The sequence below is a fragment of the Mucilaginibacter rivuli genome (assembly GCF_019391655.1).
GTDB lineage: Bacteria > Bacteroidota > Bacteroidia > Sphingobacteriales > Sphingobacteriaceae > Mucilaginibacter > Mucilaginibacter rivuli.
The window spans coordinates 346,028-403,698 of sequence record NZ_JAHXPQ010000003.1; the positions used below are offsets into that span (position 1 = coordinate 346,028).

General features: G+C 41.4%; 51 protein-coding genes and 1 tRNA gene (2 of these 52 running past the window's edge). 31 read left to right on the forward strand and 21 right to left on the reverse strand.

From position 1 onward, the window contains the following. Window positions 1-521 carry the 5' portion of an ABC transporter ATP-binding protein gene (locus KXQ82_RS08740; protein WP_255563546.1) on the reverse strand. The gene continues 247 nt to the left of window position 1, outside the view, so 521 of the gene's 768 nt are visible here — the first part of the coding sequence; its start codon is at window positions 519-521; its stop codon lies beyond the left edge, outside the window. A 39-nt stretch (window positions 522-560) separates the two neighbouring features. Between KXQ82_RS08740 and KXQ82_RS08745 the strand changes: the two genes are divergently transcribed. Then, the gene (locus KXQ82_RS08745; RefSeq protein ID WP_255563547.1) at window positions 561-1,247 is read left to right on the forward strand and encodes an arylesterase; all 687 of its coding nucleotides are present in this window, start codon (window positions 561-563) and stop codon (window positions 1,245-1,247) included. A gap of 73 nt (window positions 1,248-1,320) precedes the next feature. Then, window positions 1,321-1,875: an FISUMP domain-containing protein gene (locus KXQ82_RS08750; RefSeq protein ID WP_219487801.1), complete on the forward strand. Its 555-nt coding sequence runs from the start codon at window positions 1,321-1,323 to the stop codon at window positions 1,873-1,875. A gap of 92 nt (window positions 1,876-1,967) precedes the next feature. Here the strand turns inward: KXQ82_RS08750 and lspA are convergent, their stop codons facing one another. Further along, the gene (lspA, locus tag KXQ82_RS08755) at window positions 1,968-2,474 is read right to left on the reverse strand and encodes a signal peptidase II (RefSeq protein WP_219487802.1); all 507 of its coding nucleotides are present in this window, start codon (window positions 2,472-2,474) and stop codon (window positions 1,968-1,970) included. 225 nt (window positions 2,475-2,699) lie between these two features. On the opposite strand from lspA, the gene KXQ82_RS08760 reads away from it, so the two are divergent. Continuing rightward, window positions 2,700-3,206 carry a DinB family protein gene (locus tag KXQ82_RS08760; protein WP_219487803.1) on the forward strand — a complete coding sequence of 169 codons (507 nt, stop codon included), beginning with the start codon at window positions 2,700-2,702 and terminating at the stop codon, window positions 3,204-3,206. A gap of 249 nt (window positions 3,207-3,455) precedes the next feature. Here the strand turns inward: KXQ82_RS08760 and KXQ82_RS08765 are convergent, their stop codons facing one another. After that, window positions 3,456-6,125, reverse strand: a complete 2,670-nt coding sequence (locus KXQ82_RS08765; protein WP_219487804.1) for a glycoside hydrolase family 2 protein — start codon at window positions 6,123-6,125, stop codon at window positions 3,456-3,458. A gap of 221 nt (window positions 6,126-6,346) precedes the next feature. On the opposite strand from KXQ82_RS08765, the gene KXQ82_RS08770 reads away from it, so the two are divergent. Together KXQ82_RS08770 and KXQ82_RS08775 are read left to right on the forward strand one after the other, a co-directional pair. Beyond that, window positions 6,347-7,354, forward strand: a complete 1,008-nt coding sequence (locus KXQ82_RS08770) for a LacI family DNA-binding transcriptional regulator (RefSeq protein WP_219487805.1) — start codon at window positions 6,347-6,349, stop codon at window positions 7,352-7,354. Window positions 7,355-7,495: 141 nt separating this feature from the next. After that, window positions 7,496-7,569: transfer RNA gene (locus KXQ82_RS08775), tRNA-Pro, on the forward strand. A gap of 275 nt (window positions 7,570-7,844) precedes the next feature. On the opposite strand, the gene KXQ82_RS08780 is transcribed toward KXQ82_RS08775, so the two are convergent. Together KXQ82_RS08780 and KXQ82_RS08785 are read right to left on the reverse strand one after the other, a co-directional pair. Next, the gene (locus KXQ82_RS08780; RefSeq protein WP_219487806.1) at window positions 7,845-11,186 is read right to left on the reverse strand and encodes a DUF5107 domain-containing protein; all 3,342 of its coding nucleotides are present in this window, start codon (window positions 11,184-11,186) and stop codon (window positions 7,845-7,847) included. 18 nt (window positions 11,187-11,204) lie between these two features. Next, the gene (locus KXQ82_RS08785) at window positions 11,205-12,560 is read right to left on the reverse strand and encodes a sugar porter family MFS transporter (RefSeq protein ID WP_219487807.1); all 1,356 of its coding nucleotides are present in this window, start codon (window positions 12,558-12,560) and stop codon (window positions 11,205-11,207) included. A gap of 298 nt (window positions 12,561-12,858) precedes the next feature. On the opposite strand from KXQ82_RS08785, the gene KXQ82_RS08790 reads away from it, so the two are divergent. From KXQ82_RS08790 to KXQ82_RS08820, 7 genes are all read left to right on the forward strand, one after another. Then, the gene (locus KXQ82_RS08790; RefSeq protein WP_219487808.1) at window positions 12,859-13,764 is read left to right on the forward strand and encodes an AraC family transcriptional regulator; all 906 of its coding nucleotides are present in this window, start codon (window positions 12,859-12,861) and stop codon (window positions 13,762-13,764) included. Window positions 13,765-13,918: 154 nt separating this feature from the next. Next, window positions 13,919-14,251 (forward strand): ArsR/SmtB family transcription factor, encoded by a 333-nt coding sequence (locus KXQ82_RS08795; protein ID WP_219487809.1) that lies wholly within the window; start codon window positions 13,919-13,921, stop codon window positions 14,249-14,251. Next, a complete protein-coding gene (locus tag KXQ82_RS08800; RefSeq protein ID WP_219487810.1) occupies window positions 14,241-14,693 on the forward strand; it encodes an SRPBCC family protein in 453 nt (150 codons plus the stop codon). Before KXQ82_RS08795 ends, KXQ82_RS08800 begins: the two co-directional genes overlap by 11 nt. 16 nt (window positions 14,694-14,709) lie before the next feature. After that, on the forward strand, window positions 14,710-15,492 hold the full coding sequence (locus tag KXQ82_RS08805) for an alpha/beta fold hydrolase (protein WP_219487811.1): 783 nt from the start codon (window positions 14,710-14,712) through the stop codon (window positions 15,490-15,492). 145 nt (window positions 15,493-15,637) lie between these two features. Then, window positions 15,638-17,167 carry a TonB-dependent receptor gene (locus KXQ82_RS08810; RefSeq protein ID WP_219487812.1) on the forward strand — a complete coding sequence of 510 codons (1,530 nt, stop codon included), beginning with the start codon at window positions 15,638-15,640 and terminating at the stop codon, window positions 17,165-17,167. Window positions 17,168-17,375: 208 nt separating this feature from the next. After that, window positions 17,376-20,033: a PAS domain S-box protein gene (locus KXQ82_RS08815; RefSeq protein WP_219487813.1), complete on the forward strand. Its 2,658-nt coding sequence runs from the start codon at window positions 17,376-17,378 to the stop codon at window positions 20,031-20,033. After that, on the forward strand, window positions 20,030-20,392 hold the full coding sequence (locus tag KXQ82_RS08820) for a response regulator (protein WP_219487814.1): 363 nt from the start codon (window positions 20,030-20,032) through the stop codon (window positions 20,390-20,392). The genes KXQ82_RS08815 and KXQ82_RS08820 overlap by 4 nt, the downstream gene beginning before the upstream one ends. Before the next feature lies 1 nt (window position 20,393). Here the strand turns inward: KXQ82_RS08820 and KXQ82_RS08825 are convergent, their stop codons facing one another. From KXQ82_RS08825 to KXQ82_RS08835, 3 genes are all read right to left on the reverse strand, one after another. After that, window positions 20,394-21,482, reverse strand: a complete 1,089-nt coding sequence (locus tag KXQ82_RS08825; protein ID WP_219487815.1) for a serine hydrolase domain-containing protein — start codon at window positions 21,480-21,482, stop codon at window positions 20,394-20,396. Window positions 21,483-21,504: 22 nt separating this feature from the next. Next, complete coding sequence (locus KXQ82_RS08830) at window positions 21,505-21,924, reverse strand: DUF4890 domain-containing protein (protein WP_219487816.1); 420 nt, start codon at window positions 21,922-21,924, stop codon at window positions 21,505-21,507. Between the two features lie 389 nt (window positions 21,925-22,313). Beyond that, window positions 22,314-23,435 (reverse strand): hypothetical protein, encoded by a 1,122-nt coding sequence (locus tag KXQ82_RS08835; RefSeq protein ID WP_219487817.1) that lies wholly within the window; start codon window positions 23,433-23,435, stop codon window positions 22,314-22,316. A 194-nt stretch (window positions 23,436-23,629) separates the two neighbouring features. On the opposite strand from KXQ82_RS08835, the gene KXQ82_RS08840 reads away from it, so the two are divergent. The 4 genes from KXQ82_RS08840 to KXQ82_RS08855 all read left to right on the forward strand — a co-directional run bounded on the left by KXQ82_RS08840 (window position 23,630) and on the right by KXQ82_RS08855 (window position 28,255). Beyond that, a complete protein-coding gene (locus tag KXQ82_RS08840) occupies window positions 23,630-23,977 on the forward strand; it encodes a hypothetical protein (RefSeq protein ID WP_219487818.1) in 348 nt (115 codons plus the stop codon). Between the two features lie 36 nt (window positions 23,978-24,013). Continuing rightward, window positions 24,014-25,210, forward strand: coding sequence for a hypothetical protein (locus tag KXQ82_RS08845; RefSeq protein WP_219487819.1), 1,197 nt, complete (start codon window positions 24,014-24,016; stop codon window positions 25,208-25,210). A gap of 77 nt (window positions 25,211-25,287) precedes the next feature. Then, window positions 25,288-26,166, forward strand: coding sequence for a glycosyltransferase family 2 protein (locus KXQ82_RS08850; protein WP_219487820.1), 879 nt, complete (start codon window positions 25,288-25,290; stop codon window positions 26,164-26,166). Window positions 26,167-26,209: 43 nt separating this feature from the next. Further along, a complete protein-coding gene (locus tag KXQ82_RS08855) occupies window positions 26,210-28,255 on the forward strand; it encodes a tetratricopeptide repeat protein (protein WP_219487821.1) in 2,046 nt (681 codons plus the stop codon). Window positions 28,256-28,260: 5 nt separating this feature from the next. On the opposite strand, the gene KXQ82_RS08860 is transcribed toward KXQ82_RS08855, so the two are convergent. Together KXQ82_RS08860 and KXQ82_RS08865 are read right to left on the reverse strand one after the other, a co-directional pair. Next, window positions 28,261-28,638, reverse strand: a complete 378-nt coding sequence (locus KXQ82_RS08860; protein ID WP_219487822.1) for a hypothetical protein — start codon at window positions 28,636-28,638, stop codon at window positions 28,261-28,263. 45 nt (window positions 28,639-28,683) lie between these two features. Next, the gene (locus tag KXQ82_RS08865) at window positions 28,684-29,481 is read right to left on the reverse strand and encodes a glycosyltransferase family 2 protein (protein ID WP_219487823.1); all 798 of its coding nucleotides are present in this window, start codon (window positions 29,479-29,481) and stop codon (window positions 28,684-28,686) included. Window positions 29,482-29,808: 327 nt separating this feature from the next. Here KXQ82_RS08865 and KXQ82_RS08870 point away from each other — a divergent pair, with 327 nt between their 5' ends. Further along, complete coding sequence (locus KXQ82_RS08870) at window positions 29,809-30,324, forward strand: T9SS type A sorting domain-containing protein (protein ID WP_219487824.1); 516 nt, start codon at window positions 29,809-29,811, stop codon at window positions 30,322-30,324. A gap of 32 nt (window positions 30,325-30,356) precedes the next feature. Then, on the forward strand, window positions 30,357-33,431 hold the full coding sequence (locus KXQ82_RS20010; protein WP_304610807.1) for a collagen-like domain-containing protein: 3,075 nt from the start codon (window positions 30,357-30,359) through the stop codon (window positions 33,429-33,431). A 382-nt stretch (window positions 33,432-33,813) separates the two neighbouring features. On the opposite strand, the gene KXQ82_RS08880 is transcribed toward KXQ82_RS20010, so the two are convergent. The 4 genes from KXQ82_RS08880 to porV all read right to left on the reverse strand — a co-directional run bounded on the left by KXQ82_RS08880 (window position 33,814) and on the right by porV (window position 37,882). Further along, entirely contained in the window at window positions 33,814-34,470 is a 657-nt protein-coding gene (locus KXQ82_RS08880) for a phage tail protein (RefSeq protein WP_219487825.1), read from the reverse strand. 192 nt (window positions 34,471-34,662) lie between these two features. Further along, complete coding sequence (locus tag KXQ82_RS08885) at window positions 34,663-35,601, reverse strand: methionyl-tRNA formyltransferase (protein WP_219487826.1); 939 nt, start codon at window positions 35,599-35,601, stop codon at window positions 34,663-34,665. Window positions 35,602-35,604: 3 nt separating this feature from the next. Continuing rightward, entirely contained in the window at window positions 35,605-36,675 is a 1,071-nt protein-coding gene (locus tag KXQ82_RS08890; RefSeq protein WP_219487827.1) for an ABC transporter substrate-binding protein, read from the reverse strand. 67 nt (window positions 36,676-36,742) lie between these two features. Further along, window positions 36,743-37,882 (reverse strand): type IX secretion system outer membrane channel protein PorV, encoded by a 1,140-nt coding sequence (gene porV / locus KXQ82_RS08895; protein WP_219487828.1) that lies wholly within the window; start codon window positions 37,880-37,882, stop codon window positions 36,743-36,745. 409 nt (window positions 37,883-38,291) lie between these two features. Here porV and KXQ82_RS08900 point away from each other — a divergent pair, with 409 nt between their 5' ends. From KXQ82_RS08900 to KXQ82_RS08930, 7 genes are all read left to right on the forward strand, one after another. Continuing rightward, window positions 38,292-38,915, forward strand: a complete 624-nt coding sequence (locus KXQ82_RS08900) for a hypothetical protein (protein WP_219487829.1) — start codon at window positions 38,292-38,294, stop codon at window positions 38,913-38,915. A 4-nt stretch (window positions 38,916-38,919) separates the two neighbouring features. After that, the gene (locus tag KXQ82_RS08905) at window positions 38,920-39,618 is read left to right on the forward strand and encodes an aspartyl/asparaginyl beta-hydroxylase domain-containing protein (protein WP_219487830.1); all 699 of its coding nucleotides are present in this window, start codon (window positions 38,920-38,922) and stop codon (window positions 39,616-39,618) included. Beyond that, the gene (locus tag KXQ82_RS08910; protein WP_219487831.1) at window positions 39,615-40,568 is read left to right on the forward strand and encodes a sulfotransferase family protein; all 954 of its coding nucleotides are present in this window, start codon (window positions 39,615-39,617) and stop codon (window positions 40,566-40,568) included. Before KXQ82_RS08905 ends, KXQ82_RS08910 begins: the two co-directional genes overlap by 4 nt. Window positions 40,569-40,824: 256 nt before the next feature. Further along, window positions 40,825-41,445, forward strand: a complete 621-nt coding sequence (locus tag KXQ82_RS08915) for a TetR/AcrR family transcriptional regulator (RefSeq protein WP_219487832.1) — start codon at window positions 40,825-40,827, stop codon at window positions 41,443-41,445. Between the two features lie 30 nt (window positions 41,446-41,475). Next, entirely contained in the window at window positions 41,476-42,828 is a 1,353-nt protein-coding gene (locus KXQ82_RS08920) for a TolC family protein (protein ID WP_219487833.1), read from the forward strand. 34 nt (window positions 42,829-42,862) lie between these two features. Continuing rightward, window positions 42,863-43,957 carry an efflux RND transporter periplasmic adaptor subunit gene (locus tag KXQ82_RS08925; RefSeq protein ID WP_219487834.1) on the forward strand — a complete coding sequence of 365 codons (1,095 nt, stop codon included), beginning with the start codon at window positions 42,863-42,865 and terminating at the stop codon, window positions 43,955-43,957. Between the two features lie 27 nt (window positions 43,958-43,984). Beyond that, window positions 43,985-47,401 (forward strand): efflux RND transporter permease subunit, encoded by a 3,417-nt coding sequence (locus KXQ82_RS08930; protein ID WP_219487835.1) that lies wholly within the window; start codon window positions 43,985-43,987, stop codon window positions 47,399-47,401. Window positions 47,402-47,447: 46 nt separating this feature from the next. Here the strand turns inward: KXQ82_RS08930 and KXQ82_RS08935 are convergent, their stop codons facing one another. After that, window positions 47,448-48,533, reverse strand: coding sequence for an acyltransferase family protein (locus tag KXQ82_RS08935; RefSeq protein ID WP_219487836.1), 1,086 nt, complete (start codon window positions 48,531-48,533; stop codon window positions 47,448-47,450). Window positions 48,534-48,644: 111 nt separating this feature from the next. Beyond that, the gene (locus KXQ82_RS08940; RefSeq protein ID WP_219487837.1) at window positions 48,645-49,733 is read right to left on the reverse strand and encodes an acyltransferase family protein; all 1,089 of its coding nucleotides are present in this window, start codon (window positions 49,731-49,733) and stop codon (window positions 48,645-48,647) included. 158 nt (window positions 49,734-49,891) lie between these two features. On the opposite strand from KXQ82_RS08940, the gene purB reads away from it, so the two are divergent. After that, window positions 49,892-51,235, forward strand: coding sequence for an adenylosuccinate lyase (purB, locus tag KXQ82_RS08945; protein ID WP_219487838.1), 1,344 nt, complete (start codon window positions 49,892-49,894; stop codon window positions 51,233-51,235). Between the two features lie 127 nt (window positions 51,236-51,362). Further along, a complete protein-coding gene (locus tag KXQ82_RS08950) occupies window positions 51,363-51,911 on the forward strand; it encodes a NifU family protein (protein ID WP_219487839.1) in 549 nt (182 codons plus the stop codon). A 183-nt stretch (window positions 51,912-52,094) separates the two neighbouring features. Here the strand turns inward: KXQ82_RS08950 and KXQ82_RS08955 are convergent, their stop codons facing one another. Next, window positions 52,095-52,676, reverse strand: a complete 582-nt coding sequence (locus KXQ82_RS08955; RefSeq protein ID WP_219487840.1) for a YceI family protein — start codon at window positions 52,674-52,676, stop codon at window positions 52,095-52,097. Window positions 52,677-52,968: 292 nt separating this feature from the next. Between KXQ82_RS08955 and KXQ82_RS08960 the strand changes: the two genes are divergently transcribed. Next, entirely contained in the window at window positions 52,969-53,406 is a 438-nt protein-coding gene (locus KXQ82_RS08960) for a hypothetical protein (RefSeq protein ID WP_219487841.1), read from the forward strand. A gap of 225 nt (window positions 53,407-53,631) precedes the next feature. Here KXQ82_RS08960 and KXQ82_RS08965 read toward each other — a convergent pair whose 3' ends face one another. After that, window positions 53,632-54,408, reverse strand: a complete 777-nt coding sequence (locus KXQ82_RS08965; RefSeq protein WP_219487842.1) for a S24 family peptidase — start codon at window positions 54,406-54,408, stop codon at window positions 53,632-53,634. Between the two features lie 182 nt (window positions 54,409-54,590). Between KXQ82_RS08965 and KXQ82_RS08970 the strand changes: the two genes are divergently transcribed. Both KXQ82_RS08970 and KXQ82_RS08975 read left to right on the forward strand, forming a co-directional pair. Next, window positions 54,591-55,037, forward strand: a complete 447-nt coding sequence (locus KXQ82_RS08970; RefSeq protein ID WP_219487843.1) for a hypothetical protein — start codon at window positions 54,591-54,593, stop codon at window positions 55,035-55,037. Window positions 55,038-55,067: 30 nt separating this feature from the next. Continuing rightward, complete coding sequence (locus KXQ82_RS08975; protein ID WP_219487844.1) at window positions 55,068-55,304, forward strand: hypothetical protein; 237 nt, start codon at window positions 55,068-55,070, stop codon at window positions 55,302-55,304. Between the two features lie 107 nt (window positions 55,305-55,411). Here KXQ82_RS08975 and trxA read toward each other — a convergent pair whose 3' ends face one another. Genes trxA through KXQ82_RS08990 form a run of 3 tightly spaced genes read right to left on the reverse strand, consistent with a single transcriptional unit; the run spans window position 55,412 to window position 57,384 of the window. Next, complete coding sequence (trxA, locus tag KXQ82_RS08980) at window positions 55,412-55,711, reverse strand: thioredoxin (RefSeq protein ID WP_219487845.1); 300 nt, start codon at window positions 55,709-55,711, stop codon at window positions 55,412-55,414. Window positions 55,712-55,761: 50 nt separating this feature from the next. Further along, on the reverse strand, window positions 55,762-55,959 hold the full coding sequence (locus tag KXQ82_RS08985) for a hypothetical protein (RefSeq protein WP_219487846.1): 198 nt from the start codon (window positions 55,957-55,959) through the stop codon (window positions 55,762-55,764). A gap of 36 nt (window positions 55,960-55,995) precedes the next feature. Further along, window positions 55,996-57,384, reverse strand: a complete 1,389-nt coding sequence (locus KXQ82_RS08990; RefSeq protein WP_219487847.1) for a hypothetical protein — start codon at window positions 57,382-57,384, stop codon at window positions 55,996-55,998. Window positions 57,385-57,556: 172 nt separating this feature from the next. Here KXQ82_RS08990 and KXQ82_RS08995 point away from each other — a divergent pair, with 172 nt between their 5' ends. Next, window positions 57,557-57,671 carry the 5' end (the start) of a hypothetical protein gene (locus tag KXQ82_RS08995; protein WP_219487848.1) on the forward strand. 437 nt of this gene lie beyond the right edge of the window, so the window shows 115 of its 552 coding nt (coding positions 1-115); it begins with the start codon at window positions 57,557-57,559; the stop codon falls past the right edge of the window.

Genomic DNA, 57,671 nt, shown 5'->3' on the forward strand with positions numbered 1-57,671 from the left:
ACCCGTTGTTGCTCGCCGCCGGAGAGTTGGGTTGGGTAATGGTGGCCGCGTTCGGCTAAGCCTACTTTGCCCAACAGTTCAACAGCCCGTGCTTTGATGTTCTTTTCGCCGCGCAATTCTAAAGGGACCATCACGTTCTCTAAAGCTGTAAGTGTAGGCAACAGCTGGAAATTCTGGAAGATAAAGCCTACATGCTGGTTACGTACATGTGCGCGTTCATCTTCGCTCAGACTGTCGAGCGCTATGCCATTCAGTTCAACCGACCCTTCAGATGAGCGGTCGAGACCGGCGCAAAGGCCAAGCAGCGTGGTTTTACCACTGCCCGAAGGGCCAACAATGGCAGCTGTCGAGCCTGCCGCAATGGCGATATTGATGTTATGGAGTACGGTTAGGGGCTGACCGCCGCTTTGATATGTTTTACTAAGGTTTTTGATATTGAGTATATGATCCACGGGGAAATTGTTAGCGTTGTTAAAGGATTGTAAAATAGTGCTATTGTTAAACTTAAATGTCATCATCATGTTTAAATAATGTGATATTTACTTTTAGAAACACATTTTATGTATAAGTTACAATTTTGCGCGTTAATAATATCCGTTGCCCTTATGCCGGCTTGCGGAAGCCCCGATAATAACAAAGCCGAAACTACTACCCACGCATCCGCTACAGCGCCTGCACAAAGCGCCAATACCAAAACCATACTGGTATTTGGTGATAGCTTAACCGCGGGCTATGGATTAGATGATGCCGCTTCCGAATCCTACCCTTCCATCATTCAACAAAAAATAGATTCGGCCGGGTTGGCTTACAAAGTGGTTAATGGCGGTCTTAGCGGCGAAACATCGGCCGGTGGCTTAGGCCGTATTGACTGGCTGCTGCGCCAAAAGGTTGATGTTTTTATTTTGGAGCTTGGCGCGAATGACGGCCTGCGCGGCTTACCGGTGGAGCAAACAGCGAAGAATTTGCAGAAGATAATAGATAAGGTGAAAGGTAAATATCCTGATGTAAAAATTATCCTTACGGGGATGATGGTGCCGCCAAATATGGGTGCTGATTATGCCAATAATTTTAAAGCAGTTTTTCCGGAGCTGGCAAAAAGGAATAATGTAAGCTTAATCCCTTTTCTCCTTTCAAATGTAGCAGGTAACCCCGGCCTTAATCAAAAAGATGGGATACACCCAACTGCAAAAGGAGCTAAGATAGTAGCGCAAAATGTTTGGGAAGGGTTGCAGCCATTATTGCAATAAAAGTTTATGGAATTGGAATTGGTTTTACATCTGTGATATAAAAATTATAGATTTAGCAAACCAATTTAACCTTATGAAACTTTTAAGAACCTATTACAAAACACTCCTATTCCCTTCATTATTTATTGTTTCGGCCTGCGCGGTGCAGAAAGAAACCGTATTTAAACGCGGCTCATTTGTTGATGAGCGCGATGGCCACGTTTACAAAACCGTAGTTATAGGCAAACAAGTATGGATGACCGAAAACCTGGGCTTTGCTACCAAATTTGGTTCGATGGATTATGATAAGCTGCCGGGCAATACCAAAGTATACGGCAAGCTTTACAATTACAGTGCATTGCCTGATGCCTGCCCTACAGGATGGCACGTACCCAGCGATGCCGAGTGGAACAAAATGCAAAGCTTGCTGCCTGATGATATTTCAAAAATGAATTTTCAGTATGCCGGATACTTCGGTTCGGGCAAGTTCTCGCACATTGGCGAGGATGGCCGCTACTGGACCTCAACTCAAAAAGGCTTCCCGGTTATTACCCGCATGCTGTACCGTAACGACAATAATATCCGCAGTACAGAGAATGGTATTGCGCTTGGTTTAAGTTTGCGTTGCGTTAAGGACACCATTTTTTAAAAAATGCACCAGGTAGTTATTCAGCTGTAAGGTTGCTATCCGAAATTCAGCGTCCACGCCACGGATTTATCGTGAGCGTGGACGTATGTTGATTATACCTCAACAAGAGTTTGAGGTTCACGCCTGGTAAAAAACAACATCATCCCTATCGCCCCCACCGTAATACACACATCGGCGACATTAAAAATCCCGGTGCGCAGGTTTTGGATACCTATGTTCATAAAATCGGTTACGTGCCTATCGAAGAAGATACGGTCTATCAGGTTGCCCATTCCTCCCGCAAAGATGAGCGCCAAGCATATCACTTTCGCACGGTTAAGTTCATTGGCTTTGCGTATGGTATAAACCAACAAAGCTACCATCAGCGCAAGCGGCATTATGCTTAAAGCCCAAAAGCTAATGGCTTTTGGCAGGCTGTCGCCAAGACTTAGAGCGGCACCTGTATTTTCGGCATACTCCAAGCGGATGGTGTTGTGGAAATATGATATATCAGGGTGATTCATCAGATGTGTTTTGGCCAGTTCTTTGGTGTAACGGTCGCAGCCAATAAACACTACCGATACGAGGCAGAAGAGGATGATCTTAAAACGAAATTGCATAAGGTAAAAATAGTTAAAATTTGATTAAAGGGGAGATTGTATTGGTCTTAACTATTCCCTTTTCATATGAATTATACCCACAAAGCCCATCATGTTCATAAAAAATCCGAAATCGAAAATTCGAAATCCGAAATTGAACTTGTCGCGATACACCCTTCAATTGTCGTTTTTAACCAGCACAGTACAATCACTATCCGGTTAATTTTGTTTAAAACAATAAATGTTATGGAAAAACACATTGCAACAGAGCTGACAAATGCCGGGGATAATTTTCTGAAAGCCTTATCTCTATTTACACCCGAGGAGTTTAATAAAGTGCCGTTTAAGGACAGTTGGACAGCGGGGCAAATAGCTGAACATATTTATAAATCGATTAAAGGTGTACCCGAACTACTGACCGCTAAAGGCCTGCCCACACAGCGTGATCCGGAACAAAACGTAGCAGGTATTCGCCAAATGTTTTTGGATTTTAGTACAAAAATGAAATCGCCTGATTTTATCCTGCCATCAAATGACACGAAGGATAAAGCAGACCTGATGAAAAAACTGGACGAAAACTTCAGCAGCATCATAGCGGCAGCAAAAACGCAGGACCATACCTTAACTATAAAAGATTTTGAATTTCCCGGCTCCGGCCCGGTTACCCGTATTGAGCTACTCAACTTTATATCGGTACATACGCAAAGGCATACGCATCAATTGCAGAAAGTATCGGAGGCGATGGTTAAATAGCAGTTGCGGTGGCTCTTAGCATTTGACTCACCCGCCGTGACGTCGCCATCGCCCCTCTCTGCTTCGCAAAGAGGGTGAAGAAATCTTTGAGATACCCATACTTACCCACAATGTTGCGGGCATGGGTGACATAACGCGTGTGATTGCTATACAGAGATTGCTTCGTGCCTTGCAATGACGCGATGGCCTTCTTAAAACAAAAAAGCTCCCGGTAAAACCGAAAGCTTTTTTGAATTTTTACTTTTTTATTTAATTCAAAGTTTGTGGTTGATTTGTGGTTAAACCCGCGGTTATTTCTACAGGTTTCGAGTCTATTTTCAATGTTCCGCTGGTTAGTCCGTCACGCTTGGCGGTGATGGTTATTGCACCGGCGGTTTGTGTTGAGCGTACCATTACACGGTTAATGCCGCATTCAGTATTTAAGTACAGGTTATTGGTGCTGTTCAGTTTGGCAGCGTTAATACCTCCGCGCCATATAGCGGGGCCGGTTACGGTAAAATCAACCTTAGCTTCGTCTGTAGGGCAACGGCGGCCCTGGGCATCAACAACTTCAAAATCGATAAAGGCAACATCGCTACCATCGGCTTGTAAGCCTTTAGGGCCTGTATGAAGAGTTAATTTTATTGCTTTAGCTTCGCCTGCGGTTTGTACCTCTTGCTGTGCAACAATTTTGCCTTTCAGGCTCGCTACAGCTTTAATGGCACCCGGGTTAAACGCTACATTAGGGAAGGCGTAAATAAAGCCTGTTTCTTCGCCTTCGGCAACACGGGCATTATCAGGGCGGCCAACAGTATCAACAAACTTCATTGTTTTGGTTTGTACACCTATTGATTTACCGTTCACAAAAAGTTCTACCTTATCGCAATGCGATGCGGCAACATACATGGCCTTTTTAGTACCTGCAGGATAGTTCCAGTGGCCTATAATATGAATATCCGGCTTCTCGTTCTGCATTACGCGCGATACATAGTAAAGCGATTTTGGTAAACGCACACCATCTACCTTGCCGCTCACACGTAATACGTAGCTGCCTTGCTGGCGTCCATCGGCATTAGAGTCTGAGAAGTAAATGGAGCTGTACGCCGACCATTTTGAATGCACCGGGTCGGTATTATCAATACGGTTACTTACATAGCTGTAATAGCGGGTAGCTGCTGCTAAACAGAAACTCTCAGAATCCCAATGCCAGGTATCGCCACCCGGCCCCGGACGGCCACCTGCCCCCGGAACAATCTTCGGTTTAAAACCAAAATGCGGCGGCGAGTATTTGTCCCAAATGTTACGTCCCGCTTCGTCGCGAAAATCTTCTGTTTCTATGAGTGGTGCTTTATCACGGCGGGCAATGCTGTACCCACGGAAAATATCATCTCCGGTTACTTTATCGGTGCGGCTATCCTGCCCTATCATCACACCATAAAACTCAGAGTTTGCAGTAAGGGCTTTGTTTGCATCAGCCTGATCATTGTCGCGGGTGCCCATTACACGGCCTCCATGCGGGTCGAGCTCTTTACGCAAGGCAACCATCTGGTCCATTTGCTCGGGAGTTACAATGGTGTTACCTGCCTCCCAAAACAATATACTCGGGTTATTACGGAAGTATATCATCGCGGCACGCATAACGGCTATACGCTGGTCCCACTGTACGCCTGTTACCAAACGTTCTTTATCACCGGCCGGGCAAACATTAACAATGCCGTAGCGGTCGCAGGCATCAACATCAGCTTTTTGTGGTGCTACGTGCATCCAGCGCAGGTAATTACCGTTGCTTTCTTTTAACATAGATAAGGTATAATCGTGCATCCAGTTAGGATAAGCACCACCAACACCGGCCCAATCATCGGCCGAGCGTTGTGAGTAGCCTGTAAGCCAAACGAAACGGCCATTAATCCAAACGCCGCCCTTGCCTACGCCACCCTTAAACTCAGTTTGGCGGAAACCTGTTTTAGTATCAACTACATCAACCACCTTGCCGTTCACACTCAGGATAGAATAAACATGATACAGGTATGGGTCGGTAGTATCCCAAAAACGGGCATTGGTTAACTGGCCGACCGCCGTAAATATTTCCGACTGACCTGCAACCAAATCAGATTGTGTACCTTCCAGCTTAGCGCGAACAACGCCATCATTATCAACCACTATCCCCGATAAGGTAATAGAGGCATAGTCTTTAGTTTCGTTCACCACTTCGGCCTCAATTTTGAGGTCTGCAGTCTTTTTCTGCAGGTTAATAGCGTCAGGGTAAATGTATACACCCGAGCTTTTCAGGCCCTCATATAAAGGCAGGGTTTGATATACCTTTCCGGTGATAACTAACGATGCATTACGGTTTAAACCGCCAAAATTGGGGTTAAAGTCTTTAGAGTTCCATTCAAAGCCTGTTTGTGTGGCCTCTTCTTTATAGGTAGTGCTGTTATCAGCCTGTACAGCAAGAATGTTATCCTGGCCGTTAAATTTCACGTCATTAGTAATATCAAAGCCAAAGGCTGTAACACCATTCTCATATTTGCCAATAGGTTTTCCGTTCAAATAAAAACGGCCTGCCTGGCGCATACCTTCAAAAGCGAGGAACACTTTTTGGCCGTTGGCGTTTGCAGGCAGCTTAAAGTGTTTACGGTACCAACCAATACCCAGCATTTTTTCGCCTACATCGCCCCCACCATGGCTAATATAAGCACGGTAGGTATCAATATCGTTCCAGGTATGCGGCAGGCTTACTGCTGTCCATGCGGCATCGTTAAAATCCGGCTTATCAGCACCGGCAGCATCGCCAAAGCTAAATTTCCAATCGGAGTTAAAATTGTACGTGGCGCGGGGCGATACGGGTGCCTGAAACGCGGTGTTATTTTTTTGTGCCATTAAGGCGACAGAAAATAACAGGCAACACACAGTTGCGATTGACAGTTTGAATACTTTCATTCTTTTTTAGATCGTTTTTTTGGTAGTGCACATAGCTATGTATAAATGCACGCATAAATTTATTGATAATAAATTGTTAGTGTGTATTTAAATTTTGACAACATACCCATGTGATAGCTGGGGTGATGCAAGTTTGACTAAAAAAGCTGCCAATGTCAATCATAGTTGAATTTTTTTTTACGGAAACGTTTCCATTTGATATTTTGTATTATTGTTGTGATATGCCCCAAATTACGATAAAGGAACTTGCAGCCCGTTTAAACCTCTCCATTTCTACGGTATCGCGTGCGCTGAGTGATAGCCACGAGATAAGTAAAGCTACACGCGATAAAGTAAGGGCATTAGCGCAAGAGCTAAATTATATACCCAACCTGTATGCCAGCGGCTTGCGAAGCCAAAAGAGTAAAACCATTGCTGTTATCATCCCCGAAATACTGAACAATTTTTTTGCGTTAGCGATTGATGGCATTGAGGAAATAGCCCAGCAAAATGGCTACCATGTACTGATATATTTAACGCACGACGACCATATTAAGGAAGCCGCCATGGTGCAGCATTTACTGAATGGCCGCGTTGATGGTATTTTAATGTCGGTAGCGGCCGAAACCAAAGACACAAGCCACATAGCCGAGTTTGCCAATATGCAAATACCGGTTGTGTTTTTTGACAGGATATGCGATGATTTTAAAACCATAAAATTTGTTACCGACGATGAGCATTGCGGTTTTATTGCCACCAAACACCTTGCCGAACGCGGGTGCAAAAACATTGCTTATCTATCGCTCTCCAAAAACCTGTCGATAGACCAAAAGCGTATGGATGGTTACCTGGATGCCTGCAAAAACCTGCAACTAAAAACAAACATTATAGCCTGCACGCAAAAAGACATCGAAAACGAACAGATAATAAGCAATTTACTAAAAACCGATAAAAGCATTGATGGCATTTTCGCTTCGGTTGAAAAGCTGGCTATCAGCACCTATGAGGTTTGTAACCGGCTGCACATTAACATACCGGGGCAGTTAAAAATAATAAGCTTTTCAAACCTGCGTATTGCATCGCTGTTAAAGCCATCGTTAACTACCATTAACCAGCCAGCCTTCGAAATTGGCAAGCAAGCCGCCGTAGCCTTGTTCCGCGCATTAAAAAACAATACCATTTTTACCCAAAGCGAAGAAATTGTGGTTCCATCCACGCTCATCATCCGCGATTCGACCGCTGCAAAATAATTATTGAAAAAATTAATTATCTAAAATACTGTAAATCAAAACAGTTCAAAAACAGCAATGCAGTATATGCCACATCAATTAAAAATCTTTTAAAATAGTATTTGCAAAAGCATTTTGCTTTACTATCTTTGCAACCCCAAACGGGATGTAGCGTAGCCCGGTATCGCGCCACATTTGGGATGTGGAGGCCGCAGGTTCGAATCCTGCCATCCCGACGATACCAAAAAACCGCCTTTAAAGAAATTTAAAGGCGGTTTTTGTTTTTATAATCATTTTACATGAATTTCAACTTGTTTTAAATCAGCACATTATTGGTTCCTATCCCTACTGATAATTTCTGGCTATGGGAATTAAAGGGTAGGCTTCATCAATATCCTAATCAAAATAAATCAATGGGTATTGACTGAAATCTACCATTTCTGGAATAAAGAGACAGGCGGAAGATTCCACCTGTCTCTTTATTTATTAATATTTCATTGATACCTATTCTTTAGCTAACTGAGGCCGCTGATATGGTATTTTTAAGTCCAGTTAGATACCCGAGATGCATCTGCGCGCCAAAATGCATGGCATCGTTTTTTGTCACATCGTTGAATGCCTGTTGTGCTTCATCTGTTTTTTTGAGTCCAAGGTATCCCAATCCGGCAATATAACGACAGTGAATATAATTGCGAAGCTTCAGATCATCTTCAAATATCAACAGGTCGGGTAATGATACCGCGAAATAATCAACACGTACCTCGTCCTGTTCATGTGCCAGCCCATAGTTTACCAGGTTGTTAAATATTGCCGTGGCAATTTCCGGCTTATGTAATTTTTCCCAGGCTAGGCCCTGGTAAAATATCTTATCAGGTTGCTGGTCGTTGTAAAACATCGCTGCACTCGGCTCTGATAAGCCCTGGGTTGCTACCCCCCAGTAAAACGCTGCCTTTTCTGTATCGCCCAAGCCTTGATAAGCACAGCCAAGCCAATAAAAATTGTCATTTTCCTGTGCGCCGGGCAGTTTACCTTCGCCAAGGTTATGAGGGTATTTCTGCGCCTCGTTAAGTTTTATAATCGCATCAGCATAAGCAACCTGGCTAATGTCTGCTTTAGCTAATTCTGTCAAACTATAAATATACTGGCCCGAAACTCTACCTTCGCCGCCCTCCCAGGGATGGAATTTACGGCTCATTATCTGTTGGTATGCTGCGGTATAGTCACCCAGATAGTTCTTCAATGCCGCTATCTCCAGGTACAGATCATCGCGTTGCTCTGCAACTTCAAAGTGGCTGGTTAAAAATTTCAGCCGTGTGCCGCATTCGTAATTGAGTTTTTTATACAGTTGGTCCAGTTCCATCAGCACACGTGCATCATTTGGGTTCAGGCTGAAAGCTTTTTCAAACAATACGAGCGCTTTTTCAGGATCATTTTGTTTATTGTACGCCGCGATAGCCAAGTTCCGGAATACCGTTGGGAAAGTAGTGTCAATAGCTGCCGAAAGTTCCCAGCATTCAATCGCATCAGTGTACTGGCGTTTGTCGTACCAAAGGTTACCAAGGTAATAATGGGCCTTCGCGTCGGCGCTATTATTCTGTATAGCAAATTGCAATACAGCAATATCTTCAAGCCTGTTTGGAAAACAATAATCGGAATTGGCAGCGGCGCCGATCTTTAAATACCGGTCTGCAGATATAGTATCTCCTTTCAGAGCATTGAAATTTGCGAGGTAATAGCATAACATCGGATCATTTTCGGGGGCGTTATTAACCATCAAAAGCAAGTCAATGGCCTCGTCATACAATCCTACGTTGGCATAGTCTATCGCATATTCAATTAAGGTATTCGCTTGTCCGCGACAAAGTTCTTCCAGTTGCTTTAGTTTTTCAGCTGCTTCATCATACCTTTGTAGCGCTTGCAAACTACGGTACAATTCAAACAGGGCGCTCAAATTAAAGCCATCACGTTTAAGGGCATAACGGCATACCTCGAGCGATTCTTCTATCCTCAACAACATTCGTAGCGCTCTTGCTTTTATCAGGTAAGCTTTTCCGTTCCGGGCATTCCGGTCAATCGACTGGTTAATATGTTCTAAAGCCCGTTCGGCATCGTTATTCCTAAGATCAATTTGTGCAACCGCATAGTATGCTACATCCTGCCATCCGGCATTCCAGGCAGCTTTAAAAAAGGCATCGTAAGCTTTTTTATAATCTTTGATATACCAATACGCAAGGCCAAGATTGTAGTAAGGCTCACCATTGTACGGATTGGGATTACGCTGCGTAATAGTTTGGACAGCGGTTTTTAAATAAGGTATCGCATCTGCAAATTTACCTCTTCGCAGCAGCCACAAACCCATGGCATTATTATTCCTGATGTCGGAGGGCGCTCTTTTTAATGCCTCCTCGTAATAAGGTATCGGGCTATAAGTGGCATGGCGGTATTGTTCCAAATGTTGCCCTGTCAAAAACAACTGCTCGGCAGAATCCATTTGTTCCGGCAAAATGGCAGGCTTTGCCGCTTCCGGAAGTTCCCGTTCATCGTTCGACTCGGCATAGCAAATCAATTTGTTACCCAAAGCATCATAAACCGATAGTGTAAGCAATTCCGACGATCCGACAGGAACCGTTACCTGCTTTTCAAAAACATCTTCCGGCCTTAGTGATGCCGTCCACTCCTGGAGCGTTTGGCTCGCGGTAGCGAGTAGAATGCGCACGTCAGCAATTTCCGATGTTGCAAAAACAGTTACTTTTAACGAGCCGTCTTTTTCCTCCAAACCTAATAGTATATCCCTTGTCGCGTTTTTAACGAGGCCAACCTTGCGGTATGGTAAAAAGTATTGGGTAAACGACTTTTCTTCATTGGGCATCAGCCAGGTAAAATCGGGTTGGTTGTCCGTAAACATCCCGGTCATCAATTCAATATACGGGCCATCTTCATCCGTAAGGTTACGATCCCAGGCTACACCAAAGTCGCCGTTGCCCCATGTCCACTGCTTTTTGCCCGGTGATACATGATGGTCTGCCACGTGAAGCACGCCCGCTTCCGTATCGTGCTCATAACCTCCTACAAAATCGTATTCAGAATTAACGGCCATATAGGATGTTGGCACCGGAATATTTTTGTATCGGGAAATATCGGTTCCGGGCGAATAATCTACTTTATAGTATGTACCTGTCGCTATCGGGAAAGTTGAAACGTCACGTTTACCATGATCAAACACCGCATGTACATCGGGCGGAAATACGCTTTGGTAATGATCACCCACGCTTACTGCCGGGTTGGCCCACCATAAAAAAGTTTGTGGCAGGTTGGTACGGTTATACAGTTGCGCTTTTATTTCGAGATAAGCCTTGTCGGGATATAAAGTAAAGCCCGCCATACCTTTTGTACGGAACATCTTTTCCACTTCGTTCACCCAAATGGTTTTACTGCCATCTTCGTTTTCTTCAATTTTATAATCTACCGGATCGAAAGTACTGGGCCTATGGTGTTGCGGCCAGTTAAACTCAATGCCGCCGGATATCCAGGGCCCGCACAAGCCTACCAGGGCGGGTTTGATGACCTGGTTGTAATATATAAAGTGGCGGTTAGCGATCTTGTCAAAAGCCATTTGCACACGTCCCCCAATTTCCGGGAGGATCATAATCTTCAGGTATTTATTTTCCAGGAAAAGGCCATTGTATTCCTCATCTACTTTCTCATCGGCTATCTTTTCGATAACAGGATGCGGATAAACCACGCCACTACTTCCCTGGTAAACCCTGTTTTCAAAAAACATGGGGTTTTTATCAGCTTCAGCCACCTTATATGTAGGTATAACAACCTTTTCCTGCCAAACTTGAACTTTCATATCTAATATTAATCTCTCTTAATGTCCTGTAAAATTGTGCTCCAATTGTTCGAGTGTCTGTCCCTTGGTTTCTTTTACGCGGCTTTTGATAAACAGGTAACCCAAAAAGCAAATGCCTGCATATAAGTAAAATGGGCCATAAGTACCCAGGTGCTCGGCGAGGATAGGAAATGTGAATACCAAAATAAAATAGGCTATCCATAACGATACGATGGCTACCGAAGATGCTGCACTACGGATATTATTAGGAAATATCTCTGAGATTAATACCCAGGTTACCGGTGCCAGCGAAGTTGCGTAAAGCGCGATAGGAAGGAGTACAAACACCGAGATCCATATCATCGGGGCATGAGATTTTAAAAGCCACGCCAGGATAACATAAGATACTGCCAGGCCAATTGAGCCTGCAAGCATTAGCGGTCGGCGACCCAGTTTGTCAACCTGCCACATGGCTATTACTGTGAAAAGTAAATTAACAATACCAATAGCCACCGTTTCGAACAGTTGATGATTAAGATTTGCACCTACCGACTTGAAAATTGTTGAGGTGTAATTAAATACAACATTGATGCCACACAGTTGCTGAAACACCGCTAACGTAATGCCGATGACTACTGCAGCCCTTACTCCTTTTGAAAAAACCGCTGAAAATGATTGATTTTTTTTTTGGTTCGACTCGCCAATGGCCGCTACAGTGGTTTGTGCAAACTCCTCCGATCCTATTTTTGTCAGGATGCCTACCGCTTTGGCTGTTTGCCCGATGGAGATGAGCCACCTTGGGCTTTCGGGAAGAAAAACTACCCCTACTAAAAACAGTAAGGATGGTATTAGCCCTAAGCCAAACATCCAACGCCAGGCTTCATGCATATCGGCCAGCAGGTAGTTTACTAAGTTGGTGATGAGAATACCGGTAACAATGGTTAACTGATTGATAGCCACATTGCGCCCCCGCATGTGGGCCGGTGATATTTCGGCTATATACATGGGGCTTAACATCGAAGCCATACCCACGCCAATACCCGCGCAAAACCGCATCAGTACAAAAACAGTTAATCCCGGAGAGAGGGCCATGCCAACCGATGAAATAGCAAAAATTCCGGCCGCGATCATTAAGCCGGGGCGACGCCCGTACCTATCAGCCAGTTTGCCGGCCAAAAGGCAACCTACAATACAGCCCAATGCAAGGGAACCGGTGAGGAAACCCTCCCACCAACTGGATAGATGAAAAGCTGTTTTCAAAAAAGGAAGGGCGCCGGAAATGACTGCAAAATCAAACCCAAAAAGATACCCGCCCAGCGCTGATATAAATGAGATACCGAGAATATACCGGTTGTTAAACTTAATTGTTGCTTGCTGCGCTGCTGTAGTTTGCATAACGTTAAAACTTCTCCTTAAATGGCTATGGTTTGAGTTAATTGCTGTACTTTACCGGCTAAACGCCAGCAATGGTACAACTCATTATCAGTTATATTGGTTAAGCTAAAATAGTCACTCCCCGCTTGCTTAGCAATGGATAATCGATTGCAAAACATGGACTATCTAACTTTTTACTCTAAGCTTAGTAACCTATACAGCATAAACAATATTCTTATTTTAACACACCATACCCTTGTTTGATACATGGATATAAATTGATTATTTACCTTTATCATATTAAAGCTAAAGGAGAAGAATGAGCAGCCACCCGGTAAATTTCAAAAAAGACGGATTTGAAGGCCAGCGCGCTATTGTAATACCAAAGCCGATATTGACCAGGTTTTGTACAGAAAATGATGCCATTAAGGGTGCCTATATAACAGACATCGGCTATTACCCTAAAGCAAAATTTCATAGAAGAGAGAGGCCAGCAGGAGCAGATCAGAACATTTTGATTTATTGTATTGATGGAAGGGGAACAGTTAACATTAACTCTCTTACTTATGATATTGCTCCGGGTGATTTTATTATTATACCCCACAGCATTAAACACTCATACGAAACTGATGAAAGCAGCCCATGGACCATTTATTGGTGCCATTTCAAAGGATTGCAATCAGATGCGATAGTAGAACAAATAATTTCAAAAGAACAGAGTTATCGGTATAGTGTTAAGTTTGTTGACGATCGGATTGATCTTTTTGATAAGCTTTACAGCTTTTTAGAACAAGGTTACAGCCTGGAAAATCTTACTTATGTTAATCTGTTGCTTTTGCAATACTTATGTTCATTTGCATTCCGCGACAGATTTTATACAATCCGCCCTGAAACCCATGCAGAGCCCGCCGAAAAATCGATTTTGTTTATGCAGAGCAACCTGGATAAAGGCCTGACATTATCAGAATTGGCGGCTTCTGTCAATCTATCTGTCAGCCATTATATATTCTTATTTAAAAAGAAAACAGGATTTTCGCCTATTGATTATTTTAATCACCTCAAAATTCAAAAGGCCTGTCAATACCTGCAATTTACAGATCTAAGAATTAGGGAGATCGCCTTTAAAATCGGTATTGATGATCAATTTTATTTTTCAAGACTATTTAACCGGACTATGGGGTTTGGGCCCAAAGAATATCGCAAAAGCAGATCCGCTGTCAAATAACGGAGACCTTTAGTACTAAATCAATACCTTATTACAACTGCGTCTATTTCTTCAAAAAGGAAACAAAATCCGTTTCAAAATTGTGAGTAATTGCATATTTTATTTGCGCAAGTAAATAATTGCATTTAAATTTACAAGCATATACTTGCATAAAATGATAGCCAGACGAGATGTATTTCAAGCCATAGCCGACCCTACCCGCAGGGCTATTATCAACCTTGTTGCCACACAACCCCGTAATGTAAATGCCATTGCCGATGAGTTTGCAATAACCCGGCAGGCGGTATCATTACACCTCAAAATACTAATAGAATGTGAACTGGTAAGTGTAAAAAAAGAAGGCCGTGACCGGCTTTGCGAAGCACGTTTGGATCAGCTTAGCGAAGTATCGGCCTGGATTAACCAGTACAAACAGCATTGGGAAAGCAAATTTGATGCAATGGAAACATATATCGAAAAACTAAAAAAAGAACGACATGGAAAGTAACAGCACAAAAGACAGGGAGCTGGTCATCACCAGAAAGCTAGACGCCCCCGTAGCACTGGTATGGGAAGTTTGGACCAACGCAGAGCATATTGCCAACTGGTGGGGGCCCGATGGTTTTACCAATACCATTACCAAAATGGATATAACACCTGGCGGCGAATGGGACCTGGTAATGCATGGCCCCGATGGTACCGATTATAAGAACAAAAGCGTTTTTAAAGAGGTGGTTCCATTTAAAAAAATAGTTTACCAACACGTATCGGCACCTAAGTTTATCGCAACCATCACTTTTGAAGAGCAGGGCGAGCAAACCCTGCTTAACTGGCACATGCTTTTTGAAACTGCCGAGCAATTTATCCAGGTAGTTAAAACCTTTAAAGCTGATGAAGGCTTGAAACAAAATATAGAGAAACTCAATGTTTATCTATCAGGATTACAATAACCAATAAAAAAAGCAAATGAAAAACGCTCTTAAATCGGGCTACGCGCCTGTAAACGGCCTTAATATGTATTATGAAATACATGGCGATGGCAACATGCCACTGGTATTGATACATGGCGGCGGTTCTACAATTGAAACATCTTTCAGCAATATATTACACCTGCTATCAGCACATTATAAAGTTATCGCTGTTGAGCTTCAAGCCCATGGCCGCACTAATGACCGTACCGCTCCGGAGTCTTTTGAGCAGGATGCTGATGACGTAGCAACATTGCTCAAGTATTTAAATATTGGTAAAGCAAACTTTTTTGGCTTTAGTAATGGTGGCACTACTACTTTACAAATTGCCATAAGGCATAGCGGCGTAGTCAATAAAATAATAACGCTGGCAGCCGCCTACCGCAGGGATGGTTTTTTTGATGGATTTTTTGATGGTTTTGAGAACGCATCTCTGGATAGTATGCCCGGCCCGTTAAAAACAGCCTTTTTAGCCGTTAACCCTGATGAAAATGCTTTGCTTAACATGTTCAACAGGGATGTTGAACGGATGAAAAATTTTACAGACATACCTGATAGTGATATCCTGGCTATTAACGCATCCGCACTGATCATAGCGGGTGATAAGGATGTGATGAGCACCGAACATACCGTAAATATAGCCAGGTTAATTCCCGGTGCACAACTTGCTATTTTACCGGGTATACATGGCGAGTGCATAGGTGAAATATGTACAGCAAAACCAGGCAGCAAAATGCCCGAAATTACCGTGATGCTGATCAGGGAGTTTCTGAACGGCTAAGCCCGTATTATAGATTACGCAAAGTGAAAAACGGCTGGCCTGTCCGTTTTTCACTCTTTTTCTCCCCTTTTGCATAAAAAACCGTACTTTTATGCATCTTATCAAAAACGGTGCTGGCAACAGCAAAATACAAAGCGTAATTGCAATGAACATCCTCCACAATACAGATCTCGGAACAAAACAGAAAGCGCTTGCTATTAACCTTAATCCTAAAATTTATGGGTCGTTTGCCGAGATAGGCGCCGGGCAGGATGTAGCCGCCAACTTTTTTAAAGCCGGAGCATCATCAGGCACCATAGCCAAAACCATGTCGGCCTATGATATGACCTTTTCTGATGCCATTTATGGTGCGCAGCAAGTACGTCGTTACGTAAGCGAGAACAGGCTAAAATCAATGCTCGACCATGAGTATGGCCTGCTGATAGAGCGCCTTGCAGAACAGCGTGGCGATACAACAACTTTCTTTTCTTTTTCTAATACGGTTTCGGCGCTTAACTATCATAAAACAAATGACTCGCATGGCTGGATGGGCGTACGTTTCCAGTTAGAGCCCAACGGTCCGTATAATGATGTGGTATTGCACGTTAAGCTATTAGATAACGATAATAACTTACAGCAACAAGCCGTTGGCGTTTTAGGTGTTAACCTGATGTATGCCTGTTTTTATTATAATGAGCACCCGCCGGTATTTTTGCTTTCGCTGATGGACGACCTCTCAAAAGACCGCATCCAGATAGACATGATCCGTTTTGAGGGCCCGGGCTTTAGCAAAGTTGATAACCGCCTGATGAGTCTGCACCTGGTAAAATACGGCTTTTCAAATGCAGCGGTATTTGGCCCCGATGGCAAAAACCAGCAACCATCAGAGGTATTATACAAAAAGCATATTGTAGTAGTGCGTGGCCGTTTCCGTCCGCTCATCAATGTACACATGGATATGTTGAATACCGGTGTTAAGCAGTTTATGCAGGAGCCCGACGTTGATAAAAACAATGTGATGGTGATTACCGAGCTTACCCTGCAATCCTTAAAAGAGCGCAACGCAGATCAAAGCGCTGAGATTGATGAAAAAGACTTTTTGGAGCGTGTGGATATATTATGCTCGCTCGGCCAAACGGTAATGATATCTAACTTCCACGAGTATTACAAACTGGTAGCTTACCTGTCAAAAATTACAAAACTAAAGCTGGGTGTGGTATTAGGTTACCCCAACCTGGAGTATATATTTTCGGAAGAGCATTATAATGACCTTGAAGGGGGAATTTTGGAATCTTTCGCTACACTGTTCAGTCGTAAGGTAAAACTGTTCATCTACCCCACCCTGCGCGATGGTGTGATATGGAACTGTTTAAGATTTTACCCGCCGCCGCACCTTATTGATTTGTACCGCTACCTCATCGCCAACAATAAAATTGAAGACATAAGGCATTATAATGAGAAAAACCTGAGTGTTGATACCAATATTGTGCTCGATTTAATAAAACAAGCTTCACCCGGCTGGGAAGAATACGTACCGGCCGAAGTGGCCACTATGATAAAAGACCGTTGCCTGTTTGGTTATCCCTGCGAGGTTGTACCTGCCATAGAAGCTGAAGCACACCCTGCTAAAAGTAAAAAGGCTGATACTGCAAAAAGCACACCTACGCAAAATGATAATCCAATAAAAACCTTTTAAACCCATAAGGTTTTTACTCTTCAGCGAGCGACATGTTAATATCGCCCGCTTTTTTTTTGCATAGCAGTAAACAATATCTGATATTAACTGTTGGATGGTAAAAAATTCAAGGGTTATTTCATGCCTCAATAATTAAAATAGCCAAGTTTAATTATTGAGTTAAAAAATATATTTTTGAATAACACACCTAATTCAAACTAAACTTTATATGGCGAGATCAATACCCGACAATGGTTATAAAGACATTTTTAACAATTGCAAGTCAACCATTTTGGTTATGGATATTGATGCTCCGGTTTACACCATTCTCGATGTTAACGAGGCATACCTGCAGGCAACCAATACCACCCGCGAAACCCTGGTAGGCAAAGGCGTATTTGCCGCGTTTCCGGCAAACCCAACTGATGAAGTATCCAAGAATATAGAGCGTACTATTTTTTCTTTCAATCAAGCCATTAGTACTAAAAAGCCGCATACCATGTCTAACTACAGGTATGATATCCCCATCAGGGGCACTAATGAATTTGAAGAAAGGTACTGGACAACCACCAACACCCCTATTTTAGATGCAGAAGGTAATGTGGCTTATTTTATCCATTCGCCCGAAAATGTTACCGAATTATATAAGCTGGCTGAACGCGAAAAGGCTGGTATTGAAGCTTTAAAAAATCAAAGAAAGCAACTGTATTCAACATTTATGCAGGCGCCTGTAGGTATAGCCATATTTCACGGCCCCGAGTATATTGTTGAATTGATCAATCCGCCCTTGTGCGAACTGTATAATAAAACACTTGATGAAATGCTTGGAAAGCCCGTATTCGATGTGCTTAATCATGCCCGTGGAATTGGCTTTGAAGAACTGTTAGATAACGTACGTTTAACAGGTGTACCATTTAAAGGGCAAGGGCTTGCAGCCCCTTTAATGAGAAACGGCCGACTTGAAACAGCATACCTCGATTTTGTTTACGAGCCTTTTCGTGAAGATGATGGTACCATAAGCGGAGTTATAGCCGTAGCCATTGAAGTTACCGAGCAAATAAACTCAAGAAAAAAGCTGGAAGAGGCCGAAGAGCGTACCCGCCTTGCTGTTGATGCAGTTGGTTTAGGCACTTATGACCTTGACCTCATTACCGGTGAGATGCTTACCTCCGCGCAGTTTGCCAATATCTTCGGCTTTAAAGCGCCGGTAAAGCGCGAAGAATATGTAGCTGTTTTTCATACTGATGATCTTGAACTACGCACAAAATCTCATAAAAATGCACTTATAACAGGGCACTTAATGTATGAGGCGAGGGTGATCTGGCCCGATCAATCAATCCACTGGGTGCGGATAGAGGGGAAAGTATTTTATGATGCCTTATCACAACCAGTAAGAATACTGGGCACATTATTAGATATTACTGAACAAAGAAGTGCAAAGGAAGAACAGCGTAAGCTAATTACCCTGGTTGATAACAGTGTAGACCTGATGTCGATACTGAATATGGATGGCACAAACTCATACATCAACCAGGCAGGCATGAATTTGCTTGGGTTTGACACCTTGGAGCAGGTAATTCAAACCCCGATAGCTGAACTTCACACACCGGATGATTTTACACAAGTACAAAACGAGGTTTTACCTGTGGTTATGGCACAAGGCCGATGGTCCGGCATTATGCTGGTGCGCCATCTTAAAAGCCGCGAAATATTCCCGGTATTTAATAATTGCATCCGTATAGATGATCCGGTTTCAGGAAAACCAATTGCTGTTGGCGCTGTAATGCGCGATATGCGGCCCGAAATGCTGGCCAAGCAAGCCCTTGCCGATAGTGAAGAACTGTTAAGGAACATTACAAGCGCTACGCCAACGGGCTTATGGGTGTCAAACGAAGAGGGCTACATTACGTATGTAAATCAAACCTGGATAAACTGGACGGGCCTTAATTATGCGGAACAAATGGGCAAGGGCTGGTTGAATGCCCTTATTACTGAAGACCATGACAAAACCGTAAATGGCTTTCTCAAAGCGCTAAATACCCGGAGCCACTATGAGGCTGAGTTTAGGATAAACCATACCGACGGCACCAGGCACTGGTGCGTGGCCACAGGCAAGCCGCAATACCAGGAAGATGGCACCTTTAACGGATACATTGGTGCCTGCGTGGATATTACCGAACAGAAACATCTGCAACAGCAAAAAGATGATTTTATAGGGATAGCGAGCCACGAGTTAAAAACGCCTGTAACCAGTATAAAAGCATACACACAAGTGCTGGAAAGGATGCTGCTAAAAAAAGGTGAAATTAAAGAGGCCAACATGATAAACCGCATGGATGGCCAGATAAACCGATTAAACAGCCTGGTTGGCGACCTGCTCGATGTTACCAAAATCAATTCGGGTAAACTGCAGTTTAACCCCGTTGATTTTGATTTTAACACACATGTTAAAGATTTGATAGAAGACCTGCAACGCACCACAGATAAACATACCCTGGTTGCCAACTTTGACCCAACAGGTATTGTGTATGGCGATAAAGAGCGTATTGGGCAGGTAATAACTAACCTTATTACCAATGCAATTAAATATTCGCCTAATGCCGATAAGATCATCATCAGCTCATCAGTAAATGAAGGTAATGTAAAATTATGCATTCAGGATTTTGGTATCGGCATTGCCGAAAAGAACCTGGATAAGGTTTTTGAACAATTTTACCGCGTAAGCGGCGATATGCAGCATACATTCCCCGGCCTTGGCTTAGGCTTGTACATCTCATCAGAAATTATAAAACGCGAAAACGGAAGGATCTGGGTAAGCAGTAAAGAAGGCGAAGGCTCTAAATTCTGTTTTTCACTACCGCTTAAAAATTCAGCACCGCAATCATGAGCACAACAAAAAGAATAATATTAGCTGATGACGACCCCGGCATACTGGATGCCATCCGCATATTGCTCGAGTTTGAAGGTTACCAGGTTACCTGCGTAGCCGCGGGAGAAAAACTACTTACATTAGAAACAGATCTCCCCCATCTGATCTTATTAGACATATGGATGTCGGGTATAGATGGCCGCGATATTTGCAGGCAGCTTAAACAAAAAGAAAATACACGAAAACTGCCAATCATACTCATATCGGCCAGTAAGGATATTGAAAACTCAGCCATTGCAGCCGGTGCCGATGACTTTGTATCCAAACCATTTGAAATGGACCACCTCATCGCTAAAATAGAGCAGTATATCCTGTAATTTATTTCAGCGCTTCATCAACCAAACGTTTCAATTCGCGGTAACGCTCATTGCGCCCATCGCTTTTCAGGTAAAAGGTCATCATAAAAGCGGCGTATTTGTTCTTGTTATCTACCCATGGGAAACTGCCGAATAAGCCCGGGCTGGTTACCGCGCCATTGGGGTTTGCTGCTGATGAATCGTTCATTACCCACTCGCCAAAGCCGTAACCAAAATTGCCTGCCTCAGTAGGCGAGTAAGCTACTTTTACACCGGCATCTACCCTGTTTACCTGCATTTGGGCAATGCTGCTTTCACTTAAAATGCGCTTGCCATTATACATTCCCCTGTTCAATATCATCGTCAAAAAGTTCAGGTAATCTGCCGGGGTACTTATCGCACCCCCTGCGGGTAAGGCTACTTTGCCTTTACCAAAATCGGTATTGATCATGCCCAATGGTTTGGCTATCCTTTCGGCGAAAAGCGTTTCAAAGCTTTTGCCGCTTATTTTTTCTATTACCGCTCCGGCTATTTGCAAACCCGCATTACTGTAATGAAAAACTTTACCCGGCTCACCCTCCATTGGTTCGGTAGCAAGTTTAGCCATGGCATCGTCCATGTTGTTAAAGTTTTTCATATCGGCAAGGTTTTCCATCAGTGGCGGCTCTTTAATTCCCGTCAAGTGCGACAGGCATTGACTTAAAGATATCTTTCCTTTGCCCGATTTGGACAATACCGGCAAATACTTGCCAACCGTATCGGTAAGCTTCAGTTTGCCCTCATCAACAAACGTCATAACCAGTGCCGCGCTTAACCACTTACTGCAACTGGCTATCATTTGGCGGGTATCATTTTTGTAATCACCCAGGTTAGCTGTTTTACCCTGGCGACCGGCGATCATATTGCTCACCATTTTCTGCATCTGCGTCATCTGGTTTACGGCATGCTCATGCACCACATGCCCATCCTTGTAAACCATAAAGTATGAACGCCCACCCATTATAGCTGTATTTTTATCGAGCCAGGCATCCACTTTAGTAAAGTTTTGGGCGTTAAGCTTCTGGCAGCAAACAACCAGCACCGCAAGGGTAATAAATACTTTTACCTTCATGATAAATTGATTGTTGATTAATTTACCCTTTAGCTTTACGTTCCTGCATTTTTTCCTTCATCTTTTCTTTCATCTCTTCTTTTGCAGCCTCGTATTGTTTGTATTGCTCGGCGGTAAGTACAACTTTCAAGCTCTTATCCTTTTCCGAATCTATCGATTTCATTTCTCTGAACATAGCCAGTTTACCACTATTACCCTTTAACAGCGGATCCATCTTTTTAGCAGCAACAAGGTTAATGTCATAAACCTTTAACCCGGTTAGCGAATCGAGGTTCAATTTGGTTTTCATCATCTGGGTTTGCATTTTGGCACGTTGCTCCGGGGTAGAGTTTTTCAGCATTTCGGCCATTTGTTCTTTTCTGTCTTGTGCCTTTACGGGATGTGGCATTGCAAAACCAATGGTAAGTACGCAGGCGGCTAATAAGATGTTGGTTACTTTCATTTTAGTTGTTTTTAATTTGTATCAATAATTCATTCAGGGACACTTAACATCATCACAAAATAAGAAAAACTCTTATTGTAACATAATTGCTATATAGATTAAAAAACATACGAGCGGTTTAATCAGTCAAAAAAAATGATGAATATTTTTTGATTAAGCAGATTATATCCTGCATTTACTTTGCCGGATAGCAGCAGGGCAAGTACAAAGAAACCCCATTACTTAAAGATGCTGAGGCCACATCAAAAATCTCAAAAAAATAAATAGCGATGAGCTTAGCTGTAAAAATGAAAAACTTACAAGCGACCGCAAATTGTGATCAACCAGTTGAATAAGCCCTGTTAACCTGCAGTTGCACCCGCCACCGTCAATTATTATATAAGCCTTAGTTAATTATTTTTCAAACCTATCTGGTGGTTTTGGTAATCAACCAGGTATTGGTTATTAATAAAAAAATCCAGGCTAAAAATACTCCGGTAATCATTGGTATTATTAGGGTTTTGTATACTGGTTAAATTACCATTAGCCCCTACTGTATATAAAAATGTAAAGCCACGGTTAGTTGTTATCTTCACTGTCGAATTTACAGCAAGTGCCCCTACACCAGTGGCCTTGGGATCTTCAATAACAGATATTGCCGGCGTACCGGTATCAAAAAGAATTTGTGCCGATGATACGACTGTATTATTATACGTTATGGTAGCCGATATATTATCAGAATAACCACCTACAGAAAAGGATGATAATGGGTGCATAATAAATCCTGCTGAAGTTAAATCGGACGGCACAAGGCCTATCGTTAACATATCTTTCACCAACATTCCGTTTGTAACGGTAAAGCCCGTAGCATCTACAGCCGCCAGCTTAAAGCCGCTTATGGTATTATTTGCGGATGTAAAATAACTCAGCGGGCTGGCTATTTTACTGCTTGCGTAACTCACACCCGAGCCTACACCAAAAACATCCGCTTCATGCGCTTTAAAAACAGTTCCTTTTTCATCAACAACCTTATAATATAAAAAGAACGGGATTCGTTTTGTGGTGATCTGGGTGTCGCCGGGTTGCCCTAAAGTAAAAGTAGCATAAGCCAGGTTACCATACTCGGTAGTATTGCTAATGGCATCCCCAAATTTCACAGTCAATATCCCCTTAATAATCGTGATATCGTTTACAACAACCGAATCGCCGGTGAATACAAAGCCACTGCTAGTTATCATTGAAGCAGGTATCAGGCCACTCGCATCCATCGTTAAACCTGTAGAACCGGTATCAAATGCTGCATATTCGGGCAATTCTGTTGAGTTATTAGTTACATTTTGAGTACCCACCGCAGCAACAGGCATATAAATCCGTTTATATATGCCCGACTGGTACTCGTACAACCCAATTTTGGCAAAAGGCTCTGCCGTTGGCGTGCTGTTCTTTTTACTACATGATACTGCAAAAATAGCTAAAACCACCAAAGCGGTTAAAACGCGCACCGGAATATGGGTTAAGTACCTTTGTTTCATATCATCGTTTTAAGGTCATCAAAAAGTTAAATCAATATTAGGTATTTTTTCAATCAATAACGCAAAATTGCCACATATTGTATTTTGTAGTTAAATAAAATAACACTCCAATAAAAACCACAATTTATATACATCTGATATTATTAATTGCCGGATAATAATTAACTTGCCCATAAAATAACCTTAATTAAATAATGGCCTGGGATTCAACAAATACATCTTGTTCAGTTATTTATAGTTTGCTGACAGGGTCGCTCGACCAAATGGACCAAAGTATATCTTTTGCCAATGCCGGTACGGTTACCATGTCGCAACTGATTTTCTTTAATGCGCTTGCCAGCCCTGATGTTATCAGGCTTGCCGCCACAGCCCTGGCCGAAGTATTAGACAGCACATTAATTAACGCGTATTTATGCAGCTACAAAAGCGCGCAAACTCAGGCGCAAGCGCTAAGTGGCATAACAGATATATTGGTTAACGGACAAAGCACGGTAGCCAACCTATCAGCTACTGTTGATAATTTTTACCAGTTTATAGGTTAAAAACATCATCAAAAACTATTACTCATCGTGGTTAATATGAAAAAACTACTACTCATTTTATTATTGCTAAATGCATCTGTAATTTACGCACAGGTAGGTGTACCTGCCGGAACCCCGGTAGCGAAAGTGATTACCGTAACCTACCCTAAAATGAGCCAGGGGCAAATAGACAGTATAAAAAAATCGGCTATAAACGATATTTTCTCGAACCCTGATCTGTATAACGATGCGTTTGCAAAGTTCACCAACAGCCTTAAAAGTAACCCTAACCTGTTATACACTTTTATGCGCGATATGAATATTAAATTCAAAACATTCCAGGTAGGCAATCAATCGCCGGCTTTGGGGTTTGAGTATAAATACAATAACAGCTGGACCAAAAACAAGCAATTACCTACAAAAAGTGTAGTACAGAGTTTCAATATTAACCTTAGCGGGAACGTAGCCTTTAAAAAAGCTGATAACCCCACAAACCTGATGCAAACCGGGTTTCTGTATAACGGCACATTTATATGGGGCGGCGTAACCAAAAAAAACGATACGGCTACAGCAAGGCGCCTTATTCAAATTGCAAAGCAGATAGCTCAAAACACTACACCTAATAACCCTGCTATTGAAAAACTATACGAAGAACAAAACCAACTGGTTAAGATAACCAATCAATACTACCTGGGGTTAAATGCCAGTGCCAATTATGAAAACACGCAGGATTTTTTGAAGCGCCAGTTTGTGCCCGGCCTGCTGATAAACGCCGGCGCAAAAGCATGGGATAAAACTGAGGCGTTGCAGTATTTTAACATACCCGACTATCCTTTTGCATTATTGCGGTTAATAACCGGTACTGATGATAGTTTCCGCCTATCAGGTGCATCTTTCCCATCGGCGTTAGTGGGGATAGATTATGTCATACCCAACCAGGATAGCCTGCGCCAGGCAGTTACCGGAGGTTTAAACCCTTTCAGCCGTTTCCGGTTCGAAGCATCGTTTAAAACAAAGGCTGCAAGGTTTGGCAGCAAGCCCATTTATTTTAGTTCTGATTTTAGATGGTATCGTGAGTTATTCGCAACATCAGCAGAGCTGGGAGCAGGTATCGCTAACCAGGTTTACTTTGTTGCCACACTCGAATCTAACAATGGCTTTTTTGTAAGCTATACTGCCGGCCGCTTACCCTTTGATAAACTAAATAATAACGTGTACGGCATAGGCTTCCACTACAACCTGGGCAACTGGTAATAAGGGAATGCTCACAGTATCATACTACACGGTATATATTAAAAATTTACCTATTTTTAACCGTGATATTTTAATCTATGACGCCAAAGCTACTTTCAATAATAATTCCGGCATACAACGAAGCGAAGAACATCCCCATTGTGCTACCCGGAATTATCGATTTCTGTAAGCAGCAAAACTACCAACTGATACTGGTTAATGATGGCAGTTCGGACGACAGTAAAACAGCACTCGCCTCTTTTAGTGACGAAAGTAACCTTACCGTTATACATCATAAAATTAACCGCGGATATGGCGGCGCGATAAAATCGGGCATCGAGGCCTGCCAAACCGAATACCTGGTAACAATGGACTGCGATGGCCAGCACCTGGTTGAAGACGTAAAAAAACTGCTCGAAGAATTATTAGCTACCGATGCCGATATGGTTGTAGGCAGCCGCAAGGGCTTAAAATCAGCAAGTATATCGCGCTCTTTTGGCAAAACAGCCATCAGGTTTGTTATCAAAAGGTTAATGCCCTTGCCTATATATGATATAAACTCGGGTATGAAACTTTACAAAGCCGATTTGGGTAAAAGGTACGCTAAAATTTGCCCAAATAGCATGGCTTACAGCGATGTGATATGCCTGGCCTTTATCAACAAATTTCATAGGGTTATTGAGTCGCCCATCAGTATCAAAGAGCGGCAAATGGGGCAAAGTTCGGTCAATATAAAAACGGCGTTCCATACCATATACGAAATATTTAACATCATTGTATTATTTAACCCTATCCGTATTTTTATGCCCGTTGCTTTAGCTTCAATTGTAGCAGGCATATTATGGGAGATACCTATTTTCATGAAAGGAAATGGCGTTTCGGTAGGTGCTATGCTTTTCATTATGCTGGGTGTACTTACATTATTTTTTGCTGCAATTGCCGAGCAGTTGTCTCAAATACGCAAAAGAGATCTTTAGTAAAAAATACACATTTCAATTAAAACAGTTTAAGTTTAATAACATGAATAAGTCGGGCCGTATAGTTATCATATCCATAGTTGCAGTTTTTGTTGTGCTATGTATGGCTTACTCAAACCATTTTAACAATGGCTTCCATTTTGATGATTCGCATACCATACAGGATAACGTTTATATCCGCAGCCTAAAAAATATCCCCGCTTTCTTTTCACATCCCGAAATGTTTAGCGCAAACCCGCTACACAGGGGACTAAGGCCTCTGGTTACAACATCATTAGCTATTGATTATTGGCTTGGCAATGGCTTAAATCCCTTTTATTTCCAACTCTCAACATTTATATGGTTCGCGCTATTATGTATGTTTTTGTTCCTTGTTTACAAAAACATACTACAGGCGTCAATAGTCCATCCCTGGGCTGTATATATAGCTGTAGCCGGTATGGCCTGGTTTGCATTACATCCTGTAAATGCCGAAACCATTAATTACATCATATCACGATCGGATGTATTATCAACATTCTTTATCATATTGTCATTGTATGTTTATATCACCTTCCCTAATAAGCGTAAACTTTATTTATATGTTATACCGGCATTTATAGGTGTTTTTGCAAAGGAAACAACTGCCGTATTGGTTATTATCCTGTTTTTTTACATCCTGTTGTTTGAAAAGAAGCTATCTATTAAAGATCTTTTTAACACGGCCAACCTAAAGCTTGTTTTCAAAGCCATTATACAGGTACTTCCATTAGCTATAGTAATAGTTGTAACACAGCTAATACTATCAAGTAAATCGCCGGGGATAGGCAATGCGTTTTCGGGCTCGCTTTTTTACTATATTTTAACACAAGCCTATGTATGGTTACATTATATGGTTTCGTTTTTCCTGCCGATGAATTTGAGTGCTGACAGCGATCTGACCATCATTAATAATGCATTTGACGACAGAATAGTTGTGGGCCTTATTTCTATCGTTTGCCTTGTTGTAGCCATATTTAAAACATCGGTTAAGCAAGAAACAAAGCCTATTACATTTGGGCTGATATGGTTTGCCGCCGCATTATTACCCACATCATTGGTACCGCTGGCCGAAGTTACTAATGATCATCGTATGTTTTTCGCCTTTGTTGGCCTTTCACTCAGCGTTGTAACCAGCATTGGGCTTTGGCTGATAAAAAATGAAGATTTTATCAAAACCCATACACTATACCGCGGAGCAATTACAGCAGCTATATTTTTGATATTGGCAGGTAATGCCTATGGTGTGCATACACGTAATAAAGTTTGGGAAACCGAAGAATCACTTTGGTTTGATGTGACTGTTAAAAGCCCGATGAATGGCCGCGGCCTGATGAATTATGGCCTTTCGCAAATGGCTAAAGGTAATTACGCCGGGGCCGAACTTTACTTCACCCGCGCCCTGCCATTTTTACCAAACTATAGCACGCTTGCTATTAATCTTGGCGTTTTGTACAGCGCAATGGGTAAACCGGCACAGGCCGAAGAACATTTTAAGAGAGCGATCAACCTTAGCCCGGGCACCGATGATTCTTACATGTTTTATGCTCGTTTTTTAAAGGAGAGTAACCGCCTTACCGAAGCGCAACAAGTTGCCGAAAAGGCTTACCAAATAAATCCATCGGCGTTAATGACGCTTACCCTTTTAATGGATATTGATAATACCCTGGGCCAATGGGATAAGCTATCTGAAGCAGCAACGCAAACATTAAACCTGCTGCCCAATGATAAAGGTGCGCAAGCCTACCTCAATGCCGCAAAAACGCACATCCCTGTTGTTTTTGTAAATAATCAGCCGGCATCCAAAACATTAACAGCCGAAGATTACCTTAACGTGAGTCTCAATTATTATAATGCTAAAGAATACAATAAATGTATAGAAGCATGCGAACAAGCGATTAAATTAAAACCGGGCTATGCCGATGCCTACAGCAATATGGGTGCTGCTTATAATATGATGGGCCAATGGCAAAAGGGAGCTGATGCCTGTACTACAGCTTTGAAGTTTGCCCCTAACCATAAACTGGCAAAAGGCAATTTAAACTGGGCACTTGGTGAGTTGAAAAAATAAGCGGATTATTTAACCATAATAGCTAAACCTACTATTACAATAATAGCCCCGGCTGCTTGTTGCAGGTTTAATCGCTCATCCAAAAAGAAATAGTTAGCCAGTAATATAAATATGAGCGACACTGATGTAATAAGCGTACATAAAGTTGTAGATATACCTGCAAGGCGTGGTATTTTTAACAACCCGTTGTTTATCATTATGAAACTTAAACGTGAAAATATAGCCAATGCCATGGCCAAAATAAACTTCCAGTTTAGCAAAAGCCGGATAATATTTTGAATATTAAGCAAATCGCCCGAAATGAGCGATCTATCGCCAAGTAAAGCAATCGAAGCCGAACTTGAAATGCAGTAAATTGTTATCCAAAATAAAATACTTATCATAAACCAGGTTAATAGGTGAATATATAAATTTTCTCTGCCTTAGCGTTATATCTTATTATCTAAATGCCCCAATTGGTAAACTCTTATCAATAGCTTAGCTATAAGTTTACTTCCCCACATTTCTTCAAAAAATCGCTGCTCATCATTTTTTGCAGCACCACTGTTTGAAAATGCCGTAGTATGCGAATCTGTATGGATGCGCCGTATAATAAGCTTTTTATTTATAAACAGAAAGCTACCCTCTTTTTTTGCCAACTCATACCATGCAAACCAATCCAGCACTATAAGGTATTTGGTTGAAAAAGAGAAATCACCTATCGCATTTTTATTGAAGGTTACCGATGGGCAACAAACAGGGTTGCCAAACATTAATACCAAACGCTTTAAAAACCGGCTCTTAATAACTTTACTAAGCAGAAACGGCATAAGCAACATTTGCTTAACTAAAGCACTCGCCGAAACCTTACGCATTTTATCATTTACCATATCTATATAACCTGTAAATGATATCAGTACATTCTCATCCTGGTACTGATTGAATTTATTGACTACATTTTCAGCAAAAGAGGGTTGGTACAGATCATCCTGATGGACTACGGTAACCAATTTGGTTTCAGCCTTTTGAATAGCGAAATTCCAATTGGTAGCTGCGTTTTTTATATCTGTATCATTTACATGATACGGAATATTGTATTGACCGGCCAGGTCTCGGCTAAACTCAGTTGGGGTTGATGTTACAATAATAACATTGGTTTTGACTGTTTGGTTAACAATGCTTTGAATACATTGCTCCAAATATGCCGACTCTTTATAAACTGTTATAGCAAACGTATGACCTTCCATATAAAAAAGTAAAAATAACCAATGCATTTACTTTTAATAGTTTTACTATAATTTTTTTTCTAACTGCTATTCATGCATTTATTTTGAGCTTAGCTTTTAATAAAATATAATAAGAAACATCGCCCGCCGGATAAAAAACATGATTAACTTTTAAAACATTGGGACTGCTTATTTAATTTAAACTAAATAAATAATAACAATTATACCTATAATTAATACAATAAATCAAGTGGAAAATAATTAACGCAAAACAACACAAAAAAAGTAATTAATATTATTTAATACATTCTTGTATTTCATTTTTTTTTTGCAATTTAACCGCTCAATATGAAGAAATATATACTTCCTATATTACTGCTTTTTGCTACCGTTTTATCGGGTAAAATTGCATGTGCGCAATCTATCTCACGGGACGTTGTTGCCAATGCTGCCGAAACTTTTGTTCAGCCGGGTTTAACTTTAAGCACAACCCTTGGTGAACCTTATGGCGAATTACTTGTTAACGCCGGCGCGAACCTGTTTTTTACTACAGGTTTTGCCCAACCTGATATAGATGTACAAACTATTTTAGGGCTTAGTAACGCTAATTCACTGATATTATTCCCTAACCCGGCTACCGGAGGCACAGTAAAATTATCATTTAACCACGTGCCTGATGGTGTCTATACCGTTTCGCTGATAGATGCTTCCGGAAAAGTTTTGTCATCACAAGAAGTAAATTACTCTTTGGGTGCTTTTGCATATTTACCTATTGATGTATCGCGCCTTTCAGGTGGCGTATATTTCATCAGGGTATTTAACCGGGTAAACTTTCAGGGACAAGTTAAATTAATTAAAATATAGTTCTAATATAGTTCTGCTACACCTTAATATATATGAAAAAAACTCTACTCATTTTTGCGCTGTCATTATTCGTGTTTTGCGGCACGGTACTGGCGCAATCGCAAACTTTTAAATACCAGGCCGTGGCTCGTACCGCTAATGGTGGTTTATTAGTAAACAAAGCATTAAACCTAAGAATAGCTATCCGTACTGGTACACCGGGCGGTACTATCGAGTACCAGGAAACACAGGCTACTACGACGGATCAATATGGTTTATTTTCAATAGAAATTGGTGGGGGTACACCCGTTGTGGGTACTTATGCAGCTATTGCATGGTCAAGCGCTCAAAAATATATTCAAACAGAAGCAGATCTGGGTTCGGGCTATATAGTTATGGGAGTATCTAAACTATTAAGCGTGCCTTATGCTATATATTCATTTAATCCTGGTAACCCTGGTAAAACCGGACCTACAGGGCCAACCGGACCTACGGGAGCAACAGGACCACAAGGCATTAATGGTATAAACGGAATTAATGGTTTAAACGGTACTAATGGCACTAACGGCGTTACTGGTGCTACAGGTGCTACAGGTGCTACAGGTGCAGCAGGAACAAATGGCATAACTGGTGCTACGGGTGCACAGGGCATTCAAGGCATAACTGGTGCTACGGGTGCACAGGGTATTCAAGGTATAACTGGCGCTACCGGAGCAGCAGGTACAAATGGTATTAATGGTGCTACGGGTGCACAGGGCATTCAAGGTATAACTGGTTCAACTGGATCTACTGGCGCAACTGGTGCACAGGGTATTCAAGGTATTAATGGTGCTACTGGTGCACAGGGTATTCAAGGCATAACTGGTGCTACGGGTGCACAGGGCATTCAAGGTATAACTGGTGCTACTGGTGCACAGGGTATTCAAGGCATAACTGGTGCTACGGGTGCACAGGGCATTCAAGGTATAACTGGCGCTACAGGTACACAGGGCATTCAAGGTATAACTGGTGCTACGGGATCAACTGGTGCCACAGGTGCACAGGGCATTCAAGGTATAACTGGTGCTACTGGATCAACTGGTGCCACAGGTGCACAGGGCATTCAAGGTATAACTGGTGCTACTGGATCAACTGGTGCCACAGGTGCACAGGGCATTCAAGGCATAACTGGTGCTACGGGCGCTACTGGATCAACTGGTGCCACAGGTGCACAGGGCATTCAAGGCATAACTGGTGCTACGGGCGCAACAGGTGCACAGGGCATTCAAGGTGTTACTGGTGCTGTAGGCCCAACTGGTTCCGTGGGTGCGATAGGTGCTAATGGTGTTACAGGTGCTACTGGATCTACTGGTGCTACAGGATCTACTGGCGCTACAGGATCTACTGGTTCAACAGGATCTACTGGTTCAACAGGATCTACTGGTGCTACTGGATCTACTGGTGCTACTGGTGCAACAGGTTCTACTGGCGCAACTGGATCTACTGGCGCAACAGGATCTACTGGTGCAACCGGTTCTACTGGCGCAACAGGATCTACTGGCGCAACAGGATCTACTGGCGCAACTGGATCTACTGGCGCAACAGGATCTACTGGTGCAACAGGTTCTACTGGCGCAACAGGATCTACTGGCGCAACTGGATCTACTGGCGCTACAGGATCTACTGGCGCAACTGGATCTACTGGCGCAACAGGATCTACTGGTGCAACCGGTTCTACTGGCGCAACTGGATTTACTGGCGCAACAGGATCTACTGGTTCTACTGGCGCAACAGGATCTACTGGTTCTACTGGTGCAACAGGATCTACTGGTGCAACAGGATCTACTGGTGCTACTGGATCTACTGGTGCTACAGGATCTACTGGCGCTACAGGATCTACTGGTTCAACAGGATCTACTGGTTCAACCGGATCTACTGGTGCAACCGGATCTACTGGTGCTACCGGGTCTACTGGTGCTACCGGATCTACTGGTGCAACAGGTTCTACTGGTGCTACTGGATCTACTGGTGCTACTGGCGATACAGGAGCCACAGGTGCCACAGGTGCTACCGGATCAAATGGCGTTACGGGCGCAGGTTTTGCTAATGGTACGGCTTCGGCGCAAATTTATTTAACAGGTAGCAGCCCTTTTTCACCGCAATCGCCACAAACGGTAACGGGTGATATAACCATATCTTCAACGGCGGTAACGTCATACAATAACGTAGTGCCTGCTAATAAAGGCGGTGCCGGGACAATTACCGGTTTATTAAAAGCAAATGGATCGGGTACAGTATCGGCAGCTACATCAGGTACCGATTACGAAGTGCCTTTAACATTCAGTACGGGTTTAACGCGTTCAACTAATACAGTAACAGTAAATACATCGCAAAATATATCTACCCTATCAAACTTAACCAGTAATGGTATAGTTACTACAAGTGGCGGTACAGGTGCATTAAGTGTAACAGGCACAACAGGTAGCGGTAACGTGGTATTAGCTACCTCGCCAACTTTGGTAACGCCTGCTTTGGGTACCATAGCCTCTGGTAATGGTGCTGCTTTAACAGGTTTACAAAACATCGCGAATAACTCAACTGCAGGTAACTCAATAGCAACCGCTTTAGGGTCAGCAAGTTCTGGCACTACAGGTACCGGCAACGTGGTTTTATCCAGTTCGCCAACTCTGGTAACGCCTGCTTTGGGTACACCAAGTGCCTTGGTAGGTACAAATATAAGTGGTACGGCTGCCAGCTTAACAGCAGGTAAAGCAACCATATTGGCTACTGCACGTACCATTAACGGCGTATCATTTGATGGTAGCGCCAACATAACAACACCTACAGGTAATAATTACGCCATGGGCACAAGTCTTGTCAATGGTAATACAATATCCGGTACTTCGGTATTTTATACCATAGCAAGCGGTGCAAGTGTTACTTTACCTGCTGCCTCAACAGCCGGCCAACACCTGGTTATTATTTGTACTAACGTAACAACCGGTAGTTTTACTATTAACAGAGCCGGTACAGATAAGATACAAGATGGCTTCACACCCAGCGCCAACCTAAGTTCACTCAGTCTGCTATATGTAGTAGAGCTGGTTTCTGATGGTGCCGGCAATTGGTATGTTATGATAAAAACTTAATATTATACAAATTTCCCAATACTCAAAAAAAGCCTTTCGTACGTTACGAAAGGCTTTTTTATTGCTTAGCTTTTAACACAATTTCGGGATATAAATAAAACCTCCAGGGAATTACCGCTTTATTGGTCTATGGATATTTAGAGGAGGAGAAACCAGCGTGTATTTTTGATTATAGTATGGCTTACAAGCAGCGCAGATAATCAGCAATCTATTATAAAAACTGTTTCTCCGAATTTATAACAGTTTAGATAATTACTGTCAAAATTTAACGGGTACGCCCGGTTTAAGCCAAAGCAGCATGTGTAACGATGCTGTTTAATCTATAAGGCAAAAAAAAGACCCCTATTAAGGGGTCCTTCAACAAAATGAATATCTTATAATGTTAATTCCTTGGAGGAAATATTCCTTGTAAAGCTATGCTGTAATTGATGGCTAAATAAGGAGATAAGTTGTTAATAGGTAAGCCACTGCCTGTAACTGCGTTAGTTACTGAACCACCTGTTATACCCCCACCACCAGACCCGGAAACTGTAAGACCAACTAAAGGTACGGTTGGAGCTGCATCTGCCACATAGGATTGTACCGGCGTAGCAACGCGGTTTATAGAAACAGTGGGCGCGGCAAGTGTGTTAGCACCCGAAGTGCCCGGCACGCTTTGAGTGCCCACCATAGTCGACGCATTTAATGTTGCAGTGATGCTGCCACCACCGCCGCCACCGCCACCTGTTGGTGTAAAAGTAGCCACGTGCGTGTGCGGCGGCATATTACTAACCAATATAGTAGTGTTTTCGCTACCGCCTATCTGGCCAATTGTATAAGGGCTTAAACCCGGGCCTGTACCCTGGCCAACTGCTACACGGCCGCTTAGGTTGGGTAACTGGAAAGTTTGTTGACCGTTACCGCCATATATAGTGCCCAATAACGAAAACAAAGCGGTGTTTTGTGCAATGCTCAATAATTGGCCCTGGCACGTTGACCAGCCACGCGGCGCGAAATTAAAGCCAAAGGCCTGAATCTGGCCCATAAAAGGTGAATCCATAATAGTTTGTTTTAAAGTTTAAGATTTAAGTTAGTTAACTATATAAACCTAAGTAATATTCCTAGAAATTCAAATATTATTTTAGCTTTTTTTGGGTAGATCCGGCTAAAAAACAATGTTTACGTATAAATACGCATATATTAACTTTGTGTTACACCCGGTTTAATAATAGTGTGTATTTTATTATGCGTGTTAACTAAACACCTCGCCAAGCCTGAAGCCCAGGCTAAACAACTTGCCTCCCGAAAAGTATCCCTGTTGCATGCTAACTACATTAATTTTAATAAACTGCTTATTAATACATGCAACAATTAACCCGTACAGCAAATCGGCATGCACAATGGTACCTGGCGGAAACTGTTGATCCTCCGGATTGTTTATATCCGCCGGGGCAACCTCGAACAGGTATACCCTACCCTGCCTTATGGTGGTTAGGGCTCCTCCATACCGCGGGTTGGCCGCATTAACTAATTGCTCTATTTCGGTGGCGGTTTGCTGCCGCCAGTTAATGCTGAGGTCGGCTGGTGTTGGCGCGTTGAAAAATACAGGTAAGTCCTCTTCCTCTGCTACAGGTTGCGGCGCATGGGTGTCAAGTTCTGCCAAAACTTTAATTGCGCTTTCGGCAGCTTGCATACCTAAGCGCTGGGCATATAAGCCATAAGTTTCGCCCGGGTAAATTGGCAGTTCTTCGGTATACAATACCGGGCCATTATCAAGCTGACCGGTCATTTGATGAATGCTGATACCGCCCATCGCATCACCATTTTTTATCTGCCAAAAAACAGGCTCGGCACCTTTGTATTTCGGCAGCAGCCCAAAATGGAAATTGATACAGCGCCCCGGCAGCATTGTTAAAATTGCATCGGGTATCATCCACGAAAAGGTAACCGTAAACAGGGCATCGGGCTGGTACGCTGCAATGAGTTTTTTTAATTCGGCTTCGAGGTTTTTACGCGATAACAAGTTTACATCCGCGGCAGCGATACCTACATCCTGCAGTATGGGCAAAAACTGCCCGGCTATTTTATCGGGAATTGCTAAAGCCGCCAGCATACCCTGTTGTTTAAGCTTAAGTATAGCCGGGATACCTAATATGTCGGACGTGCTGAGTACTAATACTTTCTTAGGCATCGCTTAAATAGCTAAATAAGGGTTTGTCCACCCCGCCGAAGCTCCTGCGGTTAACGGCGCTATCTTTTCAGGATCTAAACCAAAGGTTTCCCATTGTGTAACAGGTATTGTGGTAATCGCGGCTTCGCCGGCTTTAATATCATGTTTAAGTATGGTAAGCTTTTCGTCGCCGGTAAAATGCCCGGCGATATTGAAGATGGCATTTAGTTTCAGTAACTCCGCTTGCAGGTTCCCGGCTGTAGCTGCTGCCCCGGCTATACTTTGCCCTGTTTGCAACCCCAAATGATAAAATAGCTTAGCTGGTTCAACAGCCGGTGTAAACAGCTGAGTGGTGTAAACCGTTATATCGTCATTCAATGGAGCAAAAGGTGCCAATAGGTAAGGCAGGCCCAGTATCTTTGTTTTTTTGTGCCATCCGCGCGCTATCAACTCATTTAAAAACAGCGTGGTTTCGGCACCGCAAAAAGTAGCAAAAATAAAATCGGGCTGGTATTGTTCCAAAAATGGGAATATCACATCCATATTGCTCAACTCGCCCGGCAAGGGCATTGGCGGCACCGAAAATGACCATTCGGCACTGGCATCAGCTGTCATCATACCTACATGGAACATCTGCGAAAAGCCATACCCCGCATCGTAAACCGAACTGATGTACATGCCCTTTTTACCAAAGGTGCTAACGCCCCAATGGCCCAATGTATAAGCATGCTGCCACAGGTGCGGACCATTTAAATATATGTATTCGTTTAAAGCGGGCGCCCCCGGAACATGGTCGCCCATGTTATTAACCACAAAAGGTTTTTTGTGCGTCTTGATCTTTTCTGCCAGGTCGCGTGCTACGTTGTTTGATACAAAACCCGTAACCAGATCAACCTCGTCATAATCATAAAATTTATTGCAGCCTTTTTCTACCAGTTTAAAATCGCCCTGGCCAATAAACTCTTTTATGATATCAACTTCAATGTTATTTGCAGATAGCGGTTTTAAGCCTTCCTTTAAACCCTTTTCAAATTCTTTAGCTATCGGGAAAATGGTTGATGAGGGTAGTAATAGGCCAATAGTGATCTTGTCCATCGGGCAGCTTGGTTGTATAGGATAGTTGTTCCTTTTATAAAGGATGCTTAATAAATGGTCTTTTCTGTTATCTTTTTACCGAGCCAAAGTTATAGCCCAACGATAAACGCACAACGCTTGAAAGCGGGCTTACGTTTTGACTGGCCACCAGGTAAGAAAAATCAAAGTTGATGCTTTGATACTTTACTCCTGCCCCCAATGTGGTGTATTGCCTGCTCCCTTTATTAGGGTTTTCATAAAAATATCCGGCTCTTATAGCAAATGTTTTTTTATACCAATACTCAAATGCTGGCGAAAAACTAATTTCCTGGAACTCTTCAGTAAAGCCACCTGGCGCATCACTGAAAGATCCAAAAATACCCGACACTACCGATCTGTTATCATCACGGCCTGATGTGATATTCCCGCTGTTATCCCGCAACGGAGGTGTTGGAACTAACAGTTTATTGGCATCAAGCATAAAGGTAATCTGGTCGGCTTCGTCTATATCATAGGTGCGCGCAATACCTATCTTTAAATTTGTAGGTAAAAAGTATTGAGGGCCATCTGTGTAATAACTCATTTTTGAACCAATGTTGGATATGTTAGCACCAAAAGCAATTGAACCGTTGTTTTTGGGTTTCGAATAATACAATGATACATCGGCAGCTACTGCACTTGCCGATTGACTTTGTTGCCCGTTCACAACAGCGCCCTGAGTTAAATTAGAGTGTATGAAGCGGGCGGTTAAACCGAGCGAAAAGTTATCGGTGAATTTGCGGGCCAGCGAAACATCAAACGAAAACTCGTTAGGTTTTAATACACCCAATGATGTTGCATTATCATCGTAACTATTAACAGAACCAAGGTTAAAGTACCTCAGCGAGGCTCCAATTGTATTACGATCATCAATTTTATTTAAAAAACTAAGGTAAGCCAGGTTAACATCCGGAAAAACACGACGCATCCAGGGGCTGTATGATAGTGATATTTTAGTAGGCTCATCAACAAATGCCAATTTGGATGGATTCCAAAAAGCCGAATTACCATCGGGTGATAATGCAACACCAGCTTCGCCAAGTCCTCCCGAACGCGCATCGGGACCAATGTTTAAAAAAGGCACCGCTGTGGTTATTGCTTTTTGACTGCTACCATTTATGTTTATGCCTTGTGCAAAACTTATAGCTGATACACTTAAAAAAATAAAAGAAAGTAAAATTTGCTTCATTGCTGCCTGCTATGTTTTATTGCTTCTTGTACAATATAGGTTTTGTATGAAATAAGGGCAATTTGCACCTCGCTAAATAACATGTTAAATATAATTACTTATATACTTAACTCCTAATAAATTTACGTTTTGAAATAAATAAACGTATTCACTACCGCCCAGGTCAACAATATAACTATTGAATAAAATAATTACCTAATATGACATTATATTTTAGTGAAAATAATAGCTTAAAAATTTGATTGCGTAATCTTAATATATACTTTTATGTAATATTCATTTATTAACAATAACCTTAACCAATTTATTCAAAATGAACCCTACTATAATTTATTTCCTGGTGCTTATATTTTTATTATTCGGGGTAGTTTTTTTGCAGATCAAATTTTGCATACTATCCAACTCAAGTATGCCCCACCCTAAACCATACAGTTTTAGCCGCTGGCAGTTAGTATGGTGGACGTTCATCATCTTCGCCTCATTTATATCGGTTATAATTGCATCGGGCAAAATACCCACTTTTGATAATTCTACACTTATTTTATTAGGTATTGGCTCAATAACAACCATTGCAGCTACTTTAATTGATATTAGCGATAACGACAATGCTGCAAACACAGCTAATGCTAATGCTACTCAAACCGTTGTTGTTAGCCCGCCACCTGCTGCTCCGGCAGACCCTAATGCGCCGGTTACTGCCGCGCCCGAGGCTGCCCCTGTTGTTACTGTCGTTAATACTCCTGCCCCACAGCCTGTTTTGGCGCAAAGCATTAATCACAATAGCTTTTTTCTTGATATTTTGTCGGATAGATATGGTATTAACATTCACAGGTTACAGGCCTTTGTTTTTAACGTAGTGTTTGGTGTGTGGTTTATTTATACAACAGTAATGCACATTAAAAATATTACTATTGCAAGCGCGCAACCGGCTATTGATGCCGTAATACCTGTTATTACCAACAATAATTTAATTTTGCTGGGAATGAGCGCCGGTATTTACACCACGTTAAAAACTACAGAAAACAAACAGTAATTTAATGATCATTGGTTATGCTCAACTGAATATCGGGGTGCCTTATATTGCACCCGAAAGTATATTGGCAAATGGCACATGGTTGCCACATTTTAACACCAATGGCTATGAGGGCAGTTGGGAGGTGCTAACCTTACGATCGCCGGGTGGAAAGGCTGATAATATTTTTGCCGACCTGGTTGGTGCTGATGTATACCTGGATACACCACTCATGGCACAATATCCTGCAATAAAACAAATTTGCGATAATTTACATTGCGATTTAATGAGCGTGCGGTTGTTAAACCTGAAAGCAGGTGCCATAATTAAACAACACCGCGATAATGAACTTGCTTTTGAAAAAGGGGAAGCGCGGCTGCATTTCCCGATAGTAACAAATAATAAGGTTGAGTTTTTTGTAAATGATCAGCCTTTAATTATGCTACCGGGCCAATGTTGGTATATTAATGCCAATATGCCCCACAGGGCATCCAACAATGGCACTACCAACCGCATACATCTTGTAATTGATTGCAAGGTTAACGACTGGCTGCGTGATGTATTTGAAAAAGCAGATAGAACAGAGTTTGAAGAACATGTTGATGTGCACCAAACTATGATGGTTATAAACGCGTTGCGGGGACATCAAACCCATGAAGCCAATAATATGGCCGATGAGTTACAGTTAAAATTAGATAAACACCTGCAGGATACGCATAAATGATTAACCCTTTACAAGGATGGATACCTTATAAACTAACCCATACCGATACACAACCGCAATGCCATTGGATAAATACGCTTAATAAACCTTTTACAGAGCCTTTTTTTGACGAAACAATAATGCACTGCAAAAGCGCTTTTCATAAATACTTTCATTCCGTTAGCGATTTGAGTTTATTGGAGCAGTGGGCAGAGCAGCAGGAAGAACATGTTAAGCCAACCGCATTTATTTTTCATATATCACGTTGCGGATCTACACTGGCATCGCAGTTATTAGGTATAGATGAGCAAAATATTAGCCTTGCCGAAGTACCTTTTTTTGATGATTTGTTGCGCCTGCCATATAAAAACAGCTCATACAGTGCTAAACATGCTGAGCAATTATTTATTACGGCTTTAAAATTTTATTCGCAAAAAAGAACAGGTAACGAGAGCAGGTTGTTTATTAAAACCGATAGCTGGCATATCTTTTTTTATGAGCAAATAAGAGAATTATATCCCGATGTGCCTTTTATATTATTATACCGCTCACCGGATGAAGTATTATACTCGCACACTAAAGTAAGAGGTATGCAAGCTGTACCCGGTATAATTGAGCCACAATTATTTGGCTTTGAGCCGGGAGAAGCATTTAACCCCAACCTGGATGAATATACCGCTAAAGTATTGGAACGCTATTTGACCCGCTATATTGAAATTGCACAAAAGGATAAAAACGTGTTGTTACTAAATTATAATGAGGGACCAATGGATATGATACAAAGCATTGCCCGGTTTAGCAAAACAATCATAAGCAATGAAACCTTTTCTGAAATGCAGGAACGAAGTGGCTACCATTCAAAACGGCCCGGGCAGGTTTTTGCAGAAGAAAAAACAGTTAACTATCCTGAGTTTTTATCAAAAGCTATTAACTTGTATAAGCAGGTTGATACTTTAAGGCTTAGTCTGTAAGGACATTAATCCGTTGCTATCCTAACTAAATAATTAAAACCTGCTGACATAGGGTTGTCATTAACCAGCCTTTATTTTGTTGTAAATAACCAGAAAGCATGGATATAAATAACAAATAATGGGCAAACAGCAGCTATAACTATCTTTTATGTAACATTCAGGCCTGAAAGTTATCGAAATAATATTGTCAGCTTAACGTAATCATAATATCAGGAAACTTTGAAATCAAAAAATGTTTCCTTAGTTTTGACCAATTATGTCAGATGGTCAAAAAGAACGGATTTTAGAGGGGGCTGAGGAGTTATTCTTCAAGGCAGGGATACGTAGTATTACAATGGATGAAATTGCCCGCCATTTGGGCATGTCCAAAAAAACGATCTATCTTCATTATAAGGATAAAGATGATCTGGTAAGTGCTTTGGTACAATCGCGTTTGGAAGAAGATAAGTGCCAAATGCAAATGGCAGCCGAAAACTCATCAAACGTGCTGGAAGAGCTGATCAATATGATGAAATGTTCGGAAGAGATATTTTCGAGAGCCAACCCTATATTAATACACGATCTGCAAAAATACCATGCCGATGCCTGGAAAAAATTCCAGGGCTTTAAGGCCGGAGTAGTAGTTGATAGCATGAGCAGCATTATCAACAAAGGAATAGAGCAAGGTTACGTTCGCCCCGAAATTGACGCAACTATTATAGCCCGCATGAGGGTATGGCAAATTGAGTTGGGCTTTAATGCCGAGGTTTTCCCCCCTCAAAGTTTTAACTCGTGGAAAGTACAATTACAATTTATGGAGCATTTTGCTTACGGAATATGTACCGCCAAGGGGCGCAAACTATTAGATAATTATAAAAACGTAGTAGAACAGGAATAAATAACAACTAACAACCCATATATATTACAAATGAAAAAAAGTCTACCACTACTCACATTATGCATGCTGCTATTGGTTTATAGCAGCAATGCACAGCAAAAGGCCGCTGTAGCATACAGCCTTGCCGATTGCGTTAAATATGCTTACGAGCACCAGGATTCGGTTAAAAATGCCGAACTGGATGTAAAGAACGCCGATTATAAAGTTAAAGAAACCATTGGCAGCGGTTTACCGCAAGTTAACGGAGCTATTTCCTTCCAGGATTATTTGAAAGTACCTGCACAGGTTGGCCCCGATGTTTTTAGTGGTAAGCCCGTTGACCCGGAAGCACCTTTGGTTAAATTCCCATTCGGGCCTACTGTTTACACTAATACATTTGCGTTACAAGCATCACAATTGCTTTTCAGCGGAACATTTATTGTTGGCTTGCAGGCTGTTAAAACATTTAAAGAGCTTTACCAGCGTAGTCTAACCCGCTCTAAAATTGAAGCTAATGTTAATGTAACTAAAGCCTACTACCAGGTATTAGTTAGTGGCGAACAGGTTAAATTATTAGATATCAACATCAAACAATTGAAAGAACAGGTTGACCAAACCGCAGCTTCGAACAAACAGGGTTTTGTTGAAAAGATTGATGTGGACCGTATAACTGTTCAATACAATAACCTGGTTACAAACCGCGAAAACGTAGCCCGTGCTATTGTACTTTATATGCAAATGCTTAAATTCCAAATGGGAATGCCTATTGACCAGGAACTTACCCTTACCGACAAGCTTTCGGATGTGCGTTTAGACCAGCAGGCTGCAAACGTTACAGATACCACCTTTTACCATAACCGTATCGAGTACAATTTATTGGAAACTAATTTAAAATTGAACCAGCTTGACGTTAAAGATAAAAAAGCTGCTTTTTTACCGGTAGTTGTATTAAACGGCGGTTACGGAGGTTCGTTTGTTGAAAACCACTTCAAATACTTGTATAACAACTTCTACGCAAACGGGTTTATTGGTTTAGGTGTTAACATTCCTATTTTTAGCGGCTTTCAACGCAGCTACCAACTTAAACAATCGCGTATCAATGTGATAAAGGCACAAAACGAATTGGAAAATGCTAAAAACGGTTTTGCTTTACAGGCTAACGCTGCCCGCATTACCTTTTACAACAGCATCCAATCGCTCAATAACCAAAAACGTAACCAGGAGCTTGCCAACGAGGTACTCAGGGTATCTAAAATTAAATACCAGCAAGGTGTAGGTTCGAGCATAGAGGTTACGCAAGCACAGGGAGCTTTAGAAACAGCCGATAACCAATATATCCAATCGTTATATGATGCGGTGGTAAACAAGGTTAACCTTGATAAAGCTTACGGAAAGATCAACTAATTAAAACAACATTAACATGCAACACAATCACAATATGAAAAAAGCATTACTACTAAGCGCCATGGTAATATTGGCAGCTTGCAACAATAAACCAAAAGATCCAAAAGCTGAGCTTGCCGATCTTAAAAAGCAACAGTCGGATATCGCAGCAAAAATTGCAGCTTTAGAAACCCAAACCGGTAAAACCGACTCGGTTAAGTTAACCGATGTTAGTGTTGTTGAAGTTAAAACCAGCAACTTTACCAACTACGTACAATTACAAGGTAAGGTTGACGCGCAGGATAACGTTACTGCTTATCCACAGGCACCGGGTACTATTATAAACTTGTATGTAAAAGCAGGTGACCATGTTAACAAAGGGCAAATTTTAGCACAATTAGATAACAGCGTATTAAAACAACAAATAGCTCAGGCAGAAACACAGGCTAACCTGGCTAATACAGTTTTCCAGCGCCAAAAAAACCTGTGGGACCAAAAAATTGGTACCGAAGTACAGTTTTTACAGGCTCAAGCCCAGGCTCAGGGAGCACAAAAACAAGTTGCCGCTTTACGCGAACAAGCCGATCTGTACCGCATCACCTCTCCTATCAGCGGCACCATCGATCAGATGGACCTGAAATTGGGCCAGGCTGCTTCGCCGGGTGCTACGGGTATCCGCATTGTTAATGCAGATAATTTAAAAGTTAAAGCAGATGTTCCGGAAAGCTACGCTACACGTGTAAAACAAGGACAAGATGTTTTGGTACTATTACCCGATGCTAACGATTCATTAAAAACCAAGGTTACTTTCGCTGCAAAGGTTATTGACCCTGCATCGCGCAGTTTTGGTGTTGAAGTGAAGCTGCCATCAACTAAAACCTTACGCCCTAATATGACGGCTATTTTAAAAATTGCCGATTACAGCAAAGCCAATAGCATTGTTGTGCCGCTTAAAGCGATTCAAAAATCGGAAATGGGTGATTATGTTTTTGTGAACGAAGGCGGTATAGCCAAACGCAAAACTGTAAAAACAGGCGCTACATACAACAGCCAAACCGAAATATTAGATGGCCTTAAACCAGGCGATCAATTAATTACTGCCGGTGCCAGCGATGTTGAAGATGGCGACAAGATAAAAGTAGTACAGTAAGTATTTACAACCTAAAACGAATCTGTAATGAAAGATACGATGAAAGAATTTGGCCCCTCAAGTTGGGCCATTGATAACAAAACCGCGGTATACGTGCTGATATTCCTCATCACGGTATTGGGTTTGGTAAGTTACAATAACTTGCCGAAAGAGAATTTTCCGGATATAGCGCAATCCAAAGTATTCGTACAAACGATATACCAGGGCCAGTCGCCCCAAAACATCGAGTTATTGGTAACCAAGCAGATAGAGAAACGCCTGAAATCACTAAAAGGATTAAAAAAGGTAACATCAAACTCTGTGCAAAACGTATCGATCATCACCGCCGAATTTAATGCGGATATTAAGATAAAAGATGCCAAGCAAGATGTAAAGGACGCGGTAGATAAAGCCAAGCAAGATTTACCTCAAAACGATGCTAACCTGAAAGAATCAACAATATCTGATATTAACGTTGCCGATCTTCCTATCCTGTATGTTAATATTTCGGGTAATTATGATCTGAAAAAGTTAAAGGAATATGCCGATAACCTGAAAGATGATATCGAAAGTTTTAAAGAAATTTCGAAAGTTGACGAAGTAGGCGCACTAACCCCGCAAATACAGGTAAATGTTGATATCAATAAAATGACCGCGGCACAAATTGGTTATGGCGACATAATCCAGGCTATCGGTACCGAAAACATTATCAGTTCGGCCGGTAATATGATATTGGATGGTGTACAGCGCCCTATAGATATTAAACAGGATTTTAAAAGTGCTGATGAAGTAGGCACCATGATTATTCGTAACCCATCAGGCCGTGCCGTATATTTACGTGATATAGCTGAAATAAAAGACGCTTTTAAAGACCAGGAAAGTTATGCCCGTTTAAAAACGAACAACGACCCTAACTTTAAAAATGTAATTACTCTTAATGTGAGTAAACGCGCGGGTGAAAACCTGATCCAGGCTTCGGATAAGATAAACGACCTGATCAAAACCAAACAAAAAACGGTTTTCCCTAAAGGTTTGGATATTACCGTTACCGGCGATCAATCGGACAAAACACGTTCAACCCTGAACGACCTGATCAATACCATTATAATTGGTTTCTTATTAGTAACCGTTATCCTGATGTTTTTTATGGGAACCACCAATGCTGTTTTTGTGGCATTATCGGTACCATTATCGTGCTTTATCGCCTTCCTTATTATGCCGGCAATTGGTTTCACCATGAACATGATCGTATTGTTCTCGTTCCTGCTGGCCTTAGGTATAGTAGTTGATGATGCTATTGTGGTAATAGAAAACACGCACCGTATTTTTGCCAATGGGAAAATACCTATTAAACAAGCGGCTAAAATGGCAGCAGGCGAAGTATTTTTACCCGTATTTTCTGGTACGGTAACCACACTTGCCCCTTTTATACCATTGGCATTTTGGAATAGTTTGATCGGTCACTTCATGTTCTTCCTGCCTATTACGTTGATCATTACGTTACTGGCATCATTAGTAGTGGCTTACATTATGAACCCGGTTTTCGCGGTGGATTTTATGAAACCACACCACCCGGGCGAGCATGCTAACCCTAAATTCGATAAAAAGCTAATACGCACACTCATTGTAATGGCTGTGTTAGCGGTATTCGGGTACATGATGAACAATGGTGTCGGCAACTTTATCGTATTCGCAGCGGTACTTACTGTACTCAATCACTTTGTGTTTTTACGTACAATTGATGCGTTCCAGAATAATTTATGGCCAAGGTTCCAATCATGGTATGCCCGTTGGTTAGAGCGCGCCGTGCGCTGGCCGTTAAGCGTGCTTGCAGGCACCGTAGGGCTATTCATTTTAACATTTGTTATTATGGGTATTTTGAAACCTAAGGTAGAGTTTTTCCCTTCGGGCGACCCTAACTTTGCTTATGTGTACATTACCCTGCCTGTAGGAACTGATCAAACCGCTACAAACAAAGTTACCGAAGAGATAGAAAAACGTGTTGCAAGGGTTGTTGAGCCTGATAAAGACGTTGTTTCGTCTATCATATCAAACGTATCCGTTGGTGTAACCGATCCACAGGATGAAGACCAGGGCGTTTACTATAATAAAGGTAAAGTAACTGTTGCCTTTGTTGAATTTGGCAAACGCGAAGGTAAAGATACCAAAGCCATATTAGCCCGTATTCGTAAAGAGGTACAAGGCCTCCCGGGAGTTAAGATAGCTGTGGCCCAGGAGCACGGCGGCCCGCCAACACAAAAAGAGATCAGCATTGAAATGGCTGGTGATAATTTGGATACATTGGTTAAAACATCAGACAGGTTGAAGAAATACATCAACAGCCAGGGTATTGCCGGTATTGAGGAATTGATACCCGATGTACAAAGCGATAAACCTGAAATTGTATTTGATGTTGACCGCGAACGTGCAAACCGTGAGGGGATAAATACTAACCAGATAACACAAGCGCTCGGCGCAACAATTTATGGCGCCAAAGCCGGCGATTTTAAGAACACCAAAGAGGATAACTACGAGATCACCGTTCGTGCGATGAAATCCCAGCGTACCGATATTGACGCGATACGTAACTTAAAGATCACCTATCGTGATTTTGCTACCGGTGGCACTATTCGCCAGGTGCCAATATCGGCCTTTACCGATATCAGGTTTACCAATACCTACAGCAACATCAAACGCAAGCAACAAAGAAGGGTGATCACTTTAGGATCAAACGTTGTACCTCCATTTAACGCTAACGAAGTAAATGCAGGCATTGCTCAGGCTATTAAAACGTTTAAAGCTCCCGACTCGGTAACCATAAAGATGGGTGGCGCGCAGGATGACCAGATAGAAACAGCCAACTTTTTGATGGGCGCCTTAGTAACCTCATTGGGTTTAATCCTTATCGTTTTGATGAGTCAGTTTAACTCGATAGGTAAAACACTCATTATATTGAGCGAGATACTCTTCAGTATCATTGGTGTGTTCTTAGGCTTAAGCTTAGCTCACATGACGATCTCTATCCTGATGACAGGTGTAGGTATCATAGCCCTTGCGGGTGTTGTGGTACGGAATGGTATATTGCTGGTAGAGTTTACTGATATGCTGATGGCAGAAGGCGGCAACCTGCACGATGCCGTTGTTGAAGCAGCCCGTACCCGTATGACTCCTGTATTGCTTACCGCTACGGCAGCCATATGTGGTTTAATACCGCTGGCTATTGGCTTCAATATAGATTTTATAGGTATGTTTACCAACTTTAAACCGCATATCTATTTAGGTGGCGATAACGTTGCCTTTTGGGGGCCTTTAGCCTGGACCATGATATTTGGTTTGAGCTTTGCAACCATCATCACATTGATATTGGTACCATGTATGTACATTATTCGTGTACATGTTAAAGAGTGGTTTGCCAAATTGTTTAACGGCGAAAAGAAAGCAGACGTATTGGAAACTGCTGAATAATAATTGATACAAAAAAGCCCCTTGCAAAAAATGCAAGGGGCTTTTTTTATACTCGTTTAAACTTATCCTTAAATGTAAGGAATTTCTTTTCGTAGAAATTGTATGACAGGTAAGAAACTAAAAACAGCACCGGGATATTGATAAATGGCGAGTCGGCATATTTAAACAGACGCCCCCAGGGTTGGTCGTGTGTAAAAATTTGTTGCCATATGTATATACTGTATGATAGTACACCTAATTTTATCATAAAAGGCAGATTTAAAAATCTGGCAAAATAGTTAGTTGGATTTAAATTTAAAACCAGGATATAAGCTATTATAAAATCGAAAATGGCATTGCTTAAGTACGGCACATATATTGGAGATCCGCTTCGTATAATAAGGCCCACAATAAACAATATCAAGCTAACAAACTTACCGCTCGGCAGCTTTTCAAAATACCCTTTAAATAAAAGTATCGAAAACAAGCAGCCCGTTAAAATAGAAGCAATACCTTTTCCTATTATATTGATGATAATGAATAGCACAAGATGTGCTGTATGGCCGTTAAAAAACGGGATATCCACAAAGCCCAGGTAAGTAATTATAGGCGCTATTATAACAATAACAATAGTGCCAATAGTAGTTTTTCTTAAACTCAACAGCAAACATACCGGAAACAAAAGATAAAACTGCTCTTCAACTGATAAACTCCAGTAATGTCCAAAATACCAATCCTGCACATCACCCTTCAATTGAAAGTTCTTCAGGAACAAGGAAGCCATTATAAAGCTCCGTTTAGTGATATTCAAATCAAATATTTGATTCAGGATCAACAACGTTACTACAAAAAGCATAGCCACCGGAATTATGCGCAATACACGACGTATATAAAACTTTTTAAGCGCTATCGTTCCGTACTTTGTTTTCTCTTTCAGCAACAGCATAGTGATCAGAAAACCGCTGATCACAAAAAATATCTCAACTCCTATCCTGCCATCAAAATACTGAGTTAAAGATGATCCGAAGATATGGCAAACAATCACAATGACGATTGATACGGCTCGTAATCCATCAATTGAGGGATAATGCTTTTGGCTTAAAATAGTAGCCGGTGATGTATATGATGCCTGCTCAATTGATTGAATTTCCATAGTCAGAATAAATGTGTATTTCTATTTTGCAATAATAAAACTTTTTATGTTAAACGAAAGTTTAATCCTGTAGCTGTCCTTATCGTATACCGGAAATAAAAAAATGAACACTTATGCTCTTACAAACCTGTCCTTTAACCTCAAAAACTTCTTTTCGTAAAAGTAATACGATACATAAGCAACGATGAACAATGCAGGAAGGTTGATTAAAGGGGAGTCGGCATACTTAAATAAATGAGCCCAGGGTTGGTTATGCGTAAATATCTGCTGCCATATATAAAGGCTATATGATAAGATACCCAGTTTTACCATGATAGGGGTATTCAAAAACCGGGCGAAGTAATTATCCGGGTTCAAATTCAAAATGATCACAAAGCCGATCAGGAAATCGAATATCATAACACACACATACGACCAGAACGTAGAATATGGGATACTGTGGATAGCAAGTGCTGCAATAAACAAAATGAGCGTGGTCCATTTACCCGATGGCAGTTTTTTAAAATATCCCTTAAATAGAAGAATAGATAGTAAACAGCCGGTTAAAATAGCTGCAGTACCCTGCCCCAACATATTAATAAAAATAAATGTAACCGTATGTACGACACGATTTGCAAAAAAAGGCAGATTAAGGAACGCGACATAGCTGATCAATGGAATAGCAGCTACAAGGATTGTGATCCAAATCTTTGTTTTGTTGATGCTTAACATAATGCAGGCCGGAAAAAAAATATAAAACTGCTCCTCTACTGATAAACTCCAAAAATGCCCTGAATACCAGTCCATCTGACCGCTTTTTATCGGCATGTTTTTGATATACAATAACGACATGATAAAACTATTTCGACTAATCCCCAATGCAAACATATAGTTTAAAGCGATCAATACCATTACGAAAAGGAAGGCCACGGGTACTATCCGCAAAATTCGGCGGATATAAAATTTCTTTAATGATATAGTTCCGTACTTCTCCTTTTCTTTGAGTAGTAAAGTAGTAATAAGGAAGCCGCTGATAACGAAAAATATCTCAACCCCTATCCCCCCGTTAAAATACTTATCAAGGTTTGTATCAACCGTAACGTGTCGTATTAATACCATGATAATTGATATGGCGCGTAAGCCATCAATTGATGGGAAATGACTTTGCTGAAGAAGGTCTCGTGGATTGTTGAATTGCTGTATTGAGCCGGCTGCTTGCATTAAAATGGTAGTATATGTGTTACTTTTACAATAATAAAGCTTTTATCCGAAAAATATTACAATCACGAAATTCCACCTTCAATTATCGCTCCTGCCTGACTGATTCGAAAACTCGCCAGTCTTACTTCAAATTGCTATCTTTGCAAAAAATTTAACGCATGGCGCTTTCTCCACTTTCTGCAGTATCTCCGGTTGATGGCCGGTATCATCCCACCACCCAAACGTTGTCGGCTTATTTTTCAGAAGCGGCATTAATAAAATACCGCGTTTATATTGAGATAGAATACTTTATAGCCCTATGCCAAATACCATTGCCACAGCTGCAAAACTTTGATAAAGCATTATTTGCCGGCCTGCGCAATATTTATATTGATTTTACCGAGGCTGATGCCGAAGCGATAAAACAAATTGAAAAAATAACTAACCATGATGTTAAAGCTGTTGAATATTTCATCAAACAAAAATTTGATGCGCTTAACCTCGAAGCGTATAAAGAGTTTATTCACTTTGGGCTAACATCGCAGGATATCAATAACACAGCCATCCCCTACTCGTTCAAGCTGGCTATGGAACAGGTTTACCTGCCCGCTATTACCGAGGTGATAGATCAGCTTAAAACATACGCTACCGATTGGGCTAATATACCGATGCTTGCACACACGCACGGGCAACCGGCATCGCCAACTCGTTTGGGTAAAGAGGTTATGGTATTTGTAGAGCGCCTTGAAGCACAGTTGCAATTATTCTATCAAATACCTTACTCTGCTAAATTTGGTGGCGCTACAGGCAACTTTAACGCCCACAACACAGGTTATAAGGCTATCGACTGGAAAACATTTGGTAATAATTTTGTAAATGAAACACTGGGTTTAAAGCGCTCACAGTTTACTACGCAAATTGAGCATTACGATAATTTTGCCGCACACTGTGATAACCTGAAACGCATTAACAACATACTGATAGATCTTGATCGTGATATGTGGACTTACATATCCATGAATTACTTCAAGCAAAAGATCAAGGCCGGCGAAATTGGCTCATCTGCCATGCCACATAAAGTTAACCCTATTGATTTCGAAAACTCGGAAGGTAACCTCGGTATTGCAAACGCGTTATTTGAGCATTTGGCTGCCAAATTACCAATCAGCCGACTACAGCGTGACCTTACAGACTCTACCGTATTGCGCAACATTGGCGTGCCTGTTGCACATACCCTTATAGCATTAAAATCAACCATGAAAGGCCTGGGTAAATTGTTATTGAACGAACCTGCCTTAAACGCGCATCTTGAAGCTAACTGGGCCGTTGTTGCCGAAGCGATACAAACTATCCTTCGCCGCGAAGGCTATCCCAACCCGTATGAAGCTTTAAAGGACCTTACACGCACCAATACCGAAATTAACGCCCAAACAATTGCTTCATTTGTGGAAACTCTGCAAGTAAGTGATAATGTTAAGGATGAAATAAGGCAGGTAAGCCCGTCCACATATACAGGGATATAAAAAGCGAATCTCAATGTGAACATATTCACTTTTTTTGATAAGTAATTTACAGGTCATAATTAAGTAATACCCATACAATCACAAAAAAGCATCCTATTTTTGTAGGATAATTTTGAAAGGAAATAAGATGAATATCAACGTATATACTGAATCGACACCGAACCCGGCCACCATGAAGTTTATTGTAAATAAACTTCTCATAAACGGCAGTGTTGATTATGCCACAAAAGAAAGTGCCGAAAAATCACCTTTCGCAAAAGAGCTCTATAAGTTTTCGTTTGTAAACGGCGTGTTCTTTGCCAGTAACTTTGTAACCGTTACAAAAACTGAAGGTACCGATTGGAACGATATTGAGGCGATTATAAAAGAGTTTGTAAAAGGCGCTGTTGAAAGCGAATTAGCTGTGCAGTTAAAAGAACAGGAAGAAGTTGCTTTTGAAGGTACCGAAGCCGAAATTAAGATACAGCAAATATTACAGGATTATGTTCGCCCGGCCGTTGAGCAGGATGGCGGCGCTATTACCTACAAATCGTTTAATGAGGGCATTGTAACTGTCGAGCTTCGTGGCTCTTGCAGTGGTTGTCCGTCATCAACAGTTACCTTGAAATCAGGTATCGAAAATCTGCTGAAACGCATGGTTCCTGAAGTTACCGAAGTTGTTTCGGAAGCGATGTAAGATTTTTAAGTTTACAACGTTATAGCTGTAAGCTTAATTTATTAAGTGTTAATTGTTTTTTACTATAGTTGAATTAAATACCGGTTTGCCGCCAGCCAACCGGTATTTTTTTTGGCATTGCTCCATAAAAAAACCCTTGCTGAATAATTCAGCAAGGGTTTTTATTTTTTATAATAAACAGGCTTAGTTTGTTTTACCAAACTCAGTATTACCTATTACGGTGATCTCATCACTCAACATAGCCGATCCGAAACCAGAACCTACCGCGAAATCTTTACGGTTAAATGTACCTGCTATTTTGAAGCCTGCAACCGGCTTTTTATTCATACCAACACCCTGGCGCAAAGTTGCTGTTAAAGTAACAGGCTTGGTAACACCGTGTAAAGTTAAGTTACCAACTACACTGTAAGTAGTAGCATTTATTTTTTTAAATGATGTGCTTTTAAAAGTAACAGTTGAGTATTTAGCTACATCTAAAAAGTCGGGACCTTTAACGTGTTTATCGCGGGCATCATTATCTGTATTGATACTTGCTGCATCAGCAGTAAGCTCAACTGTAGCACCGTTAAAATCATCGCCTGATGAAGTGATGCTGGCATCAGTAATTTTGAATGAACCCTCAACATCCGATACACCCATGTGTGTAATGGTGAAAGCTAATTTTGAGTGAGCCTTATCAACAGCCCAGGTTGATTGTGCACTTGTTTTAAATGATAATGATAATGCAGTTAATGCTACTGCTGCTGCTAATGATAACTTTTTCATAATGTGGTTTTTATATTTCCTTTTAAATTGATTACACTTTTTATATAGTAATAATGTTAGGTCAAAGGTAGCTATTTACATAGATGTTTAAACATCTATGTATCGGATTTATAAAAATAATACAATGTTGTGACATCTGCTAACGGATACTACAATTAATACATGTACAAATATTGCCCAAACGTGTACCATTCATAAAAAAAATCAGATTTATTGAAACTTATAGAAAACAAATTGCGTAATAATACTCAACTAAGCTATTTATTACACACACCTGCAAAACTATTGAAACATGACTAATTACATTACTTTCTTTTCAGTTCTGGCCTTATCGGGAATATTGTACTCGATATACTATTCAAACTACGTATTTGTACCTAAAATGAAAAAGCTGAAAATGGTACAGGAATTCAGGTATGTTTCCAACCTGAACAGCGACCTGATTGCAGCGCTTAAAAATTATGCTGCTGAATTTAATGCAGAAAACCAGATTTTTTTACATGGCCTTACCTTTGGCTCAATGATAAGCAGCCTTGAAAAACTACGCGAAAAATCATATACAACAGATATATTAAAAACGCTTAAATCACAAGAAACTAACAAATCAATACTTTGCAATTTGCTTATCGATATCCGCCACCAAATTGAGATTCACCACGAAGTGAAAGATAGCTTAAGCAGGATTAAAAGAAACACAGAAAGGAGCGGCTTGAACTATGCCGCCGCTTAATACCAGCATTTAAACTTATGTTTTCAAAATACATTTATCTGAATATGTGATAGGTACAATGCTTGCCATAGCAGGCGGGAAGGAACAAGGCTTAACAACAAATAGATACTGTTTCCGTTTTACACCCTACATCTACCGTAAACTGAAAAACGAAACTTCCTTGTACCTATCACATATAACATTAAAAAGAAAGGCCCTGTTAATTAACAGGGCCTTTCTTTTTTCTTACCTTATCTGCGTCACATTCACAATATTGAATATCTGACTGCAATCATCAAGGGCTAATTCAAAATCCGGGTAAGCATCTTTATTAGGGTTTAATGATTGGCACGTAATAACACCTGTATCTACATCGTGCTTTATAATGCGTTTTATCAATATTCCCTCTTTGTGTACAATAACGTAATCTTTAAACCGGTGAATGTGAAACCTGCTGCTCCATAAATGCCTTTGTATTTCGCGCCCGGTAACGGTGCTCCCTTCGGTAATACTCTCGTCTGTGCCATCGCTCATACTATCCCCTATTACCTGGAAAGCCATGTACTTACCTTTGTGCTGCTTATTTACTACAAAGCTATGCTTAGGTAGTTCGTCAATATACTCCTTGTCCTGGTAGCCCGATAGGTAACCGGCATACGCGTAATCCTGTACCAGTGGAACGATCATAATAAACTGGCCTGTACCAAGGTCAATAAACGGCGAGTCGGTATCATTATCCTGTATCTCGCCTATTGCAAAGCCATTACTGCTCCTGCTTATCCCCACCCCTGGCTCCGGGATAAACTTTCTGTATTTTTCTTTAAAAATCAGTAATTTATCAGGATCAATATTTTGTCTTCCCTTTATAATCTCTGTAATAGAGCTATTGGTACGATAGCCCAGCTCCGCTGCAAGTTGGGTATTATTAGTAAAGGCTATACCTTTTAATTTTAGATAATGATCAATAAACTCAATTGTTTCTGGCCTCTGAGTCTTTATTTTCAATGTTTTTGCCGAATTCATCACGTGCTCAATATAAATTACAGAAATATTTAAATTTATTCTTTATTTATACAGAAATATCTGTATATTTGTACATCGATAATCCAAAGTAACAAAACGTTTTTCAATTATGCAAATACAAACCTGATTATCAATAAGCCACATGTCGTAGCTTCCTTAAAAACTTTAATCTTAAAAACATCATGACTTACGTAAAACTCATCACATCCACACCACAGGCTCCCCACCCTATCGATAATTTATTGAACTACCTTTTTACAGATAAACGATCTGTTTATGTTGATGACGTAATTACAAATGCCGATGGCAGTTTCGAAGTTAGCTGGTGCCGCGATTACACCCTTTATATGGGCAACCCGCTATGGATGGACACGCACCTGGACCGCCGCGATCTTTTGAGTTTTATCGGTCGCGAACGCCTTAATCACTGGGAATCATTCCGGTACGATCATCAAAGTGGCACAGTGCAGCCTTTCAATAATGTAAACAATGACCTGGAAACATTCCTTGATGAAAATTTTCGCGAAGTAATAACCGAATACCTGGGCGCAACACTTACCACAAACCAGCAAAAACTACAAAGCACTGTCGCAAAGCCAACACCTGCCGGAAACATATTACACCAATAACCTAAGCCATTACCAAATCCCTTTACAGCAATGAACCAAAAACAAGAAGACTTAATATTGATGATATTTAAAACCCATTACGGCGAGTGGCTAACACCTGCACAAGTAAGGGCCATTATGTGCGCCATTACAGGTACCGATGCTTTGATAACTTCGGTGCGCAGGGCCATTACCAATTTAACCAAACAGGCAAAACTGGTTAAGTCAGAAAATGCAATAGCAAAAGGGCCACATGGTGCAGCCAACCATGTATGGACAGCACAATAATTTAACTACCGCCCAGGCCCGGGCAGCTACTTTGTGAGTTATCAGCAACAATGCCAACACGTTCTTTGAAATAATTAAATGCGAATAGAAAGTTAGCCGCTTGGAAACTATGCTAAATGGGGCTGTATAATGCTTTTTAACTCAGCGGCTTGCAGCACACCGCTTTGGCGCCATTTAGCCTGCCCGTTTTTAAACAATATAAAAGTAGGCACGCTTTGTACGTGGTATAAATTGGCAACTGCCTGGTTCTTATCAATATCAACCTTTAATATGGTAATATTATCGCCAAGCATGCCTTTAAGTTGTTTCAATATTGGAGGCATCATTTTACAGGGCCCGCACCACTCGGCCGAAAAATCAACAAGTACAGGTTTATCAGCGTTTATTAGTTCGTTAAAAGTTGCCATGTTTTTTGTTTATAGCATATAAAACAACAAAATGTAAATAGGTTTAGATATTATGGCACCACCTCTTCATAACCCGATAGCTGCCAGTCTGCTTTTCCGCCGCTTACCTTCTTAACAAAATTAACCCGGTAAGTAGTGTTCGGCACCATAGTAAACTGGAAAGTAAGCGTAACAGCTTTATCATCCTTTGGGATAAACTGCGGTAGTAATTGCACTGCAATAAATTCAACCTGATCAGCACTTGCCATACTTTGTTTTTTCCTGGCTTTAAATTTTAATTTTCACTATCCCATGTAAAGCCAAACAATACAGCCAAACAGCAAAAACAGTACAACAACCAAAATAAATTTTAAAACAACATTAGTATCCTTCTCAAAATCGCCTGTTAACATGGCGGGCTTCTTTAACTTAATATTTGATATGACATCAATACTGTTTGATAAGTTTTCGTTCAGCACCTCAATTGCCATAGGGGCATGCGCAGGCGTTTTAGTCATAGCCTCTGGCTTAGGCTCAATTGGCGGGAAACGATATATTACCGGCTCCTTTTTTTCTTCAGCTATAGGTTTGGGTTCTTCAGCTACGGGTTGCTTTACTTCTGCCTCCCATGGTAATGGCGGCTCAGGCTCAACAACTTTGGCTACAGACTCAGGCTTGGGTATGCTTACAGGCGCATCTTCTTTTACAGGCTCAACATACCAGGGTTGCAGCGGTACATATTCTTCAAGTTCTTTTAAAGCATTATGCAAAGGCTTTGGTGTTTCAACCGTTTCAGGGGCTTTATACCAGGGTAACTCCGGCTCTTTTGGCGCTTCAGTTTTAATTTCTATATCATCCTCAAGCATCTCCGCCTCAAATGCGTCAGCTTCTTCCTGTTTAGGCGCTACATACCATGGTAATGGCTGTTCGTCAATAGGCTTTATGGGTTCAGCCAATTTTTCTTCCTTAACAGGTTCTACATACCATGGTAATGGCTGCTCGTCAATAGGCATTAGGGGTTCGGCCACTATTTCCGCTTCTTCCTTAATCGGCTCAACGTACCATGGTAACGGCTGCTCGTCAATAGGCTTTATAGCATCGGGTAATAATTCCGCCTCTTCTTTAGTGGGCTCAACGTACCACGGTAATGGCTGCTCATCAATAGGTTTTACGGGCTCCGGTATATACCATGGTAAGGGTTGTTCATCAACCGGCTTTACAGGTTCAGGTAGTATTTCCGCTTCTTTTTCAGGCGCTACATACCATGGCAGCTGCACGGGTTCTGCTTTAACATCAAATGTTGATGTGGGGGCTACTAAAATATCTTGCTGTACTTGTTGGCCGGTGTCGCCCTTTTTCTTAATAATGGCTAATACAGGCTGCACAGTAGCCTCCATATCATCGCTTTCGTTTTCCGGGTGATAAGATTGCCCGGCTTTTGTAAGCTTAGTAGCTATTATTTTATTATCAATATTATATAAGCCATAAGTGGCGGTCCAATGCAAAAATTCGTAGGTTCCGTTTATTGCTATCAGGCGCTTATTACTCAGGTAATCAAGCGTAGCTTTAAGCTCATTACGTTCCTCAACAGAATCTTTTTCACTTAAAACATGCTCCCGTATATCAACATACTTTGCAACAGCATCTTTCTCACGCAGATAATTAATTATCTTTATCCTCAACGCCTTACTCATGCACTATTGGGTTTTACAGTTTTTTCAAAAATAGATAAAATAGCCAATAAATTTATATGCTATCCAATTTAATTAATACAACAGTTGCCTAAACTTATACCGCTGATAATTGTCTCACTTTTATAAAACAAAAAGTGTTAAATATCCTTATTCTAAAATAATATCCCTCATTATGAAAAACTTAACCTGCTTGCTCACAATATTATTAATAGCACACTTGCTTCCATCTCAAAATACCTTTGCTGTACAGCAAAAACCAACAAAGCCGGGGCATGTAAAAAGTAAAG

Bases quoted from the DNA above. Each gene is read 5' to 3' on its own strand.
- KXQ82_RS08855 (WP_219487821.1), top strand. From the start codon at position 26,210: ATGAATAAGTCGGGCCGTATAGTTATCATATCCATAGTTGCAGTTTTT.
- KXQ82_RS08880 (WP_219487825.1), bottom strand. From the start codon at position 34,470: ATGGATTCACCTTTTATGGGCCAGATTCAGGCCTTTGGCTTTAATTTC.
- KXQ82_RS20010 (WP_304610807.1), top strand. From the start codon at position 30,357: ATGAAAAAAACTCTACTCATTTTTGCGCTGTCATTATTCGTGTTTTGC.
- lspA (WP_219487802.1), bottom strand. From the start codon at position 2,474: ATGCAATTTCGTTTTAAGATCATCCTCTTCTGCCTCGTATCGGTAGTG.
- KXQ82_RS08885 (WP_219487826.1), bottom strand. From the start codon at position 35,601: ATGCCTAAGAAAGTATTAGTACTCAGCACGTCCGACATATTAGGTATC.
- KXQ82_RS08780 (WP_219487806.1), bottom strand. From the start codon at position 11,186: ATGAAAGTTCAAGTTTGGCAGGAAAAGGTTGTTATACCTACATATAAG.
- KXQ82_RS08760 (WP_219487803.1), top strand. From the start codon at position 2,700: ATGGAAAAACACATTGCAACAGAGCTGACAAATGCCGGGGATAATTTT.
- KXQ82_RS08845 (WP_219487819.1), top strand. From the start codon at position 24,014: ATGAAAAAACTACTACTCATTTTATTATTGCTAAATGCATCTGTAATT.
- KXQ82_RS08870 (WP_219487824.1), top strand. From the start codon at position 29,809: ATGAAGAAATATATACTTCCTATATTACTGCTTTTTGCTACCGTTTTA.
- KXQ82_RS08890 (WP_219487827.1), bottom strand. From the start codon at position 36,675: ATGGACAAGATCACTATTGGCCTATTACTACCCTCATCAACCATTTTC.
- KXQ82_RS08905 (WP_219487830.1), top strand. From the start codon at position 38,920: ATGATCATTGGTTATGCTCAACTGAATATCGGGGTGCCTTATATTGCA.
- KXQ82_RS08960 (WP_219487841.1), top strand. From the start codon at position 52,969: ATGACTAATTACATTACTTTCTTTTCAGTTCTGGCCTTATCGGGAATA.
- KXQ82_RS08900 (WP_219487829.1), top strand. From the start codon at position 38,292: ATGCCCCACCCTAAACCATACAGTTTTAGCCGCTGGCAGTTAGTATGG.
- KXQ82_RS08825 (WP_219487815.1), bottom strand. From the start codon at position 21,482: ATGAAGGTAAAAGTATTTATTACCCTTGCGGTGCTGGTTGTTTGCTGC.
- KXQ82_RS08920 (WP_219487833.1), top strand. From the start codon at position 41,476: ATGAAAAAAAGTCTACCACTACTCACATTATGCATGCTGCTATTGGTT.
- KXQ82_RS08930 (WP_219487835.1), top strand. From the start codon at position 43,985: ATGAAAGATACGATGAAAGAATTTGGCCCCTCAAGTTGGGCCATTGAT.
- purB (WP_219487838.1), top strand. From the start codon at position 49,892: ATGGCGCTTTCTCCACTTTCTGCAGTATCTCCGGTTGATGGCCGGTAT.
- KXQ82_RS08850 (WP_219487820.1), top strand. From the start codon at position 25,288: ATGACGCCAAAGCTACTTTCAATAATAATTCCGGCATACAACGAAGCG.
- KXQ82_RS08950 (WP_219487839.1), top strand. From the start codon at position 51,363: ATGAATATCAACGTATATACTGAATCGACACCGAACCCGGCCACCATG.
- KXQ82_RS08985 (WP_219487846.1), bottom strand. From the start codon at position 55,959: ATGGCAAGTGCTGATCAGGTTGAATTTATTGCAGTGCAATTACTACCG.
- KXQ82_RS08835 (WP_219487817.1), bottom strand. From the start codon at position 23,435: ATGAAACAAAGGTACTTAACCCATATTCCGGTGCGCGTTTTAACCGCT.
- KXQ82_RS08955 (WP_219487840.1), bottom strand. From the start codon at position 52,676: ATGAAAAAGTTATCATTAGCAGCAGCAGTAGCATTAACTGCATTATCA.
- KXQ82_RS08805 (WP_219487811.1), top strand. From the start codon at position 14,710: ATGAAAAACGCTCTTAAATCGGGCTACGCGCCTGTAAACGGCCTTAAT.
- KXQ82_RS08915 (WP_219487832.1), top strand. From the start codon at position 40,825: ATGTCAGATGGTCAAAAAGAACGGATTTTAGAGGGGGCTGAGGAGTTA.
- KXQ82_RS08810 (WP_219487812.1), top strand. From the start codon at position 15,638: ATGAACATCCTCCACAATACAGATCTCGGAACAAAACAGAAAGCGCTT.
- KXQ82_RS08990 (WP_219487847.1), bottom strand. From the start codon at position 57,384: ATGAGTAAGGCGTTGAGGATAAAGATAATTAATTATCTGCGTGAGAAA.
- KXQ82_RS08910 (WP_219487831.1), top strand. From the start codon at position 39,615: ATGATTAACCCTTTACAAGGATGGATACCTTATAAACTAACCCATACC.
- KXQ82_RS08965 (WP_219487842.1), bottom strand. From the start codon at position 54,408: ATGAATTCGGCAAAAACATTGAAAATAAAGACTCAGAGGCCAGAAACA.
- KXQ82_RS08865 (WP_219487823.1), bottom strand. From the start codon at position 29,481: ATGGAAGGTCATACGTTTGCTATAACAGTTTATAAAGAGTCGGCATAT.
- KXQ82_RS08935 (WP_219487836.1), bottom strand. From the start codon at position 48,533: ATGGAAATTCAATCAATTGAGCAGGCATCATATACATCACCGGCTACT.
- porV (WP_219487828.1), bottom strand. From the start codon at position 37,882: ATGAAGCAAATTTTACTTTCTTTTATTTTTTTAAGTGTATCAGCTATA.
- KXQ82_RS08970 (WP_219487843.1), top strand. From the start codon at position 54,591: ATGACTTACGTAAAACTCATCACATCCACACCACAGGCTCCCCACCCT.
- KXQ82_RS08795 (WP_219487809.1), top strand. From the start codon at position 13,919: ATGATAGCCAGACGAGATGTATTTCAAGCCATAGCCGACCCTACCCGC.
- KXQ82_RS08745 (WP_255563547.1), top strand. From the start codon at position 561: ATGTATAAGTTACAATTTTGCGCGTTAATAATATCCGTTGCCCTTATG.
- KXQ82_RS08800 (WP_219487810.1), top strand. From the start codon at position 14,241: ATGGAAAGTAACAGCACAAAAGACAGGGAGCTGGTCATCACCAGAAAG.
- KXQ82_RS08925 (WP_219487834.1), top strand. From the start codon at position 42,863: ATGAAAAAAGCATTACTACTAAGCGCCATGGTAATATTGGCAGCTTGC.
- KXQ82_RS08770 (WP_219487805.1), top strand. From the start codon at position 6,347: ATGCCCCAAATTACGATAAAGGAACTTGCAGCCCGTTTAAACCTCTCC.
- KXQ82_RS08765 (WP_219487804.1), bottom strand. From the start codon at position 6,125: ATGAAAGTATTCAAACTGTCAATCGCAACTGTGTGTTGCCTGTTATTT.
- KXQ82_RS08820 (WP_219487814.1), top strand. From the start codon at position 20,030: ATGAGCACAACAAAAAGAATAATATTAGCTGATGACGACCCCGGCATA.
- KXQ82_RS08940 (WP_219487837.1), bottom strand. From the start codon at position 49,733: ATGCAAGCAGCCGGCTCAATACAGCAATTCAACAATCCACGAGACCTT.
- KXQ82_RS08785 (WP_219487807.1), bottom strand. From the start codon at position 12,560: ATGCAAACTACAGCAGCGCAGCAAGCAACAATTAAGTTTAACAACCGG.
- KXQ82_RS08790 (WP_219487808.1), top strand. From the start codon at position 12,859: ATGAGCAGCCACCCGGTAAATTTCAAAAAAGACGGATTTGAAGGCCAG.
- KXQ82_RS08750 (WP_219487801.1), top strand. From the start codon at position 1,321: ATGAAACTTTTAAGAACCTATTACAAAACACTCCTATTCCCTTCATTA.
- KXQ82_RS08860 (WP_219487822.1), bottom strand. From the start codon at position 28,638: ATGATAAGTATTTTATTTTGGATAACAATTTACTGCATTTCAAGTTCG.
- KXQ82_RS08975 (WP_219487844.1), top strand. From the start codon at position 55,068: ATGAACCAAAAACAAGAAGACTTAATATTGATGATATTTAAAACCCAT.
- trxA (WP_219487845.1), bottom strand. From the start codon at position 55,711: ATGGCAACTTTTAACGAACTAATAAACGCTGATAAACCTGTACTTGTT.
- KXQ82_RS08830 (WP_219487816.1), bottom strand. From the start codon at position 21,924: ATGAAAGTAACCAACATCTTATTAGCCGCCTGCGTACTTACCATTGGT.
- KXQ82_RS08815 (WP_219487813.1), top strand. From the start codon at position 17,376: ATGGCGAGATCAATACCCGACAATGGTTATAAAGACATTTTTAACAAT.
- KXQ82_RS08840 (WP_219487818.1), top strand. From the start codon at position 23,630: ATGGCCTGGGATTCAACAAATACATCTTGTTCAGTTATTTATAGTTTG.